Raw genomic sequence first — 57,671 nt, forward strand, 5'->3', positions numbered from 1 at the left:
TATTTGCTTGAACTGACAAATAAGGCACGATGCCTTCAGTCTTGCGTTCCTTGGGAACGAATCCAACCCCGCGCATGATTGCAGCCTTTCCGCGTCCGCGTAGAGGCAGGATCTCGCCGTTTACTTCGACGGTGCCGGCCGAGGGGAAGGGATCGAATCCGACGATCGCCCTGGCCACAGCCTCCTTGCCGCATCCCACCAGGCCGCCAATTCCAAGGATCTCACCTCTTCGGATATCAAAGCTGACATTCTTAACGTTAGGACCGCTTAGGCCTTTAGCTGAGACCGCAAGGGGCGCGTCCACGGGATTCAACTGACGCTTCTCCATGTAGTATTCATCTTCGCGAATCCGTCCTACCATCGCTTTATGGAGGCTTTGTTCAGAGATCTGTTCTCCTACGAACTCACCTACGTTCCGGCCGTCCTTAAAGACATAGATGCGGTCACAGAGCGCTACGTATTCGGCAAGGCGGTGGGTGATGAGGACGAATGATGCGCGGTGACGGAATCGCCGAATCGATTCAAAGAGAATCTGTACCTCTCGCTCACCGATTGCCGCTGTCGGTTCATCAAGCAGGATGATCGGGTGATCAATATGGAAGTACTCGGCCAGCGCGAACGCCTTGACGATCTCGATCATCTGTCGATGGTGAAAGGCGTAGTCACCCGTGCGGCGGCGTGGATCGATGTAGTCGAGCTCGAGGTCCTTCAGGTGTCTCTCGCTGAAGGCTATCATCGCGCTTCTGTCGACAATACCCACCCGATTGCTGAAATTGGCTTCCAAGGAGAGGAAGATATTCTCGTAGACGGCCAAACTCGGAATAAGGGCCTGCTCCTGGAATACCATTGAAATTCCGGCCTCAACGGCCTGAGTATAGCTTAGCGGCCTAAAGCTCTTGGCAAAGAGCGTCATGCTTCCCGCGCTCGGGGGATAGATGCCGGCGATCATTTTGAGGGTCGTGGACTTCCCGGCCCCGTTTTCACCAGCGATCCCCACGATCTCGTTCGGAAAGATGTCGAGATCGATTCCCTCAATGACGGATGTGCCATTGAAGCGCTTCGATCCGTTGCGCATCGAGAAGATGGAAGCGCGCCCCTCCCTCATTTCACGTCCTCCGCACCCGCACGCTTTGTGTTTAGAAGCACAGCGAGCAGGATGACGATCCCTTGAATGATTGTTTGCAGATAAGGCGGCAGGGCAAGGATGTTCATGCCGTTAGACAGTGTCGTTATGAAAAGGACGCCGATTACCGTTAAGCGTACGTTGCCCATCCCTCCCGTGATCGCGGTCCCGCCTACGACCACCGCAGTGATCGTATCAAGCGTCATATACCCCCCCATCGTTACAGTGGCGGATCCAAGACGCGCGGCCAACAGCGCCCCGGCAAAGCCTCCAAGCAGGCCAGACAAGGCAAAAGCCTGGACCTTGATCGTATTGACTCTGACCCCAATTAGGGCGGCCGTTTGCTCGTCGCTTCCGATAGCCAGCGTCATTCGTCCGAAGCGCGTGCGATCGCCCACGAACACCGCAACGACGAAAATCATCATCGAAATAAGGACCGCATTGGGGACCAGATTGATCAATGCAGCTTGGGCTAGATCGATGACGGCGGGGCTCGATACGGTTAAGGACCGGCCATCTGAAATGAAGAGCACCGCGCCCGAAAGTGTCGTTGCGGTTCCAAGCGTGACCAAGATCGAAGGGATTCTGAGGTAGACGTACACAAGCCCGTTGATCAAACCGAACACCAACCCGACGAAGCAAGCGACGGGAATCGACCATAATCCCAGGTCTGGCGCCATCCGCGCAACCAACATGCCACAGAAGCTCGCAATCGCACCGATGGAGAGGTCAATGGAGCCCATCAGGATCACGAAGGTTGCGCCGATGGATGCGATGAGGAGGACAGAACTGGAAAGCTCAATTGCCCTCATATTCGCCATGGTAAAAAAAGACGGGGCTGCGATGCCAAAAGCGACGCATGCGATTGTAAAACCCACAATTGTCATGGCGCGCCGCCATGGCTCGCTATCTCTGCGGCTAGTGAGCGATGCTCCCGGCATTGGGCGATCCCATCGAATACGAATAAACGATGGCGCCTTTCTCAAGAGAGAGGCGCCATAAAGACAATCACTCCGGGATGTGCTCTTTGTAGTGATCGTTATATTCCGCCCTCAATTGATTGACACAGCCGGCGTCAAAGGCATCTTGGTAAGCCTTGGGAAACTTGTACCCAGCTGGCGAGCGACTTCCCCAATACGTCTTGACGTCAATCGGCCAAACCGAGTTCTGAGCATCCCAATCGTTGGGGTGGAGAATCCGCGACATTTTCCTCCAGTCAAAAGGAAGCTTTTCGCCGGCGAGGAACGACTGGTATTTATCCACATTTCCCGCCGTTATGAGGGTCGCTCCGGTGTACATCATGCGTTCACATGCACTTGGCTTAAACCCCTTCGCAACGTCGTAAGCCCGCACGAGCGCAAATCCGGCTTGCCACTGCGGAGTAAAACCCATAGTTGCAAGAATTCGGCCTTCCTTCACCAGTTTGAGCGTTTCTCGATTACCATCAAGGCCGACGATCGGAATATGCAAGCCGGCGTCTTCGACAGCTTGCATTGCTCCCAGTGCAATAGAGTCATTTTGACCGAAGACAGCATCGATCTTGGCGTGTGCCACTATCAGGTCTTCCATGACCTTACGGGAGTCCACTTGATTCCATTTTCCCGGCTGGCGAGCGATGAGCTTGATGTTCGGGTATTCAGCTAGCGCTTTTTCGAAACCGGCGGTTCTGGAGATGTCTGCATCGACGCCGGGGAAGCCGGTAATGTGAACGACATTGCCCTTTCCGCCGATCTTGTCAAAAAGCAATCTGGCAATTCTGTAGCTGTTATCGACATCGTCCGGCGTAAAAAACGTCGCAAAGGCATAGTTATCAGAACCGGCGTCCAAGGGATGGAAGCCAGGCAACGACTCCCAAACAGCAACGTGCACCGCGCCCGCCTTCTTCGCCATCTCAACGATGGGCTTTATATTCGCTGCAACAAGGTTTTCGCCGAACGTAATTTTGACGCCTGCACCGAACTGCGCCTCATAGATCTCGATTTGCTTCGCGGCATCACCTTTGCCTGAAAGGATGCGATAGTTCAGACCTAAGGCTTTGGCAGCCTGTTCAGCACCTTGCGACCAGTTATTGAAATATTCGTTCTCTAATGTGGACACTTCGGACAAAACATCCTCAGCGTTCGCAACGCCCGCAAATCCCAGAGATGCGGCAGCTGCAAAGAGATAAGTCGATAGCTTGCGCATGTGTTCACCCTCCTCATGTTTGATCCTCTATCGACGCCTTTAACGTGGGACGGCATGGGGGACCGTCTTCTTCTTGCTAAGTTGCGCGAGCCAGCCGGCTTGAAGCACGCAAGCGCGTTTTCGTTGCAGACGAGTGCCAGAACGTTCATCTCGCCGAAGCGCTGAATTCACAAGTTGCGCTGCTGAAACGGCGATTTCCTAAGCGGTTACATCTTCTTCCAGTCGCCGATGCACTCGAATGCGTGTGCCGCCCTGTAGATAGTCGCTTCCTCAAAATGACGCCCGATGAGCATGAGGCCGACCGGTAAGCCGTCAACCATCCCGCAGGGCAGCGACATGGCCGGATGGTGCGTGATGTTGAACGGCGCGGTGTTGGTGAACATCTCGGTCGAGCGCGCGATGGATTCTTCGCGGCTGACATCGTGGGGCGGAAGCTGCGTTGCCTTCATCGGCGTTGTCGGCATCAGAAGGACATCGTAGTTCTGAAGCGCCTTGTCGTAAGCCGCGGTTAGTCGACGCGCGACGTTGATGGCTTTGCCATAATAGCGTGGCCCGTATGTGTTGTTGACGTACGTGCCGAGCAGTAGGAACAACTTGGTGTTTTCCGACAGCGCATCCGCTTTGCGACGCCAGCTTCGATGGCAGTCCATGAGCGACAGAGAATAAAGGTCGGATCGGCTGATACCGCACCCATCGCCGTACATCATCGTTTGGGTAACACCTTCGATGCCGATGGGCGTCCAGATCGCAGCGCCACGCAGGTGCATTGGAATCGAGACTGTCTCGACAGTAGCTCCGAGGTCCTTGAAGCGCTTGGCCGCTTCCCGGACGCTCTCATTTACGGCAGCTTCCGCCCCTGCCTGCTCAAAGCCCTCCTTCAGAATGCCGATCCTCATTCCGCGCACGCCTAAGCCAAGCGCCTTGGTGTATTCGCCGACTATGGGGGCTTTGATGCGTGGATCGTAGCCATCGTCTCCAGCTATCACTTCCAATAGCAGGGCGTTGTCCGCCACGGTTGAGGTCATCGGCCCCGTGTGATCGATGACGATTTCCATGGGCATAATCCCTGTATAAGGCACGAGCCCCCAGGTCGGCTTCATGCCGTAGACGCCGCAAAAGGAAGATGGCATGCGTATGGAGCCACCTTGATCGCCGCCAATCGCCATATCAACTTCACCCAGCGCAACGACAACACCGGAGCCGGAAGATGACCCGCCCGCCGAGTAGCCCATTTTGTACGGATTGTGCACCGGTCCTAACGCGTTGGTATGACTGCCGCCCGATGTGCAAAAGTACTCGCAATGCACTTTGCCGGAGATCTGCGCTCCCGCGTCAAGCATGCGCGTAACAATGGTTGCATCGTAGTCCGGTAGATAGCCCTGAAGCGTCGCCGAACCGTTCATCATTGGCACCCCGGCCAACATGATGTTATCTTTCAGGGCGACGGACTTGCCCTTGAGTTTCCCGCTCGGCGCTCCCTCGACCCTGGCCTTGCGGTGCCACGCGCCGTGCACGTTTTCCTCGGGTAGAGGTTGATAGCCCGGGGTGCGCGGATATTTCACCGGTGGCAACTCGTCGGGGACGGCTTCAATGTATTTGTAGGCTTCAAGCGATTTCTCGATGAGGCCGCGGAAAGAGACAATGTCCGCGTCGGTAAGTGAAAGGCCGCATTGCGCTGCAACAGCTTGCAGCTGCGCTGGTGTGGGCGGGACAACTGACACTTGGCTCTCCTGTCGTTTCCGAAGGTGGAACCCACTCTTCGGTGGCTCATTCGAACAAGAGTAGTGAGTGCAGTTTGGTCGAAGCTACGGCTCGTCATCTGAACTGGGTAAGTTTGGGTAAGTCGGCCAAGAAAGATGCGGAAGATCGCGACAACTCTCTGGATGGCATACTTGAGGGCGCTTTGAAGGAGCACTTCGCGGGCATACCGCTCCCAGGGTTCTACGCGTAACGATGGCAAGCAGCCGTCCGATGCCGCGCAATCTCGAGACCGATCAAGCAAGATGCAAGCCGGGGTCGGCCGTTAGGTAGCGCGTCTGGCTGATGGCATCTCGGCGAATGCCTGGCAGCGAGAGAAGCAGGATGGCGCAACGGTCCTGCGGCAAAGGTTGGCGCCGGCATATCAGTTTCTCAGCCCGGCCGCGCAAGATCAGCCGTTGCTGAACTGGCAATGCGCGGCGCCGGGGCCGGACCTGGCAAGAGCCGTTCGCGGGAATTCGGCCGAGTGCTAAACAAGTGACACGTGCACCAAACGACCGCTTTTGTCGCGTCGACATCGTCGCGGTCAGAGCGGCTTCGGTACGAGCTCGCAAGGGCTCGTCCAAGCAGGTTCTACGTTGATCCAGCCACACTATGAGCAAGGGGGGGAGACGGATGAATGATGGTGCAAAATTTTCCAAGCGCCGTCTTGGCGGCGCAGCACAAAAGTGAAGCGAGCCGGCGTCGTCACATGTTCACCATCCCGCGTTTGAGAGAAGACGTATTTTCCCACTATCATAACAATGTCGATTACCAGCCTGACGCAATACCATTTGTCGAATTTTACGATCGCAGCGCCCTGGAAGTAGGTGCGTATTTCTTCGAGGCCCATATAGAGCGTTGAACTAGATGTACCGTGAAGCAGCGCATCATCTGCGTATAACGAAACCAGATGCTCCTTGTGAGAGTTGAAGGTCTGCGCCCAAAGCTCCAGGAAAGCGCGTACATCGTGCATGACTTTGTCGTGGTTCACAGTGAACGCCTGTTTTCGGAGCGACAGTGGGCCAGTTCGTTAGTGCCGGCTCATACTGCGATGAATGGGACGGCTGGTGACCTTCAAAAAAAGACCGCTGCCAGATTTCTCTAACAGCGGCTTAAGTCTAGGGAGGAAAGCAGACGACCGGTCTGCCAGCGGATCGAAAGACTGCCGTTACCAGACGGTTCACCGCATTGGCGCTTGCACCTTATTCGGACTGCCCTATTCCCGCTTGCGGTGAGGACCGATCCGCTTTCGCGTCACAGGGCAGCGGCAAGATCCCTATCGGTGTCGGCGGCAGCAGGCAGAGGGTGATTTCTGCTTCAGCTCGCGAGGCCTCAACCGACAGTCGGTAACGGTCACGCCGGCCAGATTGCGCACGGATCGAGACATTTGCGCGTGGCACAAGCTCCGGCAAGTTGCCATCCGGGAGCACCTCATGGCCATCCGTACAATGCTGAGACACCGACCCCTCCCTAACCATCCCTAACAACAGATGGTCTAGACCGGGCTAAAACGGGGTATAAGATCGACCAAACGTCCGGATGGGTAGGATTGGGTAGAAGCGGTGAAGACCACGGTCATCTGCAAGCTTGCCACACATCTAACGGCCGCAGTTGACCGCGCGCACTTGAAAATCTACGCGCCGTCCCTGCGGGGTCTTCCCGAAGGCGCCATGCTTGTAATGGCAACCTTACCCGTCATCGACTGGAACGACCGCCTTTTGCAGGACTTGCGCAGGCTCGACAGGCAAACATCAATTCATATCTACGCGGCACTGGTCATGATCGATCCCTTCGCCTGCTGGGAGGATTTCGCCGACTTACTGAAAGATGCGGGAATCTCCGGAGTAGTCAATTTCCCGCCTGCATCCATTATTGAGCGGCCTATGGCCGGCATGCCGGTTAATACAGGGCTGGAGCTCGAACTGCGGCGTATGGAATGGTTCGCAAGCCTAGGGTTCAAGATCTTGTTCGCCGCCACCGAGGATTGTGAAATCACAACTGTGGAGAGGCGCTTTGGTTCGCATCTCGAAGGTATTGTGTATTCGCCCGAGCAGGCTCTTGCGCTGAGGATTTGCGACGAAATGGAGATGGTCAGCCTTGACCAACAGGGATCGTCGATACCGAGGTTCTCGCTTTTGCATTCCACGGCTTCAAAACGACCTGTGCGCGGCAAGTGAGGATAGGCTACTCCAGGATCCGCAGCTTCTTGATTTTGTTGTAGAGCGTCTTCCTTGAAAGCCCCAGAGAACGAGCAGTCTTTCCACGATGGAGCCTGTTTCGTTTCAAGCCGTCGATGATCCACTCTCGCTCGGAGAATGCCGCTGTGGGCCGGGTGGGTAACGCCGCGTTTAAAAGCGGCTTGAGGACATCAGCGACTATATGTGTGTCTTTCAACGTCACAAGTTGGTTGACGATCTGGCGCAATTCTCGAAGATTGCCGGGCCAATGATGGCCAGCAAGCGCCAAGAACGCGGATTTTTCTATTGCAAGCATTTGCGCGTTCGAATCGCCTTTGGCCTCCATCGTAAAATGCTGAATCAGCTGCGGGAGGTCCTCGAGCCGGTTTGGCAGGGCGGGAAGCTCTATATCGAGGCCTGCGAACGAGGCGAGAAGTCGCGGACTTAAAACACTTTCTAGACCCGCGCCGCGAGCCACGGTTGCGGTCGCAATGATCCGGGCGCTCGACCGCGCAACAGATGCGCCATTGAGGGGCGTGTAACTGCCAGTCTCAATATAATCAGCAAGTCGCTCCTGCCCGTCCCGCGAGAGCTGGTCGACATGCAACAGCAAGATGGCAGTATCGCTTGCCGATTCCAGCAGCGACAGTTGGCGTCTCCTGTTCTCATCACGCTCGGCTCCAAACAGCGCCCCGATGGTATCCATTGCCGGTCCCGAGCGGCAATTGAAAAGCACTGCTTTCACGTGCTTGCGATCACTAAAGGCATGAACCAGACTGGCCACCCTTCGTTTGCCTGATCCTGCCTCGCCCCAAACAAGAACAGGATTGGGATTAGCAGCCAGCCGCTTTGCAGCCTCGAGGACGCGCTTCATGATTGAGGACTGCGCAATGACGCCGTGCCTGAATCCGCTCAGCTGGAGTTGACGCTCGAGGAGGTCGACCTTCTCCCGCAACACGTGAATGGTTTTGAAGCCCGAGGTGACCTCAAGGACCGACATCTCCAGTGGAACGCGGTCCAGTGAAGAACCGCCAATGAAGCCCTGGATGCCTGTTTCGCGGCAGATATCCAAGAGTTCATCAGGTTTCGTGATCGGTCCGCCGCCAAGCAAGCAGATCGCGTTTCGGTCGATAGATTGAGCCACGCGCGCAACGGCGCTCGTGCGCGCGGCGAGCTCCGACAAGCTGATCGACGGGTCGCATCCGCTTTCGACGCCCCGGTTGAGATTGAAGTTGATGCAGATGGCCTCAGCACCGGCTTCGACCATGCGCCTTGCTTCAGACTGGGTCCGCGTATAGGCGATGGTCATCAGGCCACGTTTTGCGGCCTTCACCAAAAGATCGATTTCCCTCTCGTAGCCAAGACCGCTGTTCTCAAGCAACGACCGCCTGTAGTCATCGATGTGGATTACCGAGGGGAAGTTCGTGACCCCGGAAAATCCCCATCTGATGATTCGATCGAGGAAGCGGTCGATATCGAGCTGTGGATCGAAAGTACAAGCCCCGAAAAACACCGGCAATTTCGTGCTGGGCAAGATCTCGGTTCGACCGAAGCCGGCAACGAATTCGTTGGTGTTTCGGATTGGAAGAATTGAGGCCGGCGAAGAGCCTCCCATGGCTCGAAAACGGCCGGCATTGAGCGCAAGCACGAAATCCGCGCCGGCGCGCTCGGCGGCTCTCGCGGTCATGCCCGATCCAATTCCCGCCCCGAGCACAAAAGAACGGGAGTTCCGGAAGAACTGCTTGATCCCGCCGCCCCTTACCTGGTCCGCCCGCGTGTGCATGCCGCCCGCCTCCTGCAGGGCAGGTCTGAAGGCTAGCTCCAATTTGCCGGCGCATGCAACCGCCGCAGCGCCCTTCCGTTCGTCATGAAGAGGTGGCAGTCTGCCGGCGAAGCCGCAAGACGAACCTTGCCGGCCCCCTTGGGCGGCTCGGGCTTGGGCGCCTTTGCCACCACGGATTCCCTGCCTGCACGGCCGTAGATGTAGGTGACGCTGCCAAGATGCTCGACGAAATCGACGTCGAGCTCAATTCCGATGTCGGTCTTTTCTGCTGCGGATCGGGAGAAATCATCCGGACGAATTCCGAGTGTGATCGGCTTGCCGACGAGCAATTCATCCGAATGGACCGGGACGGAGACGCGCGCGCCCGCGTCGAGCTTGACGTCCACGCCCGCATCATGCGCCGCCTCGATGTGGCCGTTGAGAAAATTCATTTTTGGCGAGCCGATGAACCCGGCCACGAACCGAGATGCCGGATTATGATAGAGATCGTGAGGGCTTCCTACTTGCTCGATATTGCCGTCCTTGAGCACGACGATCTTGTCGGCCATCGTCATTGCCTCGACCTGGTCGTGGGTGACATAGATCATGGTGTTTCCAAGCTGCTTGTGCAGCTTGGCAATCTGCACCCGCATCTGGACCCGCAAATCAGTATCCAGGTTCGACAGCGGCTCGTCGAACAGGAACACTTTGGGCTCGCGCATAATGGCACGTCCAATCGCCACACGCTGCCTCTGCCCGCCCGAGAGTTGTCGAGGTTTGCGGTCGAGCAGGTGAGCGATCTGCAGCAGCGATGCGATCTCCGCGACTCTGATATCAATCCTGGCTCTCGCTACTTTGGCCATACGCAGAGGGAACGCAAGGTTTTCGCGCACAGTCATGTGCGGATAAAGTGCGTAGCTCTGAAACACCATGCCAAGGTTTCTGTCAGCCGCATCAACGTCGTTGACGACTTTGTTGTCGATCAAGAGCCGCCCGCCACTGATACGCTCCAGGCCTCCGATCATTCGCAGCAGTGTCGACTTGCCCGAGCCGGATGGTCCGACAAAAACGACGAATTCGCCATGATCGATGGCCAGGTCAATATTACGCAAGATCGGGATGGTCCCATAGGCCTTATTGACGTCTTCCAAACGAACATGAGCCATCAGCCTCTCCTCTCTCGCAGGCGTCCAGCCAGCGCCGGCCACATTCCAATCTCTGCCAGGCTGGACACGATGAAATCAGGCGGCGTCAAGGATGGATCATCTGCGGGCGGCACGCCGGTCGTGACCAGCACGGTCGGAAGACCAGCTCGCTTGCCAGCCTGAATATCCGTCGCAATCTGGTCTCCGATCATCATCGTGGCGCTGCGCGCGGTCCCAAGGCGCGCGATTGCGGTTTCGATCATGTGCGGCTCGGGCTTACCGACAATGAGAGGCTCAACCTTCGTAGCAGCAGCCACAGCGGTGATCGTAGCTCCCGCCCCTGGCTCGAATCCACCTGCTGTCGGCAAGAGGAGGTCGGGGTTGGTGCCGATGAATGCTGCTCCATTCAGGATGGCGTCGGCTGCAATCCGCATCTTTTCATGGGTGATCTGACGGTCGAGCCCCATGACCACAGCTTGGGGCTTTCGATCGGTCACTTCGAACCCCATCCCGGTTACAGCCCTGACAAGAGATGGCGCGCCGATGACAAACACGCGCATGAAGTCCGGGTATCTCGTGCGGATGAGTTCGGCGGCCGTAATGGCGCTCGTGACCACGTCTTTCGGTGCGATGCAAAGCCCAAAACTCTCGAGTTTGCGAACAATATCCTCCGGCGTATGGGTGGAGTTGTTCGTCACGAAGCACAACGGCACACCGGCCGCTTGCCAAGCTGCAAATGCCTGGATGGCATCGACAATCGCATCGTTTCCGCGATAGGCGACGCCATCGAGATCCGAGATGATGCCTTCGACCGGCGGCCAGTTGAGGAATGCACCTGCGTTAGCCATTCATCAGCATCCCGCCGTTCACGTGGACGATCTGCCCGGTCATGTAGGAGGCTGCCGGACTTGCGAGGAATACGGCTAGCCCCGCGATATCATCCGGCACGCCTACCCGGCCCAAAGGGATGCGGCCGCTGTGGCGCGCCTCGGTCTCCTCACGTGGACGCCCATGCATCGGCGTATCGATGATACCTGGCGCGATTGCGTTCACATTGATCTTGAGGGGCGCGCATTCGTAGGCGAGCAGCTTGGTGACGTCGTGAACGATCGCTTTCGACAAGCAATAATCGGCACCGCCGGCCTGGTAGTTGAAGACTGCCCCCTGCGAGGACAGCGAGGAGCCGACATTGACGATGCGCCCGCCCTTCGCCTTCATGAAGCGCTCGATCGCCAGTTTGGAGCAGCGCAGGACGGCGACCGAGTTGATCTGGATGGTTCGCTCAATCTTCTCCGCACTGCCGTTCAGGAGCGGCTGAGCAGACTTAATACCGGCATTATTGACCAGCACGTCGAGCCGGCCAAACCGCGTGGCAACTTCGTCGAGGACTCTGGCAACATCTTCCTCGCGCGCGACGTCCATCGCCATCGGCAATACACCATTGCCAAAACGCAGGCTTGCCAGTGTGTCTCTAAGGCTTTCAAGGTTAGCATCGGTAGCAAGGACGTTTGCCCCTCCCGCCCGAAATGCATTCACAATGGCGGAGCCGATACCCCCACCGGCCCCGGTCACAAGTACCGTTCTATCCGAGACTGAAAACTGATGTTCGCTCATTCCAACTCCACGATCGCTTGAGACTTCAGAAACTCGTCAACCGCCTCCGCGGTCGGCATGGAGCTTTGAGCTCCGCGCCGCGTCACGCACAGTGCCGCTACGGCCAGCGCTCTCTTCACCGCATCCCTTAAAGGCAGCCCTTGGGCAAGCGACGCCGCGAAAGCACCGTTGAAAGCATCTCCGGCGGCCGTGGTATCAACGACCTTGACCGGAAAGGCAGGCAGGGCAAAAGAGCGCTTTGCATCGGCATAATAAGCTCCTTTTGCACCCAGGGTGATCAGCGCGGCAGCTGGCCCGAGATCAAGAAGCCTCACGGCCGCGTGCGCGGCACTATCGAAGTCAGTGACTTCGATTCCTGTTAGCTCGAAAGTTTCCCTCTGGTTCGGCGTGACGAAATCAACGCTTCTCCACGCTTTCGATGAAAGCCCCGGCCTCACCGGGGCGGGGTTGAAAATGAGCTCGAAGCTCTTGTCGGCCTTGATCTCGAAGAGCCGGTTGAGCGCTGGGATCGGCAAACCCATTTCAGCGACGACGATTGCGTCGGGCTCGATGAATTCGGCCGCGCTCTGGACCATGTCCGCCGTCACATTCAGATTGGCACCAGGATCTATGACGATCATGTTGGAGCCATCGTCTCCGACCATGACCAGCGCCGAACCCGAGACTTCCCCTGGCGCGATCCCGATTGCCTCCGTGCAAACGCCGGCCTCTCGCAGCGACTGGAGCAGGGAGCGACCAACATCATCATCGCCAAGACGCGTGTAGAAATGGGTCTTGAGCCCAAGTCGGGCAGCGGCAACGGCCTGATTGGCGCCCTTACCGCCCGCGTGGCGGGTCAATGTGCCCATCAGGCTCTCACCCGGGATGGGAAGCCGCTCGACATTGAAGCAGAAATCGAGATTCGTCGTTCCGAAGAACATCAATGGCCTGGCAGTCATTTTACGGCACCGAAGGTAAGGCCACGTTCAAGGTGACGCTGGCCGATCACGATCAGAATGACGGGAATGATCATCGTCACAACCAGCCCCGCCGCCATGACAGGGTAGAACTGGACGCCCGGGTTGAGCAGCTTGAGAAGCGCGACGGTGACCGGCGCCTTGGTCGAGCTGAGGATCAGTCCCAAGGCGAAGTTGTGCCACGCAAGCAAAAAGATGAGCAACGAGGCCCCGATCAGACCCGGCTTCAAAAGAGGCAGCACGATGTGCAACACGACCCGAACGGGTTTGGCCCCATCCATGGCAGCCGCCTCCTCGATGTCTTTCGGGATGTCTTCTATATAGGAGCGACTCAGCCACACGATCATCGGCAATGTGACGACCTGGTAGACCCAGATCATGCCGACATAGGTGTCATACAGTCCAATGGCCTGGAAGATGCTGAAGAGCGGGATGACGACCAGCAGTACCGGGGCGAAGCGAAATCCAAGAATGAAAAAGGCAATGTCTTCCTTGAGGGGTATGTCTCGCCGCGCTAGGACGTAGCCGGCAGGCACGCCAAAGAGCAGAGAGATGATGACGGAGCCGAGCGCGATGACGACGCTGTTCGCGATCGGCGTCAGGAAGTCGACTTTGATGGTGCCATAGCTGGTCGCTCCTGCCTGCGCGACATCAAACAACACCCGAAAGTTCTCCAGTGTCGGCACGAACAGGACGGTTGGCGGCCACGTCATGACCTCAGCCTGCTGCTTCAGCGACATGATCACGATCCAGGCAAGTGGAAAGACCAGGATCAATGCGCAAATGCCGACAAACAGGTTGAGGATCAAATTGGTGGAGGTCGTGCGTTTGATTCGCATACGTTGGCTCCTTAGCTGACCCGCTGACGAACGAAGCGCCACAGCTTCACCATGGCAACCGTTCCGATCAGCACAATCATCCAATTGACGACCATAAGTGCGGCACCACGCCCAAAGGCGAGATTCTGGAACGCGGTAATATAAGCGCGCACCGAAAGCACGGAGGTGCTGTTTCCGGGCCCGCCTTGCGTTGTCCCGAAGATGATGTCGAACTGATTGAGGGATTCGATCAGCCGAAACACTGCGGCAATCAAAATATATGGAGCAATGAGCGGCAACTCGATGTGCCAGAAGGTTGCCCACGCCTTCGCGCCGTTGACTCGCGCGGCCTCTCTCACCTCTTCATTGATCCCCTGAAGGCCAGCGAAGGTGATGAGCGCAAAGAATGGCGTATACGTCCAGACGTCAATGACGACCAGCGAGAACATCGCGGTGTTTGGATCCGAGATCCAAGCAAAACGGCCAATTCCTGCAAGGGACAGCAGGTAGTTCATGATGCCGTTCTGCGGGTCCATCATCGTTGTCCACATCAGCGCAACGCTCATTGGAGGCAGGACGAGTGGCAGGAGAATGACGGGCCGCATCACACGCGCAAGGATGACTTCGGTTGCGAACAGCTTCGCAAGTACGAGTCCGAATACAGCCTGCGCAAGTACCGCCGATCCAGCGTAGACGAGGGTGGCACGAACGCTGTTCCAAAAATCGCCTGTTTTGATCAGCGCTGCGTAGTTGTCGAGGCCAATGAAGTGGACCTGCGGCCGGCCGAACTTGAGATCCGTTAGCGACTGAAAGACGCCATAGAAAAATAGCAAAAGAAAGCCAAGAAGTATGGTGATGGCGGGAGCGAGTGCGGCGATGCTCCACCAGTCAAGCCGGGACTCCACGGTGACCGCCTCATCTTTGGACGAGGCAAGCTGACCGGTCGAGGACTGGAGCGTCACGATTGCATCGGATCTTTGAAAATCCATCTCACCATTCTCTAAATGCAAAGGCGGCGGCGTTGATGCTCCCCCGGGCCGCTTCACATGGACGAGCGGATTTCGGAGGCAAGATCAGCCAGCGTGGCCTTCACGTCAGCTCCATTGACCATTTTTTGCATGGCCACGGCCCAGGCGTTCATCGCTTCGGCAAAGCCGACACGAGCTGTAAAGGCCAGTTGCGCCCTGTCCTGGACGGTCTTGAACGTGTCGACGAAGTTGCTGAACTCCGGCTTTGCCGCGTATTCGAGCCAGGCCTTGTCGCTCCAGGTAGAGGCTCGCGGAGAGTTGACGAGCTTGCCGGCGACTGCGCCGTTCAGCTCGACTTGCTTTGACGTTGCCCATTGGATGAACAGCCAGGCTGCCCCCTTCTTCCGGGAGGCGGCATTGATCGCAAGAGACCAGATCCAGATATTGGATTCGAAATCCTTGTTAGGAGCGTGCAGCGGAGGCGCGAATGCGATCTTCCCCGAAGCAGGCTTGCCGGCGACGTCGTTCCAAAAGCCGAACATATTGGAATCGATCGCCATCGCCGTTCGTCCCGAATTGATGCCGTCGACCACTTGGTACCAGTTGTCGTTGGCAAAGGACGGAGCCGCGCACTTCTTGATCATGTCCACATAGTCCGTGTGGAACGCCATCGACTCGGGCGAGTCGAGGCCCGTGTCCAGCTTGCCGTCCTTGACGATGAAATCATGCACGCCATAGGATTTTGCAATCGAGATCGCTGCCGTGTGGATGCTGCTCCAAAATCGTACACCACGCACGCCCAAAGGCGTGATCGCGGGGTCCGCAGCCTTCAGCTTTTCGCAGGCGGCGGACATCTCCGGCGGGGTGGTTGGGACCTTGAGGCCGTATTTGTCGAGAATGTCCTTGCGGTAGAACAGCTGGATATTCTCAAAGCCGTGCGGGACAGCCCACACCTGGCCGCTTCCCGGTTCAATCTGCCCTTCCTTGACCTTCCAGGTCAGCGCATCGCGCAATGCAGGGAAGAAATCCTTGTAGTCGTAGCCAACTGCCGTCAGTTTCGGATCGCTCAGGTAGCGGTCGAGCGGCTCAAGCAACTGGCCAGGTGCGAGATCCCACGCGGGCTGAATGCCGGTACCCACAACGTCCCAGCTCGGCGATTTTGTGCTGAGTTGGATCGTCAGCTTGTTCCAATAGGCATCGTCCGGATAAAGTTCTGGCGTCACCTTGATGCCGGTGAGCTTCTCGAATTCCGGCAGTTGGGCTGCGACCGCGTCGGCATACGGATGAATGTCGTAGGCCCAGACGATCGACGTGCCTTCAAACTGGCGCCAGTTGACATCATCCGCCTTGGCTTGGTTCAACGCCGCGGCCGTTCCGGTCAAGAGCGCGGAGCAGATCAGAACTCTTCTGGTAAAACTAGCGGAATGACCGCGAGAAGCGGCAACCTTCCTTGGCATGATTCCCTCCGAAAGGCTCTTTGGCCCATAAACCACGCGCCCCTCCTCTTTTCAGAGGTCGCAGTATCGGAAGGCTAATCCTCATTATCCGGGCGTAAGCGGCATTTCACATTCCGATTGGGTAAGATTGGGTAACTGGAATAATCTGTAAATCAGAATGCGATCGCAGTTTGGAGCAAGCGTTGCTCAAGCCAGACCGCTCCAACAAACTGCTGGGACGGGCGCTAGATATCCGGTGTCTCTTTCGCCAGGTGCACGATGTCGAGCGGCCGATGCGATTGAACGTCCGCGCCTATTGGCTGCAGGCAAACAGCCATCGATCTCTGCGCCCGTTTTTGAGCCGGTGCGCGAACGTTTATCGGGCCTCTAAAGGCGCGGCCTAAGTACCCGCATTTCGCCGGGCCTTCTTTGACGGCGCGCGCAATGACAGCGGGAGCCGCCGATAGCAATTGACACTGTCGCATTCAAAATCGCGGCGCTCCTGGTCCGCCCGATGAATGATTAGGATCGGGAAACCGAGCATTGCTCGGTCGGCGCTTGGCTCTTAGGATGATCGCAGCCCGTCTTTTGCTAGCAGATTGCAACGCGGAGGTTGTTGGTCGCACCCTTTTGTCCAAACGGTACGCCAGAGACCACGACGGCCAAGTCACCAGCTTGCACGTAGCCTTCATGGCGTGCTACCGCGGCGGCCATCCTCGTCATATCCTCATAGTTGGAAGGGTCGTCAGAAACGACACTCTGCACGCCCCACAAGAGACACATCCGCCTTGCGACCCTCGCATCCGGAGTGAGAGCAAGAATTGACACCGGCGGTCGCTTGCGAGCGATCCGCGCGGCTGTGGTTCCGCTCGCCGTGAACCCGATGATCGCCCTTGCATCGATGGCGGCCGCAAGGTCTGCTCCAGCGGCGGCAACTGCATGCGGTGGCGTAATCTCGTCGTCAGCTTGGGAGGCTTGGAGGATCGAACGATAGAGGTGATGCCGCTCCGTACTTCCAATGATTCTATCCATCATGGCGACCGCTTCGATCGGATAGGCACCGCTCGCCGTTTCAGCAGACAGCATGAGTGCATCTGCACCGTCATAGACAGCGGTCGCTACATCGGACGCTTCGGCACGCGTGGGCGTCGGGGCGGCCACCATCGAATCCAGCATCTGCGTTGCGACGATGACGGGCTTTCCAGTTCGCCGACAGGCGCGGACGAGTTCCTTTTGTCGACCAGGGACCTGTTCAGGCGGGATTTCGACGCCGAGATCACCGCGGGCGACCATGATGCCGTCTGACAGCTGAATGATATCGTCGATACGATTGAGCGCCATAGGCGTCTCGATCTTGGCTATCAGGCCCGCGGCATCGCCAATCATGGCCCTGGCCTCGAGCAGGTCTGAAGGCTTCTGAACGAATGACAGAGCGATCCAGTCGACCCCAAGCTCAAGGCCGAATGTGAGGTCGGCGCGATCTTTCTCTGTCAGAGGAGAAATGTCGAGCAATGCCCCTGGCAGGTTTACGCCCTTGTGATCACTGATCACACCTCCGGCAACGACTCGCGCGACGATCTCGTCTTCCGCGGGTCTTTCGACGCTCAGGCGCACGCGACCATCATCAATGAGAAGGTCTTGGCCAGGATGTGCGGCCGCGAATATTTCCGGATGAGGCAGCGGAATCGATTGCTTTCCGCCTGCCTCGCGCTCGATCACGAAACGAACCGTTTCACCGGCATGCAGAGCCAGCTTGCCACCTTCAAGGGAGCCGATGCGGATTTTTGGTCCTTGTAGATCCTGCAGCACGCCGATTGGCGTGCTGAATTCTCGCTCCAGATCCCGAATCGCGGCATAGACTTTTGCATGATCGTCGCGAGATCCGTGACTAAAATTTAAGCGGAACGTATCGGCACCCGAGAGGTAAAGAGCGCGGATCCCATCGGGTGCAGCAGTCGCTGGGCCAAGGGTTGCGACGATCTTAGCAAGGCGCGAGCGACGCATCTTGGATGCTCCAACTTCAGAGGATAGAACCCGTGTGAATGAAGTTCGAATGTCGCCCCTCGACGATGGCGTTGAGAATTTCTCGTGATGGGTCCGTATACTTCGCTGCCACCATGGATCGGATGGAAAACGAACGTAGGGCATCTGCGACCGACAACGTCCCTTCGGCGGAATCCTTCCTCCCGGTGAACGGAAACACATCTGGACCGCGCTGGCACTGGCAATTCAAATTGACGCGACAAACCTGGTTTACGAGCGAATCCGCTATGCGAGCGATCGTGTACGGATCGCGAGCGGATAGGCTCACTTGCTGGCCATGTTCGGAGGTTGCCACGTAGTCGAGCGCTACATCGACGTCGTCGAAACTCGCGATGGGGATGAGCGGACCGAACTGCTCTTCCCGGAAAAGCCGCATGGCCGGGATCACAGGATAGACGACTGCGGGATAGAACAGAGTACCTGCTGCCGTGCCACCGCCAGGGTTGAGGATGCGGGCGCCTTTGGCTAACGCGTCCTCCAAGAGCGCGGTCATCTGCGTGACCTTCTGGAGGCTGGGCAAAGGTGTCAAAGTGATACCCGGAGCCCATGGCATGCCGATCGTCAGTTTGCTCATCCGCGCCAGGAACTCCGATATGAAGGAATCGATGACATCGTGGTGGACGAGCAGCATCTTCAAGGCCGTGCAGCGCTGGCCGTTGAAGGAAAGTGCACCTAACAGACATTCGCTTGCTGCCAGGGACAGGTCAGCGTCTGGCATGATGATGGCCGCGTTCTTCGCATCGAGCCCAAGAATGGCGCGCAGGCGGTTGCTTTTCGGGTGAACCTTCTTGAGATGGTCCGCCACTCGGCTCGAACCGATAAGCGTGAGCACATTGACTTTGCCGGTCTCGACGAGCGCCGGCACGATTTCAGCCCCATCACCATAAGCGAAATTGACCACTCCCGGCGGAAACGCATTGCGGAAGGCTTCCTGGAGCGGTTTGAACAGGAGCACGCCATTGCGCGGCGGCTTGAAAACAACGCAATTACCCATCATTAGGGCTGGAATCAGCGTCGCGAACGTTTCGTTGAGTGGATAATTGTAAGGCCCCAAGCAGAGCACGACGCCCAATGGCGTCCGACGGATAAGGCCAATCACTCCCTCGACGATCTCGAACTGAGAGCTGGTGTTGTCAAGGTTGCGCACCGCTTCGATTGTTTGTTGGACATAGTCGACTGTGCGGTCGAACTCCTGTTCCGAATCCAAGAGCGACTTGCCGATTTCCCACATGATGAGACGTGTGACCTCGGCGCGGCGTGCACGCATCCCGGCAAGAAATTTCTGCATCGCTTTGATGCGTTCAGGAACGGGCATGGTCGGCCAAGTACCGCGCCCATTGTCGTAGGCGGCCACGGCGGCGTTGAGCGCAACCATGGCCGCCTCGACATTACCGAAGGGATGGCTGCCGATCCGCATCTGGCTCAAACTTCCGTCACGCCCGCGTACCATCACGGGCGAGAGCACGTCCTTGATCGGTCCCGCCCAGTCGCAGATTTTCCCGTTGATCAGAACGGTCCGCTGTTCAATCGACGCGATAGCAAACTCGCGCAAATCCGCGTCGTTTTCGGACGGGAAAAGTAGGGTTAGATCGTCACAAGTCATCACATACCCAAAATCAAGAGCCCATCCGCAGAAGACGAAGGCAAAACAGGGCAGATCGCGATGCTTGCCGCGAGCTCTTCGATTGTCCGCATGACGAGCGTGGGGACTTGCCCGCGCCAACGGAAAAATATGCACCGAGCAAGGCCATCTTATCGGTAAGGGACCTTAGAACAGCCTTTGGACCGTTGCGGCCGGTTGCGCATCCGGGCACATCAAGGCATGCCCTGCGGCCTCGATGCTCAAGTTCCAGAAGCCACGTTCTTTTGCTCGCGAGGCGACGATGCAAGGATGTTGGCTACCGCACGATGGGCGAAGACGATCGCAGGACCGATGGTAATGCCCGCGCCGGGATAGATTCCACGCATCGGCGAAGTCATATCATTGCCGCAAGCATAGAGGCCCGGAATCGGCTTCCGCTGTGCGTCCAGAACCCTTCCTACAGTATCGGTTGCCAGTCCTGTCGCTGTTCCGAGCGTTGCAGGCACGATGCGCAGCGCTACGAACGGACCTTTTCTTATAGGTCCGAGATTTGGATTTTTCGTCCCGACAGATGAATCACCTAGGGTACGGTTGAAAGCCGACTCACCACGTTTGAAGAGTGGATCGATGCCGGAGGCGGCGTGTGCGTTGTGTTCCTCGACCGTGCTTTGGAGCGAACCGGGGTCCACTCCCAACTGCTTCGCCAGCTCCGGGATTGTTCGGCCGACCTTGATATAGCCGAGACGCGCATATTTCCCAATGCTCAAGGTCCAGGGCCAGGGGAGCAAGTAACCCATACCTCTCAAGCGGACAAAGTCGCGGTCGCAGACGAAATAGAAGCGGTTATCCGCAGGGTATCCGTTTGCGAACATCGCCAAGCAGATATCGTGGTACGAACTGGATTCGTTGACGAAACGCTTGGCATTTGGACCAACGGCGATAACCCCCGGGCGACCGCGGTCAAGCCAGCCGTACGGGACCACTTGGGAGCCGCGACGAGTCTTTAAAATCGACACCGGCGTCCAGAAGCCGGCAGAGGCGACATGATTGTCAATTCCGGCCCCGACCTTTGTCGCAAGGCCAATACCATCACCCGTTACGTCGAGATGGGCCAGCGTATCCTCGTGTTGGTGGGCGCCGCTTAGCTCGGCTCTTAGGCGAGGATTCCGAGCAAAGCCGCCGGTAGCGAGGATTACGCCATGCAAAGCCCGCACATGAACGTCAGAGCCATTTCGCTTGATGATTGCGCCTGTGATTCGCCCTTCTTCTTTGATGAGGTCGAGCAAGGGTGAGCTCGACCATACTTTTGCGCCGTAGCGGCGCAGGCTGACCAGCAACCGGGCGATCAGGGCATTGCCCCCGCTGAACTCAGTACCGCGCCTGTAAGATAGCCGATCCCGCGCATAGCGACTGATGCGACGCAGAACGTGTTTGAGCGACGCAAAAGATTGGAATGGGTTGAGGAAGCTTCTCACCTCTCCCGAAGAGATCATCATGCCCCCGAGCACGACACGAATGGGATCGCCGATCAGATCGAAGTCGGCGCCGAGAAGCCGCCCATCGTAGGGGGCGGGGCTGAGTGCCCGGCCCGTGTCAACACCGCCAACTTGGCTTGAGTGGTAGTCAGGCGCCGACGCCAGCGTGAACTTGACCTCCGTGTCGTTCTCGAGTTCGCGCAGGGCCGTTGGACCATCCTCAAGATAGGCGTCGACAAAATCTGCGCGATAGTATTGGCCTAGTTCATGCTGGAGATAGGTCTTTGCTTTGGCTATGGAATCATCGATCTTGCCAGACCGCGCCTGGGCTGAACAAGGAACCCAGATCATCCCATTGGACAGGGCGGTCGTGCCGCCCAGCCGCGCGGATTTTTCGCAGATCATCACTCGCAGCCCGGCCTTTGCGGCGTAGAGGGCAGCTGACAGCCCGGCTGCGCCGCTGCCGATCACCAGGACGTCTGTTTCCCAATCCCGATCCATCCTCGATCCATCTCGGACGGGGAATGCGATCGTGTTATGCTTGCCTGACTTGTTAGTCTGCGTTGCCATGCCAGCCTCGCTGCACGTGATATGATGAGAGGTCAATGATTGCGACCGAGCGGCACAGCTTTGAATTCCTCAGCCGCCGCCTTCACTGCCCGCTCGATCGGGATTCTCTCGATGGACGAAGCGCCAACGAAGCCGACGCACTGCGTCGACCGATAGACCTCGAGCGTGTCCTGCGGCTCCGCAATGGCCCCGCCATGGCAGAGCAGGATCACGTCCGGCCGGACCGCCTTGGCAGCTGCATTGATTTCGTTGATACGTCTGATCGCATCTTGTATTGGCTGTCCCTCCTCATGGCCCACCAGGCCCCCCCGGGTTGCGCCGACATGCGGGACGATACAGTCGGCTCCACTACTCGCCATGGCCTTGGCGTCTTCGGGGCTTGCGACGTAGGCCAGCGAGAAAATGTTCTTCTTGCGGGCAGCCGCGATCATCTCGAGCTCGCGCTCGAAGCCGAGCCCGACGCGGCCGCGACGGTCGCGCCATTTTTCACCCATGGTGGAGATGGTCGGATAGTTTATCACTCCGGAGAAGCCGGCGGCCCAAAACCTGTCCAGCAGGGCATCGAGGTCCAGCCGAACAGGATCCCAAGCCTCGACGCCGCCTATGATGGGAACGGAAGACACGACGTTGCGGATTTCCGCCGCAAGCTCAAGCGTGCGCGCGTTGGAGTCTCCGATCCGGCTCGTGGGAAGGCCCATGAGCCGGGATAACCCGGTGCTGTAGACTACCAGCATGTCGGCGCCCCCGAGCACTGCGCATTTGGCGACCAAGCCGCAGCTGCTACCTGCGGCCAGGACCGCTTTCCGTTCGGCTAGCTGTCCTGCGATCCTGGTAAGAATTTCGGTCCGATCAAACATCCGCATTGGATGAGCCTCCTTCCCGCAACTGTTCCAGGATCCACGTCACGGCGACCTCGGCGAACTCGGGATCATTGATGTGGCAGTTCAACTCGCGGGCGATGATCGACGGCGGCAGATTGTGCCTGACCGCATCGAACCAAGCCTTGTCGGCACCGGGATTGCGAAAAATGCCGCCGTCGCGGTCGTAATCGGATACGCCCTTCGCTGGCCAAAGTACGATGGCGGGGCCCTTCGCGCCGTACAGACGCTCGGCCGTAAGCCGGCCGATGCTTTTGTTCTCTGACACCGTCGTGCGCATGAGCGTCGTGTACGGAGTGTGAGAATAGAATTGGCGCCCCCGAAACTGCGCAGGGACGCTTGAGGGCGAACCAAAATTGACCATATCGACTGCCCCGGGCGCGATCACTTGCGGGACCAGGCGGCGCGAAGCCGCCTTGAGCCGATCCGGACCGGCGCTAGCCGTGCCGCCGAGGAGTTCGTCAGCGAGTTCTGTTGTGGTCAGATCGAGGACAGCATCGAACTCACCGGCATCGACCAGCTGCTCCATTTTGCGGCCGCCGGCTCCGTTGGCCGGAAAGACGATCGCATCGAGGCCTGCCTCACCAAGACGCGCCACGCACCAATTTGCCGCGGCCGTCGTTACGCCGAACGCCGTGATCGCAACAGTCTTCCTTTTCCGCCGATGCTCGGTTGGCGCATACTGCATCGCCGCGATCGCGCGACCTGCATTTTCGAGGACTCTTTCGGTAAAAGCGTTAATGCCGAAGAGATCGACGAGCGTCGGATAGAGGATGATGTCGTTGTGGACCGCCAATTCGGCGAGTAGGGCTGGCCTGGCGCTGCTCACGAGCAGCTTTGGGAAGCCATACGGCAAATCCGACACAATCTCGCCGAAAACTGCGCTCCCCTTGCCGCCCGCTACCCCGGCAATCGCACTGATCGCGCCTGATTTTAGAAGGCCAACAACTTTGCTGCGCGTGCTGGCAGCGATCTCTTTCAAGAGCTCCGCAGGCGAGTGGACACGAGGACTGTTACTCTCGGTTTGATTGTCCCCGGCAATGAAGCTTGATGTACCGACGTCGATTAAGAGGGTCTTGCGGCCGCACGCTTCGATAATGCCCGCGAGGCAAGACGCTTCGCGTCCCTTGGTATCCAAGGTCGCCACAATCGCGACGGCGCCCGCAAGCTCGGACGAGTTACCATCCCGGACCAACCTCCGGCCGTCCGCGCAATGGTGAGACACCACGTTCCTCCCAGATCATTCCAAGCACCAATCGTCCTAGGCCGGGCTGAAACGGGATATAAGCTTGGCGAAGGGTGCAATTGGGTAAGATTGGGTAGATGTGTCGGTGCTGACAACGGCTAGCACCCCTCAGGCATCTTCCTGCAAATCTACGCACCGTCCGTGCGCCCTCAGAAGGCGCATGTCGATCTTGTCCAGCATTGGCTGCAATGACCGCTTGTTTGAAGCTAGCCTTATCCTTAATCGCTCGCGGATGCGCTGGCTGCGTGCATAGCTGCCTTACCTATTAGTTCGCCTGCCGATTGCAGTGCTGCCACCGCTGGTGTTCTACGCGATATGTGGGCCTCGGAGCGTCTCTGGCCGCCGGCTCCAGGCGTCTTATTCGATCCGGTCGGCATGGCGAACCAGCGACGCCTTCATTTCCCTAACGGACGCTCGGTGCCACGTGCTGACAGCAATTCGAACATTGGTTCGGTCGACGCAACTCGTGCTGCGGTCCGAAACTAAACGCGCCGGATGTCCGGAACGCATCAAGCTGAGCATGTACGCGACATTCGCCCACAGGACAGCAACCTAATCCTCTGGTTTGCGCTGGCTCGATTTCTGCACGGCACTGCCGAGATCGACAGGATAGGAGGCGCGCTCATGCGTATCTGCGGTATCAAACTTACGCATGACGGAGCGATCGCCCTTGTCGAGGATGGACGACTTGTTTTTTGCATTGAGCAGGAGAAGCGAGGCAACAACCCGCGCTATCAAGCCATTGACAACCTCGATGCAATTGGCTCCGCTTTGGCGGAGCACGGTTTGGATCCGCGAGATATTGATCAGTTCGTCATTGATGGCTGGATTGGGGACGTAGAATCGCAGTTCGAAGTCCTCAGTGGTGCGGCGCCTGTCCTCCTCAAAGGAGGGCCGTATCTTGAACGCCATGCCGATGGCCTCCTTAATTCGCGCGATGGCTCCGGCCTAATTCTCGGCGGCAAGGCCTTCCACTATACAAGCTATCCCCATGTCGCAAGCCACGTGGCCTCCGCATACTGCACGAGTCCCTTTGCTAAATCAGCAGAGCCCGCGTTTTGCCTGGCATGGGATGGCAGCACCTTTCCACGTCTTTATCATGTTGGGCGCGAAGGCGCCCGGTTTCTCGAATGCCTATTCCCGATCACTGGCCATGCTTATGCATCGGCCGGCCATCACTTCGGGCCGTATAAGCGGGCTGACCGCACCGAATGGGATCTCAGTGTTGCAGGCAAGCTGATGGCCTACATTGCGCTCGGGTCTGTCGACGAGAACATCGTGGCTGAGTTTCAGGAGCTTTACGCGGACCGCTTTGTGACCGATATCGAGCTTGCCAAGCATTACAGGGCCGCAGCGTCCCGCGGGGCCCTGCAAGACCACCTCGATTTGCGTGCAATTGTTCACGACTTCTTCGATACCATGGCGCTCCGGTTGAAAACCAAGCAATCGGAAGATGTACTTGCATCGTTTCATTGCTTCCTCGAGCGCCTGCTCGTCAGCGAGATGGCGATTGTCCTGCAGCGGCATTCGCACGTTCCGGGGGCACGGAATTTGTGCGTAGCCGGCGGCTGCGGTCTCAACATCAAGTGGAATAGTGCCCTACGCGCGACTGGTCTTTTCGATGCTGTTTGGGTGCCGCCGTTTCCGAACGACAGCGGCTCTGCAATTGGAACTGCTTGCTGCGCAATCGGGGCGCGGAAACGTTTCATGGCTTTGGAATGGTCGGTCTACAGCGGGCCGGCCCTGCGGCGCGGTGAAATCCCGACCAAATGGCAGAGCGCCCCGTGCAGTATACGCGAACTTGCGACGATGCTTGCCGGCAACAAGTCGGCAATTTTTCTTACCGGGCGCGCCGAGCTCGGGCCACGGGCGTTGGGCAGCAGGAGCATTCTGGCAGCGGCGACATCGCCGGAAACGAAGGACTACCTAAACGAGATCAAGCTTCGCGAACACTTCCGCCCAGTGGCGCCGATATGCTTGGAAGATCGTGCGCCGGAGATTTTCAGTCCCGGAACGCCGGATCCTTACATGCTGTTCGACCATCAGACACGCCCAGAATGGCGAGACAAAATCCCTGCCGTTGTGCACCTCGACGGATCTGCTCGATTACAGACTATTTCCAGAACGTCGCAACATCCAATCGCAGAGCTTCTCGTCGAATACGAAAAGCTCACGGGCATCCCACTACTTTGCAACACGAGTGCCAACCACCACGGACGCGGCTTCTTCCCAGACATTGCGGCAGCCTGTCGGTGGGGACGCGTTGGGAACGTGTGGTGTGATGGGCACATCTGGACGAAGAAAGCTGACAGCTGAATGTCGGCAGCCCGCCCGCGTCCGTTCCAATGCCGCATGGTCAGCGTAGCAATCAACTTAAGCTAAAGACTGGATGGTCGTTTTTGACCGTTTGGCTCGCCGTCACCGAGAGGGCCCGCTGTGCGCTGAACGGTACGGACCAAGCGACGGCGGATCGCGGCTAGAGCATTCGCCGATCTAAAATGGCACATGGATCGGGTTCGCAATTCGTCTCCCCTCATTCAAAGTCAGGCATCTTTGATGCCCGGGCTCTCCCTCATGGAGAAGAATAGTTGTGTTCGGAAACGGCAGCCCGCGGAAGTCGCTGCGGCTCACGCGCAGGACGAACTGGCAACTTTGCGCTTACCGACCGCAGCAGCGGCAGCCCTTCCCCGTCGGGCCCATGCTGATCCCAGCATCTTTTATGATTATGCCCTCTTCGATTTTTCGGCTGCGTTCATTCTCGATCATGTCGGCGATTTCCTTACGCCGCGGCCTGAGTTAACGGTATCCTTTCAAGACCGACTTAGTTTGATTGTCCATTACATCTCTCCTCCACAGACCGGGCAGGGTTTCAAAACTCTCTTGGGGACCTCTATCGAAGGCGGCGATAAGGTCGCCGGTAACAGGTCCCTTGGCGATTTCTCGCCACTCGACCTCCACGTCATTGGCGTCAGGAAGGGCTCTTAGGGAGTAAGATCGCTTCTCATCCCAGCGGACAATTAGCGACCAGACGATAGAAGAACTTGTATAACGCCTGCTGTAGCCAGCACCGCAAGGGCGACCGCTTCCGACCAGCATTCTTCATGTCACAGTTCGACGAAACTTCTCAAACAGGCTAGTCTGCTTGGCGCTTAGACGATCCCCGCGCAATCTGCCGCGCGAATCAATCCTGTTGGCTTGGCGCATCAACGTGCAAACATGGACGCTGCCGGCCGTGATGCTGGCTTTTCCGCGGGCGGGCCGCGCGTTGCCAACATAAGTACGAAGAACATGACGAGTATCAAAAGACCGCGCATACCGGAATCTATCCTGAAGCTATGTCAATCGCGGAGCGGATCACGTCTCGAGCATTTGCCCGAAGGACGAACGAGTCTTGCGGCGTTCCGTCGAAGGCTGACTTGACCGCAAACGGCCGTGCGGCCGGGCGAAAGCGCCAGCATCAGCCCAGCAGGTCGATCCTGCCGGTTTCGAGCCGGTATAGGCCCCCGACTATCTTCAGGGTGTTCTGCTCAACGGCCGAGCTCAAAATCGGGCTGGCCGATTTGAGCTTATTGACGTTATCGATCACATTCTGCCGGATCGCATCGGCGGACGTATCACCGGTTTGCTGCCGAGATCCTCTTACCGCAGGAGCAAGCGCGGCAACGAGAGATGGAATATGCCCCGGCGCCGGCTTACCCTCGTCAAGCCACTTGATCGTGGCGTCTATCGCGCCGCAATGATCGTGACCAAGTACCAAGATCAACGGCGTGCTTAGTACGGCGACTGCATACTCCATGCTAGCGAGCGCGTCATCGTCGGCGAAGTTGCCGGCAACGCGGCACACGAACAAATCACCAAGTCCGCTGTCGAAGGCAATTTCGGGCACTACACGAGAATCAGCGCAGCTCAAAACCGCCGCATATGGATTTTGACCATCGACTAAAAGTTTGCGTTCGCGCTTCAGATCGCGCACTCGCGATGCGCCCTGCACATAGCGATCGTTTCCCTCCATGAGGCGCTTCAGCGCAAGATCTGGCGAGAGCAGGTTATCAGGCTTGGGCGGCGAACTTGCATGCTTCGCATCCACAGTACTGGCGTCGAACGGCAGAATGATTGCCGATAAAGCGAATAGCAACAGGGAGCGGCGCGACGGCGCGACCGTGATTGGAGAGGACATGCTCCGGGAATGGCCTGCATGCATGTGTATCACATTCATCGCGTGGCCCTACGCCATCCGGCGGCTTCGGCCTCCGGCTCGCTGCAGAACCAGCGTTCGGCCGACTTCTTCGTCATGTCGATTTGTCCGTAACTGAGTTGCTCGGGCAAGTGATAAATGCGCTTGCCGTTGCGATCCACGGTGCCCTTTATCAGACACTCGGGCGAAGGCGGCTCCGATAGCAGAGCGGATCCGAGCAGGAGTTCTTGAGCGTCGCTTGGCACCGAGCTCACGCCGACGATGATCGTTCCCTTGTTGCGGCGCCGCCAGTCCCAGGGCGCGATGAACGCTCCAGACCACAGGCCCGCATAAGCGTTGCTCGCCCTCACCTCATGGATAACGTAGATGTTGGTAGATGAAGCGGATGACAGTGCCCAGCCCGAGCTGACCATCCAGGCGTTCATGTCCTGGCCTTCGATGAAGCAACTGCCGAGTGACCTGCCGTACTTGTCCACTCCAGCGGTTTGACAATCCCACGTTCGTCCATTCGAGTACCTGATAAGCGCGTCGCGAGCAGCTACCCCGCAAGCCCACTTGTGGCCATGGGCGTCGAGGCAAATCTGGTCAGTCTCAGGCGCCTCGATACCCGAGAGCCGAATCCTGGTTTGCTCGATCTCGATTGTATTTGCATCGAGGATGTGCGGAGAGCCGCTGAGTTTGGCCGCGCAAGCCGGAGATGTGATGATAGCGAACAACGCTGCCATCATTACGCGGTGTTTCATTCGTGCAACCTTTCGCTCTTGATTGATCGGCTCGGGAAATCGTACGATCCGGCGCAGCCACGTTCGAATGCTTGACTGCACCGGTCCGTCCATCTAGTCGGCATCGTAGACGCTTGCTCTGTGAAAGCTGGAGTGTTTTCAGCTTACGATCTGACGCAGCGTGAGGTTCAAGCGATTTCTTTTGAGTGCATTTGCGATGTGCTTGTGGCCTCTCTCTATGCCCACTTAAGGCGAGCCTGTACGACCCGCAGACCAATCGTACCTATGCGGAGACGGCGGCACATTGCCGCACCGCCATATTGCCGGCGCGGCTGGCAAGCCGCGCGACAAGGCCAAGGTCGAGCGAGCCGTCCTCATCGTCGAGCGCTGGCTGCTCGGTCGCCTGCGTCATCGCACTTTCTACGGCCTCGCTGAGGTCAATGCGTCGATCGGCAAGCTGCCCGCCTTGCGGAGCTAAAACGTTCTTATGGCACCTCAAGAGGTCTCGGCGATTGACCGCCAGGTTGCTGGATTGCGGTGAGAGTGCTGAAGAGTTCTCGTTGCCTCTGCCGGTGAACGCAATGTCGTTCGCAGGTCCTTTCGCTTCTTGAAGAGCACAGTTCAAGACGGATCCAACGAGGCGGCTTTTCCGACGCTGGCGGTCTCATCGTTGTCTGATGAAGGAGACCGTCCGACGCCGGCCGAGTAGCATTCTCCATAACATCGGCCGGCTGGTCAGCCGCCGTTGGGTCATTCTCGTCGTGCCCTTCCCATGAAAACTCGGCGCAGACGAGTGGCAGATTGCGCCGGCGCCAGCTTTGGCCATGCCCCCTCGGTGATGCGCATTAACGGGCCGCGAGCTTCTGAAGTCACAAGCCAACCTCTTAGCGGGTTTGATTGTTGGCTCTCGCTCGGTGATGGGGGTACCAAACAAAGTACGTCACGTCCTTGGCAAGGCCCTCCGACCAAAGCCTACGTACAAATACCTAGTGGCTTCTACTTAGGGGAAACATCCAAATGTCGCGCTTCGTCCGTAGCGGCCAATCTGTGTCCATCTATCTTCTCACGATGGGGTGCCGACATGCAGCTTCGCGCTGCCGTTTCTGCCCGGACGAGGCGTCATCTGACCAGCGCCTTGCGAGGCCCTGCTCGCACGGAGGGACCGTTCGGCATGAACGGGACGCCGATGCGTTTCGCGCGCAATAGCGAGATCTACGGCGAGGAAGAGGCAGCAGAACACCTTTATCAAGTGACGTCCGGTGCCGTGCGAACCTACAGGATCCTGGAGGACGGACGTCGCCAGATCGGTGCTTTTTATCTATCCGGAGATATCTTCGGCTTCGAGGCCGGCGATACTTATATCGCTTCAGCCGAGGCGATCTGCGAATCACAGGTATTGATGGTCAGGCGCAGCGCGCTCATGATCCGCGCAATCCATGAAAAGGATCTGGCACGGCAGCTCTGGAACGCGACTGCGCTGGAGCTACGCCGCTCTCAAGACCATGTGATGCTGCTGATCAGCAGCGCCGAACAGAGGGTCATGGGCTTCCTACGCGATATGGCTCGCCGCGCCCCGAAGAACGCAGCCATCGAACTTCCCATGTCACGACAGGATATCGCCGACTATCTTGGCCTAACAATCGAGACAGTATCGCGAACCTTTACTCAACTCGAGCAGAAGGGCATCATCTCACTGCCCACCTCACGGCGAGTCGAGCTGCGCGACCACATACTGTTCCATGACTTTACGCGGAACTTGGGCTGAGTCGATGCGCGCACACTCATGCGATTTGCGTGGCGGTCGGCCTGCGGCCCTCGCGCCCGCAGAAGCAGCGCCGCCGCTGTTCACGGGCGCGGCAATGGGGCGCCGACGTCTGTTCAGTTCGGTTGACGCTATCTCTTTCGCCTTACTTTGGTCCCTCAACGGAGCAGCGCATGATCGTCGATCTTTTGCGTCGAGAGCATCGCAATATGGAACTGCTTCTCGCCGTACTTCAGCGCGAGCTGGAGATTTTTGAGCGTGGCGATCGTCCTGATTACGAGGTAATTCGCGCGATTATCAGCTATTTCCAGGTTTACCCTGAGGTGTACCATCATCCGCAGGAAGACCTGATCTTCTCTAAGCTAAGGATTCGCAATCCGGATGCAGCGGCAAGTCTCGGAGACCTCACGCGCGAGCACCACGAAGGAGCTGATCGTTTGCATCACTTCGCACGAGCGATCGATGCCGTCCTCGCGGATCGCGATATCCTCCGGCAGGAGGTTGGCAACATCGTGCGCAACTTTATCGTGTGCGAACGGGATCACATGATGTGGGAAGAACATGAGTTCTTCCCGGCGGCGTTGAAAGCTCTGTCTCCTCAGGATTGGATGGAAATCGGTTCGGCTCTCACCGATCGTAAGGACCCGCTTTTCAGCGAGGCAGGCGAAGCGAGTTCCGACGCGCTGAGAGCGCACATTGTGCAATTGGCAAAAGAGGCTGAAGCCGAACGGCACCCGGTCAGTTTTCATCAGGGGTGACGGCCATCCAGCCGCGGGGCGCCAAGACGGGCGGCCAGTTATTTTGACCTCGCGCCGGCCTCCTGAAGATAACCTGATGTTATATCCATTCTGACTCACTCGATGATGAATGCGCCGGATCTCCAGCAAAGCTTGCTGGTCTGCCGTGGACGGCGCCCCATTGCCCGTACATGACCATTCATCAGTGGTTTCGATCCCAGACGTATGCGCCGCGGGCATCCCCTACCAATTTCGGCTTCAGAGTCGACGTTTAGCAGCCAGCTACACCGGAGATTTTGAGGCAGCGCAAAGCGTGTCCGCCGCGAGTCCAATACTCGCTTAAGAGAGCGAGAGGATTCCGCATGCGATCGGACTTAGCAAAATCCTACGGGCAGGATCGGCTGCCGCGTTATACCAGCTATCCGACAGCTCCGCATTTCTCATCGTCAGTGCGCGAAACGGACTACCGAACGTGGCTCAAATCGTTGCGGGTCCAGCAGCGCGCGTCGATTTACCTTCACGTGCCGTTTTGTCGATCCTTGTGTTGGCACTGCGGCTGCCACACGTCTGTCACAAAGCGCAACGACCCCATCGCGATCTACGCCGCAGGACTGCGTACTGAGGCTTACCTCGTCGCAGAGACGATCGGCCAACGACTATCAATTTCCCATATCCACTTTGGTGGCGGCACTCCTACGGTCATGACACCCGAAACGTTCGCTGATCTCGTCGGCACGTTACGCTATTCGTTCCTGGTGCGGCCTAATGCCGAGCTCGCTGTCGAAATCGATCCCCGCACATTGACCGAGCCGATGGCGGAGGCGCTCGGCTATTGCGGGGTTAACCGAGCGAGCCTGGGCATCCAGAGTTTCGATCCTGCTGTCCAGCGCGCCATCAATCGTCTGCAGAGCTTCGAACAGACGGTGACTTCGGTTGAGCGGCTGCGACGCGCTGGAGTCGGGAGGATCAATTTCGACCTGATTTACGGCCTGCCCCTGCAGACGGTCGGTTCGTGCCTAGACACCGTGGCGAAGTGCTTGCAGCTCCGTCCGGACCGTTTTTCCGTGTTCGGCTACGCCCATATTCCTTCATTCAAGAAGCACCAGCGCAAGATCGACGAAGCCTCCCTACCCAACAGCATCGAGCGATATCTCCAATCCGAAAAGATCGCCGAAGCCCTGATTGATGCGGGATACGTGCGTGTTGGCCTCGATCACTTCGCCCTCCCAGACGACGCCCTGGCGTTTGCAAGTCAGGAAGGTACGCTGAGGCGCAACTTCCAAGGCTATACGGACGATTCCGCAGATGCACTTGTCGGTCTCGGCGCCAGCGCCATTGGCCGCACGCCCCAGGGATTCGTCCAGAACGCTGCGGCGACAAAGGACTATCTCGCGCGCATCACCGATGACCGGTTTGCCACCGTTAAGGGTTACTCGCTCACGGAGGAAGATCGTTTCCGAGCCGAGATCATCGAGCGTCTCATGTGCGACATGGCCGTCGACCTTGCCGACATATCCCGCCGTCACGGCAGGGACCCGACACTGGCCATCGTCGATCGGCCTCGGATCGACGGCCTTATCGCGGATGGCGTCGTGACTATGGACGGTGACCGGCTTTACGTAAGTAGCGACGCTCAGTTTCTGGTCCGGAGCGTCGCCGCGGCGTTCGACGCTCATCTTGCGCGGTCCAAGGCTACACATAGTCGGGCGGTTTGAACCGATTCACTGAAATGAAGGAAATCGTGTTTCCAGAAGACGAATAGAGTTGTTGTAACCGGATGATCGGGCATATCGTCGTCAGGAAACAATAACCGGACGGACTTATGCTCGGGTAGCACAATCAGGACCATTGAGCCGTAAGCCGATTTGGCATCCCGTTCCGATTCCGCTAACGGCCGTCAGCCTCTTTATGGAGCTCTTCGTACAGAGGTCCCGAAGGAACGCGTGTTCATCGGATCAGCTCAAATTCGTCGAACAAACGCGCCCCAGCGCAGTATTCAATCATCAGCAAGCGCAAATTGCATTAATAAGGACGAAAACATCGATATGGTAAGCAATCTCGGTGAAGCAGTCCTGACGGACGACAATTCGCCGAGCAAGCGCACATAAGAATCAAGTCTGCGCCCCGTGCCTTACATGCCGCGATTCAGCAGCGTCGACGCCGCACTTCATGCGCATGCGTGGTGCTGCGCCATGGAAAACGCAAAGGGGGCTGCCACCTAATGCCGACAGGAGGCGATAAATGCGTAACAGCGACCATCGATCCAACCACGGTTCAGTTAGGTGCTGCGCGCTATGCGGAGGACGGTTCGGGCTGATCCGCTATTACTATTGGCGAACGGCCTTTTGCTCCAAGAAATGCGTCGAGCGCTTCAAGACGCGGCGAGAGGCCGACCATAAATGGCTCCGATGGTTGCGAGCGGCTTGAGATGCGAGCGATTAGCACAGAGAGTTCGAATGGAGTGCACCAAGCCAACAAGGAGCTATTAATCAGGGCTCCCGGACTCGGATGTTCACACATATCCATACTTTAGATGCTCTCCATCAAGACAATCGATTGTACCAGCCCAAGGAGCGTCAGATAAGAGGTATATTCGTTCGCAGAGTTTGCGGCGCATGCCCTCGCCGCAATCGAACCGTTGGCAGCCTCTCCTTCTGCCAATGGAGGTCGGTGCGATGCCTAGTAGCGTCGCTCCTCCCGGACTGAGACTTCCGCCCGGCCGCCGAAAGGAGACCGGGCTTCTTTTTTGTGCTGATTGCATCAACGACGGATCCCTTAGACGCACATTCGTGCACCATTGCCGTGCCATCTCGGTAGGTAGGCAGGGAAACACAAACCGATACTGCTTCCTGTATTGGGGCATTCGAAGCGCCGTCGTGGCTGGCGAACTCGGCTGCGAAATTGTATGCGGGAGAGGATAACGACCGTCAGGAGAGGCTCGTCCCTTCACAAGTCTTGAGCCGTCTCGTCATGGAGACACGTGCCCCTTCGAAAACGCCGGCTCATCTGCCCGCTCCTCAGTCCCGCCCATCGGAAGGCATCGGGCTGCTTCTTCGCTTGTTCGTGAGGCCGAGCATGGAATGAATTCTCTTCGCTCGAAGCACGCATCGCAACAGTCAGTTGGCAAACAGTCGCTTGAATCGTCACGCTGGGAACAGCACAATCCTGATGAGAGCACCCGCGCACCTGTCTGGTAGCCGATGAAGGCTGAAACTCCGACTTCTGGTAGGGCCGCGCGGATTCGAGGCTCATATGCCGCGCTCATCTCAGGCGCAAGGCACGTCCCTTAACCAGGCACCGCCATACCCACTGAACCGCGCATTCTCCCCGGAGCGCTTCCCGAGTGGCAAGCAGTTGCCAGCCAATTTGCTCGCTGTGCGAGGCAAAGGTTGGGACGCCGAAGGTGCCAGATTAAAGTCAGAGAGAGACCGGCGCCACGCGACAAAGCCGAGCCTCCAGTCGTCACAACGGTCCAAGCGCCAGATCGGCTCCTTTGCTAGCGCCATCTGAGCCGCGCTTCCAATTTTTTTGACAGCGACAGTCAAGGAATCTCGCTGCGGATTGGCGCAGCAACTCACTATTCTTTTTCCTGCACGACTGGCCGCGCCTTCGCTTGGTCTAGCGTGTCAGAAAGAAAGGAAAACGTGATGAAGAAGAAGATCGCTGAGATCAAGACCACCATCCGCACCACCACTCCGTACACGGGTACGCTGTAGGTTGGTTCTATGTGTGCCTTGAATGCATCTACCTGATGAGAGCATAGCGGCATCGGAGGGTGGTCCTTTCGACCCCCCTCCTTTGTGACAGTTGCGGAGAGTACAATGGTTGATCTGATCCAGCAGCGCATTGCCCCGGCCATATCGTCTTCCGTCGAGATCAGTCCGATCACCATCTTGAAGGCAGAAGGGGGCATGACACCGGTTCCGACGATCAAATCGGCACTCGCGAGCTCCGGCTGGGACATCTCAATCACTGACGGCGACTGGCGGACCGGCGGCTACCTTGCGGGGCTGCAAGCGCTCATCGACGCCGAACTGACGTGGGCGGCTGAAAATAGCCCACAATTGGTTGAGGCGGCACAACAATCCTTGAAGCGGCTATTCCCTCTCCTGGTCAGCGATGCCTTTAGCGTGCCGAAGGATCTCACCAATACCTCGAGCAAGGAGGAGCGCACACGCTTCTATCATCACGAATATCAAAATAAACTCTTGGTCGGACTAGCCGAATTCCTGATCACGTGTGCTCGAGAGCGCAACAAACGTCACATCCTCGTCATCGACCGGGCGGCTACGCTGTCCGCCCCGGCGAAGAACCTGATCAAGCTGCTCGTCAGGCTGGACGACGGTACGCGTCTGTTTCGGTTTCTCCTGATCGATTATGAACAATGCCTCTTTTTGCAGGACGCCAGCGAAGTTCACTTCGGCAGATATAGCATGCAGGAACTGGAGCCGGTCCTGGATGTGAATCTCGCTTCCGAGAAACAGCGGCAGATCTATGAGGCAAGTGGCGGGAATCCGCTGATCGTCGAGGCCTTGAGCAAATGCGCGGCAGCCGGATTGCCGGTCATCGGCTATCTCGAGCCGATCGCGATCGTGGATCTCCATCTGGCCAGCCTCAACACCGGGGAACGGCACAGCCTTCTCAAATCGTACATTGAATCTGATTGCACGACGCCTGATCTCATCGCGCAACGAAACTATGCGACCTTCGAGCAGGCGACTGCAGATCATCTGCACGAGCAGGTGCACCGCGCTTCCCTCGACCGCTATCTGACGGGCGAGGCGCCGCTCAACATGCTTCATGCGCTATCAATAAGGGATAAATACAAGCGTCTGGAATTGGTTGCAGAACCGAGTCTGATCCTCCAAAGCATCGGCCTGTATGACCTCTGGTTTGGCTACTTTGGGGCACTTTTCGCCGATCCTGCGCTTCGCACCTACGGTTCGGGAGATGCCCCGGTGAACGCCGCCTTCATCAACGCGGCTTTTGTGCTGTATTCGCTCGGCTGCGGGCTGGTGTCCGTTCCCTATTTGAATGAATTCTACAAGATATTCCCGAAGAGCCGATACACGCCAACGGTCCTCTATGCCCAATCAATGACGTATGGACGCTATCAGCAGCCGGTCAACCTCACGGTGGCCGAAGAGTACGCGGTCCGAAATCTTGAGACCATCGATCTGGATTTCAAGGGTCACGACAAGTACGATTATATCAAGGTGTTTGCAGAGAATGCCTATGCTTACATCAAGGCCAAGCAGGAGAAATATGAGGAAGCCCTCAGCCTTTGCGCGGAAGGCCATGGTAAGATGCTTAAGGCGTATGGCGGCGAGCGCTTCAAGCTTCACCAGTCGATTCTTATCTACAACACCAGTCAGGTCTATGAACTCGTCGACGATCTGCCTCGGGCTGAGAAGCAGCTGCGTGAAGCCATTGCCTACGATCCCTATTATGGAGAGTATCAGAATGACCTGGGGAACCTGCTTTCTAAAGTACCCGGAAGGGAAGCTGAGGCTCTAGAGGCATATGCGCACGCTATTGAGCTCTGTCCCCCCTATTACGAAGCTCATCTGAACAGGGCCGCACTTCGCAACAGAATGGGCGATGCCGCAGGGGCTCTAGCCGATCTCGACAGAACACTTGTCATCAAGCCAAACGAATGGCGAGCTCACTTCGAGAAAGGCAACATCTTGATGCGGCAAGATAGGCCGAAAGCTGCTCTGGACTCCTATCTAGCAGCAGCCAATATCAACTCCAAGAATCCCGATCTGCTGAGCAACCTCGGTCTCGCCTATTCCGAGCTTGGTAAGGCGAACGAGAGCATCGCGCACTATCTTCGAGCTCTTGAACTTAACCCTCGACATGCGCCCACGCACAACAATCTCGCTATCGAGTACTTCAACGAGGGCCGGCCAGATACATCACTGAACCACGCCACGGTCGCTGTCGAGATTGGAGGAGATCCAGATTACCTCCTCACTCGTGAGCACATCTGGACAAGTCTGCAAGCTGACTTGGCTTCGCGGCAGGATCGAGCTTCTGCGTCTTCCGCCAGGCCTTCATGAGCTGGCGGCTCATGGCATTCCTTGCCGTCGAAGTCGAGCGGCCTGCGGCGGTATTAAGGCAAGGTCTAGCGAACCCTGTCGCGCGACAAGCGCCGCAAATTCAGGGACTGACCAGGCAACGGGACCCGGGTCGGTCGGCACCTTGTCCCGAACGACCGCACGTCACTGGCGGGGAAGTAGATATGGTCCCTTCTGACCATTCGTCCTGTTGCGAGAGCGTTCGTCATACTCTTGCGGGCTCATCACACGGATGTGGCGGAACAAGACCGGCGTCATCTTCGCTTCCACATCAAGCGAAACCGATGACATCGACGAGCCAGAAATGAGCGGGTCGAGCACGCGGCAAGTCGTCTATCTATCGCATTTGATCGTTCAGAGCGGCGGCTGGGCGTTTCGAATTGGCATCCTAATCGGCCTACTCCAATCCGGCATGAGCGCCGCGGGTTTCGGTGTTGCCGTCACTTTTGCGCCTATCCTGCTTGGGAGCCTTTTCTTGTCGCCGCTGGTCGACAGACGTGACCCGATCTCTGCCATGATGATCGTCAATGTGATTCGCATATGCGCGCTGCTCGCCATCTTCGGCACCGACGGAGCCGATTCCTTTCTGAGCTATGCCTCAATGGCCATCCTAAGTCTGGTCCAGCCCGTTTACTTGTCTGCAGAAGTTTCTTTCTTCCGTCGTATTACATCGAAAGACGGCATGATCTCGGTGCTGCGCAACATTGCCAATATCGACTGGCTAACCTATCTGATCGGAATGTTTGCAGGTGCCACGCTCTCCGGGCAGTTGCATTTACGTGGCGTTCTGGCGTTCAACTTATCGGCGATCATTCTGTCCTTGATCGTGCTTCTTGGCATTAAGTTGCAGTTGAGAAACACACCGACAATCCTTGAGAAGCAGCCTTCCGGAACTGTCCTGGATTTGGCACCGCTCTATCCCGCATTCCTTGCAGTCTTTCTGCTCAATCTCGGCGCGGGCATCATCAACGTCTATCCCGCAATACGTGCCACAACTGGAGGCGTTCTCGACAAAGGCCTTCTGTTGGCTATCGTCATGACCAACGGCGTTTTGGCCCTGCTGGGGGCGCTAGCCGTCAAGCCGATTTTCAACCTGTTAGGCGCGTTGCCGACGGTCGCCGGGGCCGCGATGCTGCTTGCGGCATGCCTTGCGATCATGTCGCTCGATGCTGGCCTGACTGTGGTCATCGCGTCCAGCAGCGCAATGCTCGGCTTTGGCCAAATATTTGCGGCTGCCGCCCACACGCACATGGTCTCTGCACTTGCTCCGGATCGAGCCGGCCGCCTTTCCGGGTTGTTTCAATGTTGTACCTATAGCGGGGTTGCGGGAAACGGCATTGCTGTTTCGCTTTTAGGTGACCGGCTTCCTTTCGGCACGATCATGCTTCTATGCGCAGCAAGCGCATTTGTTGCTTTCGCTGTTGCTACCTTTGCAGTCGTGAGATCAAGGCACTCTCAAGGGTCATGTCCGGTCGATCGGTAATTCAGGGATCCACACGATGCCATGGGATCAGTTGTTCCTATTAGAACGCTCGTTTGCAGATCCGTCCTTGCCAGGACGAGAATTCTATTGCTGGCAATGCTTGCTATTGGACGGGGTGCTGTCCGCGTTTCCAAGGCGCGCTGCGATGCTCGACGTTCGCCGGATTGCCTGGGCCAAGCCACGGACCGCACTCATCGAGAGGCTTGGCCAGGATCATCAGTCCGCGCCGGTTCTCATTCTCGAGAAGGGAGCCCCTACGCCGGAGAAGGCGAAGTACGCGAACGGGCTCGCCTATGTCGACGATCCATTTGCAATCCTTCATTGTTTAGCTGTGCGTCACGGCTTTCCGGCGCTTTATCCTGGAAGGGTGGCGCCTTGGCCACGATGGTCATCACCGGGTTGACGACAGTATTGGCCAAGAGGACGCTTCGATTGAACGGTCTGCTTGATCTTGCGAGTTGCGGCCTGGGACAGGCGATGGCTGATGACTCCGGCCTAATACTTCCGACAGTACCCAGCGTTCAAACTCGCTAACAGCCGCAATATTTCGCCTGTGCCCATTGACAAACATGTAGATTGAGCGATTGACCGGCACGAAGCCAAACGGAGCCACAAGCTCTCCCTTCTCAAGGTTACTTTGGACCAGAATTTGCGAGGAAATGGCGGCTCCAAGCCCACTTTTTGCCGCCTCTACAGCCAAAGTAAATGTGTCGAACACGACGCGGCGCGGCCCCTGCAAGCATATTGCAGCCGCGCTGGCCCATTCGCTCCAGGCGTCCAATCCGTTGGCCTCGTGCAGCAGAGGAATAGACAAAATGTCCTGCGGGCTTTTGATCGCCTTGAGCGTAGCGGGCGCACAGACTGGGCCAATCATCTCGTTCGCTACATGCACCTCACGGACCGGAAGCGGCCGCTTCAACAGGCCGGAAACGAACAATACATCCAATGCACCAACAGCCAGCGCATCTAGATCGGCCTCGGTCTCAAAGACAAAATCAATGTCCTGATAGCGTTGCCGGAACGCACCAAGACGAGGCAACAGGCCGTGTGACAAAAATGTGGTTGAGCACCCCACCACCACGGAACGTCCTGCATCGCTCCTTCGTAGTTCATAGCATCCCTTCTCGAGCATTGTGAACGCGCTCGCACAGCTGCTCTTTAGCTGTTCGCCGTCGGATGTCAGCCGCACGCCCGCACTATGGCGAACGAATAGCCTCCTGCCGAACCAATCCTCGAGAAGGCGCATCTGGTAGCTTACCGCGCCGGAAGTCATGTTTAGCCGCTCGGCCGCCCTTGAGAAGCTTGGAAACTCGCTGACCGCCTCAAACAAATGAAGGCTTTTCAGAATAGGTAGCTTGCGCATCCGACTTACCTAATGGACGCCGTTAACTGCGATGAGCTATTATTGAGCTTTCATGCGCCTGGTTCTTCCCAGCACCAACGACCGCTATTGCTGACTGGATGGACACAGCTGACCACTGAGACCTCTTCGGTGCCAGGTCTATCGACGCGAGTTCACCGAACAAGTTCGCTGCCCAGTTCGGTCAAGACACACGGACGCTTCCCATCTTGTCGTCCTTGAGGCACGGGTTGAGAATCCCGCTCGGTGCAGCGTTCGTACTGTGTGATCTCCTCCAGAAGGATGCGACCGAATTTGAGGTTGGAACAACAAGTTCTGGACCAATCAGGCTCTGCAACACTTGCCCATCGACGGAGAGACTGCCGGCTAGCCACGCTGCAACACTAGCAGCTAGTTGACGGGCTTGAGTTAACGCTTCTCGCGCTCATGGAATTCCTCCAATCAATCTCAAGATCCGGCATAGCATCTTGCCCGTCAATTGGCTGGTTGGCAGGTATTGCCTCTGCGTTCGCCTCGATCAATACAGCCAGGGGACGTGGTGACGTCGAGATAAGCAATGGTCCCGGATTTATCTGCTTCGATAAGTTTCTCCGCCGAATTTACTCCGAACAAAGCCGTTTCGATGCATAGGTGTATTCGAGCGCTAGTCGACGTGCGTATTCGATGAGATTGGCCGCGGCGGCGTGTCCCCCATCGGTGTTCTCGTAGTAGAAGTAAGGCTGGCCCAGCGCGGCGAGTTTCGCGGCAGCTTTGCGCCCGTGCGATGGATGCACGCGGTCATCCTTGGTTGAGGTGACAATTAAGGGAGCGGGGTAGGTCTTGCCCGGAGCCAGCTTCTGATAGGGCGAGTAGGCTTCAATCCACGAGCGCTGCTCGACGATGGAGGGATCACCGTATTCGGCAATCCAGGAAGCGCCCGCGCCGAGGCTGGTGTATCGAAGCATATCAAACAGCGGCACCTGCATGATCGCCGCATTGAAGAGCTCGGGACGTTGGGTGATTGCGGCGCCAACGAGTAGGCCACCCTGGCTGCCGCCAATTACTCCTAGCCGGCGCGGACTTGTGACCTTGCGGCGGATCAGGTCTTCGGCAACGGCAATGAAATCATCCCATGTCGTTTGCTTCGTTGCCCCTTGGGCTGCTTGATGCCATTGTGGACCAAACTCGCCACCCCCGCGCAGATTCGCAACAACATAGGCATTGCCCTGTTCGAGCCAGAGCCGTCCCACGGGTCCGAGATAGGAGGGCAGAAGCGAAACCTGGAACCCGCCGTAGCCAGAAAGAAGTGTTGGGATGGCGCCGTCAAACTTCGCATTCTTCCTCCGTACCAGAAAATAGGGAATTGACGTGCCATCACACGAAGTCGCTTCGCACTGGTCTACGACGTGATTGGACGCATCAAAGGCGGTAGGTGTCGTCTTCAATTCCTCAAGGTTTTGGGTTTCGGCATCAAAATACCAGATTGATGTTGGCCTGAGGTAGTCCGAGACCGTGAACATCGCCTGGTCCGCTTGCTCGGACGCGGCTGACACCTTGACATTTGTATGTTGCGGCAGCGGGATCGGCGTCGACGACCAAGCTTTCTTGTCGTACTGATAAAGGAACGCTTTGCTCTGAACGTTCTCAAGGATTGTCAGGATCAAGAAATTCTTTGTGCTACTGAGCCCGCTCAGGGCCTGGCGGGACCCAGGCTGGAAGACGAGCGAGGCTTTAGCGCGCAGCGGATCCTGCTTCCATTCGGCTAAGTCATACGAAATCAGCGAGCCGGTCCCAAATCTGACGTCATCAGGCTCCCATTCTTCGTCAAGCTTCACAAGCAGGCGACCGTTCACGAGCCCGACTATCGCGGCCTTCTTCGGCAGATTGAGCTTGATGGGCCCATCGGGGCGGAAGACCACGTACTCACACTCGACAGAGCTGATGACACGGATGGCGCCGGTCGCATGTATACGTCCTTCACTGTCTCGAAGCACCAACGGCAGCGTCTGAACGTCGGTAGGCTCGCCACGAAAGATCTCGCGAGCCTCACCGAGCGGCTGAGCGCGTTTGAGCTCCTTCACCACAAAGGGGTAGCCGGCCTTCGTCAAAGACCCCCCGCCCCAGTCCCGTGCAACCAGGAGTGTGTCACCATCGACCCAGCTGACGTCCTGCTTGCCCTCCGGAAGATAAAAGCCATCCGCAACAAAGGACTTGGTCTCGCTGTCGAACTCACGTATAGACGCGGCATCCTTGCCACCATCGGAAAGACTAATTAGGCAGAGGCGGTCTTCAGGTGGAAGGCGACTGCCACCTTGAAAGACCCAATTCTTGTTCTCGGCATTCGCCAATGCGTCCACATCGAGAATGGTTTCCCACTGTGGATCTTGGCTACGATAGCTTTCTAGCGTGGTGCGTCGCCAGACGCCGCGCACATGGTCTTCATCTTTCCAGAAATTTTCTAAGCCGCGCCGTCCGAACGAAACGTATGCAATCCGATCCTTGGACTGCAGGATGGTGAGCGCCTGTTCGTAGAAGCCCCGATAGCGGGGATCGGCCTGGAGAACCCCTAGTGTCTTCTCGTTTTCGACGCGAGCCCAAGCCAATTGGCTTCGTCCTTCGATGTCCTCGAGCCAGAGGAATGGATCATCAGCTTCCACCAACGCAGCTCGCTCTTGCGCAAGCGCCGTGGTGCGGGTAACCGATGGCAGCGCGGCGGAGAGGAGTGATTTGTTCATGGACTTTCTCCCGATGAGATCGACAGGCCAAGGACACGCCTGGCGCGTCAAGCAGAAGCGGCGGAAGCACGCAGCGCATGGAATAGCGCATCTTGCGGACCATTCATTGCAAACTGCGTGCCGGCTAAAGAGCCGAAAGTTTCAGCCGCGTGGCTGCGCCGACCATGTCCGATTCCCGACATTGGTTGCCAAGCAAACACGGGCAACGTGTCGGCGAGATTCGCCTGTCGGACACCGCCAGTCTTTCGATCTTCATTGGTCAAGAAGGGACACAACGATGCAGCGGCGCCAGCGCAATTCCTATCCCCATATCTGCAGGTTCCCCGAAGCTTCGACGCTATCGGGCAGATTGTCGGCGGTGGTCACCATGACAAAGAACAGCGCGTTGATCAGCAGCCAGATCGCGGTCAAGTAAAGTGTGGTGTACACGGCGAGGTGCTCCAAATAGTCATCGGACGGCTCGGCTCCTCCTAGCCAGGAGAAAGAGCTTGCATTCCCTGTCCCGTCTCTCGGTGGGCTAAGCTCTGCGGGCGCCCACAAGCCCTAATCCACCAACCACCCGACTGCGCCGCAGCGCCCTCGTCAACTAGCTTGTCTAGTAGTTGACTGAGATGGAGGGTCCCTAACAAGCTGGATGCGATAGCAGAGCTCAAATGGGGCTAATAGTTCGAATGCACCGACCTTCATGCACGATCGTTTCGACACCTCCATCTCGAACAGCAGATCCGCTGGGCACATCTTCTCCGATCAGAACCAAGCTCGATCCTTGGCACGCTTCGCTCGCACATTGCGGCTCGTTGTCATGCACGATCGCTGTGAACAGCACATCCAGCGGGTCCAGTTCGGTGCACGCTCCTCTCGCGGAGCCGTCTCAAGCCCGAGTGGTCGTTTGAGATAAGGGGGCTGACCAAAACACGAACAATGACACGTCCAGAGGTGGAAACGAAGCTTCTTAATGTTGCCCCGCTAATCAATGAAAGGCCACGATACCGAACAATTCGACGATTAGCTTTTTGCCGTTTGTGCTGCTTATTCAAACTCCCGCGCAAATGCAGCTTCGTGGAATAAAATTCGTCGGGTAATCGGCGCGAGCAATTGACCTTTGTATAGTCAAACGGAATGACGCGATGAGAAAAGCGGTTGATGATCGCTTATTAGCCGCAATTGATCGGCTAGCAAATTCCTCCAGCGAAGTCGCCGACGCTTTGTCGACAATGCTTAACAAGCAGGACATTGCGAATGAACACCTGCGCAAACTTGTAACCGCTGCAGAAATGTACGGGCTGCCCAAAACAAACCATAGCTTGTTTCGAACTTTGTCTGCGATTGCGCAGGAACAAGCCATTGAGATAATCCGCACAGAAATGACGGACGCAGTGTTTTTTGCCGATCATGATGAGTTCAGGTTTGATGCCTTGTCAAAAGCAGGTACGGGTGTTGCCCTCGAGTTCGGCGTCTATAGCGGTTACACTATCGGCGCCATGGCCGAGCGATTTCCAGAGCGGCAGTTTTATGGCTTCGACAGCTTTAATGGCCTCCCCGAGCGCTGGAACGGATACCTTCCAGTGGACTTTGATCGTGGAGGCAAAGCGCCTGACGTTCCGGAGAACGTAGAGCTTATTGTTGGCCTGTTTGATGAGGCGATTCCGGTGTTTGCTCGGCGCGAGCTGCCCGTTGCGTTCATCCACGTCGATTGCGATATATATTCAAGTACGAAAAGCATCTTTACGGGGCTCAAGTCTCAGATTCGTCCGGGATGCGTTATCGTGTTTGACGAATATTTCAACTACGTAGGGTTCGAGAAGCATGAAAGATTAGCTTTCGACGAATTCATCCGTGAGACTAACTATGGTGTCGATTGGATATCTTATTCGGGACAACAAGCCGCTTGTCTACTGACGAGAGGGGCCGAGGGGCACTTCCGTCGAACCGATTAAAGAGCTGGGTGTCGTCGAACGCGTTCCGGGCTAAGAGCGCAAAGCCGGGCAGCGGCCTATTTGCTGATCCGGACCGCTGCCATCCAGCCAGAAGCGCAGGATGACACGACGGTGCGGGCACGTTCGCCCTGTACGTCGCGAACTTTAAGCCCGCCGATGGCTCGCAGCGCAGGGCCATGCGCGGTTCGACCGGCTGGGCCGCCAGCACCACTTTGAGGTCAGACCGTAGCGCAATCACCGGATACGCCTTCTGAAGCAAAGCCCGTACGCGCTGCTGTCACGGATGGGCTCGGACCATGCACTCGGCGATGCCTGCAGGATCGCCGGTCATCCAGTTCCTCGCCTCCTGGGCGACGATGCGGTAGTCCCTCGTCTCGGCCAAAGCGGATTCTCGGCCGTTGCGGGCCAAGAGTTCCAATGAAACAAAAATCGCGCCAAACTGCGTCCGGATCGCGGCCACTCCGTCGGAAGGACAATCGAGCAGCATCGTAGTCAACCCTCGATAGGAGCTTGCCGCGGGGCGGGCCGACCGTCACCTCAGAGGGCGAACAGCAAGTTTCCTCGGCCCGCGTAGGTCATTGATTTTGTTGAGATGAAATCGCCAATTCGGCCGAAAACACGAGTTTAGCGTCGAACTCGGGCGCCGCTTCTCGAAGCGCAGCCTCCATGCCTTGAACTGTTTCTCGTACGACATCCTCAATCTGAATTTGCCGAGACCCTAAGAAAACGGCCGGGGCGCGGCTAGCTGGTCCGATCGGCGGTGACGGCGGTAGTCCGTGCCGCAAAAGCACCCAGTCCATTGCCAAGCGAGCGGTTCGTCCGTTGCCATCCTGAAAGGGATGAAGGCTGGCCAACCGCTGATGGACCTGAGCCGCGAACTCCACCACGGCCATGGGACCACTGGATGTCAAGCCGCGCTCGTTGCCTGCGGCCCAATCGGCGAAAGCGTCCATTTCTTTGGAAAGTGTTTGAGGTGGCGGATATCTTTTCGTAGTCCAAGAATCCTCGCTTACAGGCTGCACGTCCACCTCTCGCAGAACGCCGATGGGCGTAGCCTCATCCGCATTTCCCAGCAATATACGATTTAGTGCAAAAATGCTTTCTAAAATGCCTTCTTTCGTGAATGGAGAATTCTTCTTCGCCCACTCCTGCACTGTGGCTGCAGCATGCTGCCATGAAGAATCGATTTCATAATTCTCCGCCAATGTTCTGGAAGCGGAACACCGAAGCTTGTCTATGCGGAAGCCCGCATCGGCGGATAACTCGCTTCCGACTTGACTCCACACGTGCTTTATTTCCTCGCATCTTTTAGACAAAGATAAGCGCTCCCGATGCTCTAACGCCGGAGACTGGAATACCCGGGACATGAGTGCCAGCTGTGTCCCTGTAACGTAGACCGCTACATTTCTAAGATTCATATCTGGAAGATTGCTCAATTCACTATTTGATGCCAAATCAAGCGTCGAAAGATTTTGAAGATTTCCCAGTGTGCTGGGTAGCAGTCGCAGCTTGCAGCCTGCCAAGCTAAGTTTCTCAAGCGCTTCGCAGTCGCCTATTTCATTCGGCAATCCACGCAATGAGTTGAATGATAGCGAAAGCGTGGTTAGGTTCTTCAACGCCCCAATACTACGAGGCAGCTCGACAATTGAGCAATCATTCGCAATGAGCTCCGTCAAATGCTTGCACTGGGACATTTCATTGGGCAACTGGGTGAGCGCGGCGTTCTCCGAAATATCCAAGCGACGCAGGTGATGAATCCGATTGAGCCCAGGGGGCAGATGCGACAAATTCAGGCCACTTAAATTTAGGTCCGTCCCACCTTCGTCAAAACAGCGCAGGATGCGATCCATGGCCACTTGCCTTTGCTCGCGTGATCGCGACGCGCTTGCTTCATCTGACGTCGATGGAACACAACACAGTTTGCTGCGAAAGAATGACGATTTGTTTTTCGTGGGTGCTTGATTGCACCACGCTTGAAGTTCCGAGCGCAATGCGCCGGACGATCCCGCTCGATCCATCTGCCGGCCAGAGCTGGCTCGCGACATAGTTGAGTGTACGTCGTCCTGAGCGACCTCTGGATGTAGCATCGCTTGATCATCGCCTAGCTCCATGCCTGCAACCGTTTCTGCAAAGCGAAGGCTATCTTCTGAGTCTCTCGATTCATCAGCCTGGCTAGCGCTTATGGACTGACTGGATGAGCCAACGATTCGACCGTACATGAGATTCCTCCCCTATCGGCAATTTGCACGTTGTTGAGCGAGTGCCGCTCAATCATGATATACAGGCTTAGTTGACCATAACCTGACGCACAGGCGCCAAGCATGTGTCCGCACTTCCACGCGACGGCTTGGTTATCACGATGATTCAAGCGCGCGCTTCACAGTAGGCATCCGGCGTAGCCTTCAGAGCCGGCTCCGCAAATCTGAACAGTGCGATAAGTGGAGTTTCTGCCTGACGGCGGGCAAGATTGGCCCGCGAATCAGGAGAGACGATGACGAGACGCGCACGCCGGAACCACACACCGGCTTTCAAGGCGAGGGTCGCGGTGGCCGCCGTCAAGGGCGATCGAACGCTGGCTCAATTGGCGGAGCAGTTCGACGTGCATCCCAATCAGAGTACGTATACGACGAATACCGCCCCCGATTGACGCATGCGCGCGGGCACGGCGAGCTCAATGATAGCGTTGCGTGAAGGTCAGGCGACCTGCTGATCGGCGGGCTTGTCGGCTTGGCGCAAGAGCTTCCATTCCCAGGGCAGCAGATCGTGCAGACGCGATGCGGGACGATCGGCAATACGGGCGAGGACGTCGGCGAACCAGGCCTTGGGATCGACTTCGTTGAGGCGACAAGTCGCGATCATCGTCAGCATTCTTCGCTGCAATACCTCACACCTTCGGCCTACCGCCGCCACATTCACCGCAACCGGGCGCTCGGCTGCGCAACCCCGACCAGCTCCGCCGATCGCCCGTTGCTCCACCCGCGCCGCTTGGCGTACAAAACCCCGAGACTCTAAGCGCCGCCGGATGAAACTTCAGTGGCAGGCCAGGCGCCATCAAGCGCAAGCTGCGCCGCCGCTCCGCCATCGAGCCCATCATCGGACACATGAAGGCTGAAGGTCACCTCGGTCGCTGCTACCTCAAAGGCCGCGCCGGCGATGCCGCCAACGTCATCCTCTCAGCCGTGGGCCACAAATTCCGCCGCATCCTCGCCTGGCTCAGAGAACTCTTGGGCCTGTTCCTGGGATTGCAATGGCGAATGCTCGCCTTTCCAGCCACCTCAACCCGGCTTCTTAACGGCCGACTAAATACTTTCGTTGCTTTTCGCACGGATCCGATCTTCGCTGGCTTCAATTCCCTGGCCGCTTCAGTGCTCCAGAATGAGAATGGTTTGAATCGGTTTACGACGGACTTGAAAGTTCGCTATACAGACGTTCTGATGCTAGCGTGATCATCTTATTGGCAGCTAGCGATCGACACTTGGAGATAATGTCGCCTCGGTCCTTGGCTTCAGCGAATGAGCGCTCCGCCAATGATCCGACACTTAGGACCAAACTTTAGACCCGTTTCATCTTCGCTGCTGGCGTCTACGATGGACCAGAGGTCGCTCTCCTCCGCACCCCTTCAGCTTGCCTCGTAAGCCTCACGGCGAAAGACCTTGGACCGCTCTCTCTTGAAATGGAGGAAGTTACAGACATCAGAATACTTTGCGTCGTTCAAGCGGAAGCCATATGCCGATATTCGCCTGGTCAGAACACCAGGATTAAAAGCAAGCGCCTGGAAGCCGTTCAAGCAGTCCAAGCGGACATAGTCATCTGTACGCACTACAGCCTGAACGTTTATCCCGCACAGCTTATAGTATTCCAGACGCGCGGCGGTCGCCGTCTCGCTGGTTGAAAAGAGCGACAAAGCGAGATCAAACGGCATCTGGCAGACTCGTGCGAGAAATTCCATTGGAGCATCCATCGTGCCAAGAAAATTAAACGGCAATATGCAAAGCACCGCTCCGTCATATCGCCGCATGATCTCATTGATCAGCCGAGCTCGTTTGAAAAATTTATTAGCCTCACAGCGGACAACCGCTCCGTTCATGTCTCTCAACCGTCGGGCACAAGACGGATTTATATCGATCCCAAGGTAATCACTGTCATGGTTTTTGACGCCGATAAGGCGACAGCAACTACAACCTACTTCGATAATCAAACGGTATGAGGTCGAGCGCAGGAGATCGAAATAGAAGGCTCTTTCACAGTCATGGAACTGACGCACCCGAGCTGTGAAGTAATCGGGACGCATGAGACGCATGCCTTCATCGCCAAGATAGATCTCTTGATTCGCTTGGCGGGATTGCAAAGCGGAGGAGTTCACTGGTGCCTCATATCATCGCGTTGGGCTGATACGTAAAGCCTGCGACAGCGCCGTCCGATCCCTGTGGTCAGCTCATCGCTCAGCATTTTGGCGGCCGAAGCCATATCCGCGACGGTCTGCTCGGGGCAGATCAGGTCGACCACTGTGCCCGGCGAAGTCCAGCTCTCGGGCAGATCCGTTACGTCAATGGTGATGAGATCCATCGAAACGAAACCCACGATTGGCGCGCGAGTGCCATATATAAAGACGTGCCCTCGATTGCCGAGACTACGCGGGAAACCATCTGCATAACCAATAGAGGCCGTAGCCACACGCATCCGTCTCTTCACTGTGTATGACCTGTAGTACCCGATCGCTTCCCCGATCTCCACCTCGCGACATTGAATGATTCGCGTTCCCAGGCGGACAACTTGCGATTGTTTGAAGTCGAGGTCATCGGAGGTGGAAAGACCGAAAATTCCTCCACCCGACCTTATGAGATCGAAATGAAATTCGCATCCGGCAAATAATCCCGCCGAGTTCGATAGAGAAAGAATGGCTTTCGGGAACAAATGGGTGAGTTTACGGAACCGATATAATTGTTGACGACTGACCTCGTCTCGCCACTCCGCGCAGGCGAGTTGGCTCATGAACAGCACGACGGGCAAATCCGACAGCGCGCTTTCACTCTCGACGACTTTCTGCAACTCATCTATGGGAAACCCCAGCCGGGACAGGCCGGTGTCGACATGGATACCTGCGGGTAAAGGCCGGTTGCGAAGGCGGCAATGGCGAAGCCATGCATCCAACTGTTCCCTGCTGTTCAGGATTGGAATTAGATCATGATGCTCGGCAGCCGGTTCCATACCGCGCATAATGCCATGCAGCATGTAGATTCTCGCAGATGATGGTATCAGATCGCGCAGGGCAATCCCTTCCTCCATATCGGCCACGAAGAAATGCCTGCAGCCCAGGCGGCCAAGGAACGGCGCTATACGTGCCGCGCCAAGGCCGTAGGCGTCTGCCTTGAGAACTGCGCCGCAAGCGCTATGGGGCGCCAACGTCCGAAACTTCCGGTAATTCCCTTCAATCGCACCGAGATCAACAACCATGGTGAATCTCGAGGCACTATCGTAAGTCGGATCCGACAACTTGTGCGAGAGCTCGGATTCGATACCAATCACGTCCGGCATCTGCCTTCCCTCATGTCGCAGTAATGACTTGTCGATCCGGAGAATACAGGGATCGTACGGCCTCTTCCGCACATGCCGGCCCAAAGCGAAACCCATTGCCCGCACCACCGCCAATCACATGCAGACCTGCGACATCTCTTGCTGGACGGGAAAACGGGATGCCATCGTCAGAATAGCAGTCGCAGAACACACGTACTGACGCCACCGCCGGAGGCTCGGAAGAAAACCACTTTGCAAGAATTGAGGTTGCACGCGCGAGATCATCCGAACTGACACGCAGCGCATCGATGTCCGGCTTCACATCCCATTCCTGCGAAGTAAAACTGAACAACCAATATCCCTGCTCGATCATGGGAATGAGGAAGGCATAGTCATCGAACAGCCCGATCATTGGACAGTGCGGCGTAGGGCGCGCGGCCAGGTGAAGCGCGACGACCTTCTTAACTCGCAATCGCGGCTCGGCCGTCAGATGCTCCCGCAATGGAGACTCCGGCAACCAGGGACCGATTGCAAGAATGGCCCGCTTCGCCGAGATTTCGCTGTCATCACAGGCCTGAAGAAGAATATCCCCTGACCTCTGCCGTATCCTTGCAATGGATGTGTTCTCGCACACGGAAATTCCGTTGAGCTTAAGTCTTTGAGCCAGATCCTTAGCAATGGAATCAACTTGACAGTAAGACCCCCGATCCAGCGCCACGGCCACATCGCCGGGAACCAAAACACCCGGCAGCGATGACAGCCTTTCGGCCACAGCGAAAGACGTTGATGGAGTAGTGCCGCCCACGCTGCTCTGTCGCGCGAGTTCGTTCGGGTTGCGCGTCAACCAAAACACATCACAGTTGCGGCCGTTAGGCCACTGTCCATCGGGATAGATCCCACGCCAGAATTTCGAACCGCGATCGAGAAGGTTTCTTTCCTTCTCGTTACGGCAGATGCTGATTTGGATCCCCGGAGCAAATCCACTGGCACCTGCCCCAACGATATCTCGCTCGACGATGGCGATTCGTTTTTCCGGACAATCGCTCGCTGCGATGAAGGCAGCACTGAGGCCCATCACGCCGGCGCCGACGACTGCGAGGTCGTAGATTCTATCGGTCATTGAGTTGTTTCCAGGAGATGGACAAGGCGCTCAGATCTTCGCTGCCGCTATTCTGCAGATAATGGGTTTGATTTGGTCGCAGAAACACCAGGTCGCCTGCTTTGATAGGCAACTCACCATCGTCGGTCATGACGCGGCCGTGGCCGCTCGTGATTCGCCATATCTCGGCGGAAGGATGAGAATGGGGCGTCGACACCGCGAACGGATGGAGGCGGAATTCGATGAGTTCAACCGGACAAGTGATCTTGGAATCACCTATTCCCTTGACGTCGCATATCAATACGCCAGGGCTATAGACCGTCATTTCGCCCAAGGTCATCAGCTGCGCATTCTTCATGATCTATCCCGATAGTACAATTGGATCGCCGGATGCTGCCGACTTGTCGATCCTCAACAGGCGCTCTCGGACACCGTGCCGTTCCACTTGACGACGCCTGTTGCAGGTCCGCAATCGTAGGCCACGCGGCCAATGATGGAATTGAGGACCGTTGAAGCGCGCCAAGGAACAAGACTGAGATTTGTGTCAGCGATGCCATGTTGAAAGCGTGCGCCGTTTTGTACGTATAAACGGCATTTTTCGGGGCCATCAAAACGGGCCGAGAAATCTTTCTCCACCGCGATCTCCCGAGAGCCACCGGGCGCACTCACAATCGAAAGGCGGTTTGCGACCGGCTCCAGAAATGAAGGGATCTCGGTGCGGTAGCCCGTGGCCAGAACGATAATGTCAGCGACATGTTCTGCGCAAACGCCTGTCGCCTGCTGACGCAACCCGAGGCGAAACGGAGACGTGGCGCGCAACCCCTCAGCCGTTGTATTGACGCGTATTTCCACTTGAGCCGGATAAGTTCCTCGACCAACTTCACGATCGTAAAGTGCGTTATAGATCGCGCGAAGTGTCGAGGAGTTGACGCCATCGCTTGCCAACGATTGCCGCTCGAGGATTTGCCTCCGGGTGGCCTCGCCTTGCTCAAAAAACCAGCCGCCAAACTGTGGAAAGAACCACTCGTTGACGAAGGGACTATCTTCAAGGGCGAATATACTTGCGCGGCGCGTAACCCAGGTGAGGGCTCCCAACGTGCCGCACGCACCGCGCAGCAGATGAAGAAATACCTCTGCTCCGGTTTGGCCACCACCTACGACGACAACACGCTTGCTCGAAAGTTCACGGCGCTGCCCGAGGAGGGTACTTCCGTGAAACACCTGATTTTCCGGCGCATTTTTGCTCCAGTCAGGAATGGAGGGTACCCGACCTACGCCGAGCACCGTCGTATGGGCTCGGTAACTGCGCCGATTGGTAGCGATACTAAAAGCCTCGCCGCACAGTTCGACTGAAACAACTTGTTCGCCGAATTGAACGTTACCAAGCTTTTCCGACGCCCATTTTAGGTAATCTTCAAATTCACTGCGGCTAACCGAAGCGATGCCTCGAACGATAGCTTGATAGAGCCGCCGTTTATCGTGCAAGTAGGCGAGAAAGCTGTATGCGCTGGTCGGATCCGCCGGTGTGACCAGGTCCTTTAAGGGGCTGGTTTGCATAAGGGCGCCTTCCAGTAGCAAACCTGGATGCCACCTCAGCGTATCCGACCTTTCCAGGATGCGCAAAGACACCTGCGGAATCGGGGCCGCGAGAGCTGCCAGGCTCAGATTGGCCGGGCCTGCGCCGATTGCTGTTACCTCATGGACGTCGCCCTGCTTCGGCATCTCATTATCCTTACAATGAGTCACTCAACGCTCCCGGGTGGTCGAGAACACATGAATCGCGAGAACGACGCCGTTGGCGACGACAAGGATCATCATGATCACCAGCAGATTGTCGAAGCCGTGGGCATTCACGACCTGCCCGGCGACATATGGAAATCCGAAGAGGCCGACAAAGTAGGAGAGCGTGAAGACTTGAGAAGCGACTGCTAATGATCTCTCGTCTTCACCTGCAATGAAGACGAGCATACCGTTCAGAGTCGAATAGCTGAGCCCGTATCCCAGGGCGAACATGGTTGTACCGAGGATGTAGAATTCCGCGCTACCTGCATTCATGAAAAGCAGGAGCAGCCCTGCCATTGTGCATACGATGAGAAACGCGGCTACCCGTTCAAGCTGGTATTTTCCGATGATCGGCGCCACAGCAAAGCGCAAGAAGACGACTGTCAGCGTGAAGACTAGGAAGAACGTATCAGCGGACTGCCCCCGCGAAGCAGCGTACAGCGTCTGGAACGTGGACAGACCGGCGAAAACGCACGCCCCGATGCCGATCATGATTATGGGATAACGCGCATTCGACTTGACGGCTCCTCGCACGCTCTCAAGCGTGAGTCGTACAGTTGCCATTCTGATCTGAGGAGCTTGCGCCAGTGCCCTGCCGGCGAATTCCAAAAGCATCGCGCCAACGAGACATGCGGCCGCGAATACAGTGTAAACTGCAACGTAAGAGCCGGACATTTCCACGACGGCGCGCGCCAGGGGAACGGCAAGTCCGATCCCCAGCATTTGGGATCCAGAAAGCAAGGTGAGATACTTGACACGAGCCTCAGGCTGCACGTGTTCCAGGATTTGAAGCGGCGCCAGCATATAGAAGACTGACCATCCAATACCTAGACAAGGTCCGCCGAGATAAGCGAGGAGCGTGAGGCCTGGTGCTGATGCGAAACAGATCATCGCGATCGCCATCATCGCGGCGGCAAGGGTGATCGTGCGCATCACGCCCAACTGATCCGCGATCCGGCCAGCTACAAGCGAAGACAGTATCGTCGCGATCGTACCGGTCGAAATAACAGCTCCAGCTATCGTGGCGCCTTGTCGAATGGACCGCAAGGCATCCACGAGAAAGAAGCTCGAGCCATAGGATACGGCCAGGCTGACGCTACCAAGCATGAAGGGAATCGAGACCTCCAAAGGCACTCGATTGGGCAATTTCTCGGCAGAAACGACGTTCGCGGCGGGTCTCATGCTGCGAATCTTCCGGGAAGGCATCGATCAATATCTGCAGCCATTAACCTGCGCCCATCTATTTTTGGTGCGCTTCCGATTCGTTCGGATGAAGGCAGCGAGGCGCATGCTGCGACCGGATGTCCGGCATGACCGAACCAGTGCCACACGGCTTCTGTTATCCTGGGCATCAGCGGCCAAGCCAGTATGCTGAACCCCATCAGCCATGTGTAAGCGGTCTGATCGTCCGGAATGCCATCAAGATAGTTGAGCCATTCGATCACCGGTCTGGACGCTTGCGATACTCGCAGATGCTCAAGAGAAAGGGAGGCGCACTGTTGCTCGTAGAGCCTGTCCAGCGCGATCATCATCGCGTCATTTACGTAACACCCGCTGAACGCCGGCATCGCGTTTATGGCGTCCGTGCATCGGCTGATGGCTGCAGAATTTTCATCGAAAATTGCATTGTATCGATCAATAAATTGCTCCGGGACCAGATCGGTTCTCGCTTCTTCCGGGCAGATTTCCGACAGACACAATCTGAGAACGTCGATGGAGATACCTGGAATTCGAGCGATTTCACCCGCCCAGATCACGTGGCCGCGACTCGTGGAGAATTTCGATCCATTCAGTTGAAGGAAGTAATTGAAAAAAATTCGATCAAATCGGCGAAATGACTCTTGCCCCAACGCGCACCCAGTAACTCCGACGAGCATCGGTATAGTATTATCGATACCGGTCGCGCCGATTAGGAAAGTATCGGAATCGCGGGCAAAGGGACTGGTCGCACCGGAGCCATCTGAGTCTTTCTGCCCGCAATAGAGGGAATGAGCGTAGAGTAACGAGGAGTAGCTAAACAGTATCTGACGGGTATTGAACTGCGGCGAATTCCAAGCCAGCCCATGCAGACCTGGTACGGTCAGCCGCATTTGCTGTCCTTTGCGTGCGACATAGCGCATTCCAATGTCCAGAAAGCCAGTTTCGATAGCCGCGTCGCCCCACGCTCGGAGGAGCTGGTCATTTTGAGAAATTGAAAGGAAGGCAGAAATGTTGTCTGTCCATTCTTGGATCCGCCCTCGCCTCGACACCGGATTCAAGGCTTCGTCAGGCTCGAAATGGTGTCCACACTGTTCGCAGAAGAAGCTCCCGGCAGCTGCTTCGCACACTGGGCAGGTCGCACCGAACCAGCCTCCAATGCAGAAACGCTCTTCTGGTGACATGACAGCAGAGCTTGCATCGTCCACGGGTAAGCGCGCTGCGCGAAACTCCAGCGAGCCCGCCGCGGATAAGGCATCCATGAGCGCGTTGCTAACATCTGAAAACCGCTGCAGATTTTTGCCATAGGCGGGATCATCGAAATGATCGAAAGTGATATCTAGTGAGGCGAGATCCTCGACGATCCCAATATGGCAGCCATGGGCCAAGTCCGATGGGTCAATGTTCTCGCGCGCCGCTCGGACCAGGACATGGTTCTCGAAGCCGTCGGTCGTCAGCCCGGAGCGGACATTATGGCCCGCCCTCTTCAGGTGTTTTTGTACGATATCCATTCTGAGAAATGGCCCGGCAGCATGACCAAGATGTGCCCTGCCATTGGCTGTCAAGTTGACGGGGGAGATGTACACATCGATAGGGTGCACGTTCGCCACATTCAGCGGCGTGATAGTTGGGCTGCTTCTCATATCTGCACGCATTTCGTCCGCTTCACGTGCCGCTCCACCTAGCTCGCAACATACCCAGCCTCTGCGCCTCTGCTTATGAAGCGGTCTAATCGCTCTCGGCAACCGATCGATGATGACGTCATGGAGAAGCAAGCGGCACGCCAACTGAAAATTGCTGATTCTGCGTTTGTCTCTGCCCGCGTTACGTCGACTATCCGACATTTGGTCACGAACCTGACAAGCAGTCCGGCTAGCCGGTGAGCCGGATGCTCGCGCTGCTCTCTTCGAACTGCGACCCTGTTTCTTCATCCGAACATCAAAACTCATCCTGGCGCGGTTCTATTGCGTCTCAGGCCTACTCCCGTGTGGAGGCAGCAACCAATGCACGGCCAATAGGACGGGAAGCTGGCTCGAAGCGCGTCGACGCAAGGCATCCAACCGTATCCCGGAGGGTTCCTCTGCCGGAGCCTCCTTGTGCTTGCTATCGAAATCCAGGCCTATTGATGGTGTCCGGCTCTGCTTCCGTACGGGCATAATCCATCAGACAAACCGTGTCCGGGCTGCCCTATCTGTCGTGTCGCTCGTCGGAATAGGGATGAGGTCCTTCCCATCTTCCTGACCAGTTGCACGAAGGCGAACTTGCTGGTGCGATCGATTGCGACGTAGAGGTAGAGCTTGCCTTCGGCAGTCTGGAGCTCAGCGATGTCGATGTGGAAATAGCCGATCGGATAAGCCCTGAACTTTTTCTTCGAAGGCTTGCCGCCTTCGACCTCCGGCAATCGGCTGATGCCGTGGCGCTGGAGGCAGCGGTGCAGGGATGATCGCGTCAGATGCGGGATGGTCGGCTGCAGGGCATAGAGGCAATCGTCGAGTGCAGCAGCGTATGCCGCCGGAAAGCGATGATGATCGCCTCCTCCTCGATGGAAAGGACTGTCGACTTGGCTTCCTTGGGGCCTGTCGAACGATCGGCGACGGTCTCGCGCTGCTTCCACTTCGCGACAGTCTTCTGGTTGATCCCGTAGCGCTTGGCGCGCGCCCTCAGGCTCTCTTGACTATTTTGTATTGCTCGACGGACTGCCTCCGTCGTGGTGGCGTAGCCGTGTAAAACTTGTCCCATAGCGCATCCTTCGAGTCGTGCGACAAGAATGCACCATCAAAGCTTGGGACTAAACACCTAGCACTACTTTGGCAGAATTTGTTTGCGCCAGTGTTCTTCAAGGATTTGTTTTCGGCAGTGTGGATACCGTTGCGACGGCGGCCGAAGGACGAGATTGACGATGGCGTGACGTACGGCGGGCATTGGCTCTCACGCTCACTGTATTGCCCTCTCCTCACCGAGGCCCAAAGCCCGTTGAGAGCAAGCGTGTTGGCCGTTCCTTGTTACTGCCCCCACACGGATTGACGTGGTCGTCGCTCTGCACATTGCGGCTGATGATCGGCACGGTCGTGGCGACACCAGACTTGTGCTGCCGCTGCTACTGCTGGTCATGAGGCTCGTCGACGTCCCCCCTCTGGGTTGCTGATGCTGGCGCCGGCAGGGCATCGGCCCGCAATTCGCCGGTCATTTAGGGCGGGGCTGAGAGGCTTCCCCGTCGGTGAGCCTTTCTGCAAGATCGTAGCCGGCGGGGTCGGAGCCGAGCTCGGCTACCCCCTTGGCTAATTCGGTTCGGAGCGAACTCTGGAAGTCATCGTCATAGGTCGCGATGCTTGTGCGGATCGCCGCTCTCCACTGATCGCCGCGATCCCAAGC

The 57,671-nt window shown here is 57.1% G+C and carries 43 protein-coding genes and 5 pseudogenes (1 of these 48 running past the window's edge); 13 read left to right on the top strand and 35 right to left on the bottom strand.

The window, feature by feature from the left end; genetic code table 11:
- The 5 genes from AC628_RS05625 to AC628_RS05645 all read right to left on the bottom strand — a co-directional run.
- The coding region (locus AC628_RS05625; protein ID WP_074125750.1) for an ATP-binding cassette domain-containing protein at positions 1-1,105 on the bottom strand (1,105 nt) is incomplete at its 3' end.
- Entirely contained in the window at positions 1,102-2,010 is a 909-nt protein-coding gene (locus tag AC628_RS05630) for an ABC transporter permease (protein WP_168193307.1), read from the bottom strand. The genes AC628_RS05630 and AC628_RS05625, both read right to left, overlap by 4 nt.
- A 121-nt stretch (positions 2,011-2,131) precedes the next feature.
- A complete protein-coding gene (locus tag AC628_RS05635; RefSeq protein WP_074125752.1) occupies positions 2,132-3,307 on the bottom strand; it encodes a sugar ABC transporter substrate-binding protein in 1,176 nt (391 codons plus the stop codon).
- 206 nt (positions 3,308-3,513) lie between these two features.
- The gene (locus AC628_RS05640) at positions 3,514-5,028 is read right to left on the bottom strand and encodes an amidase (protein ID WP_074125753.1); all 1,515 of its coding nucleotides are present in this window, start codon (positions 5,026-5,028) and stop codon (positions 3,514-3,516) included.
- Positions 5,029-5,657: 629 nt separating this feature from the next.
- Positions 5,658-6,038 (bottom strand): nuclear transport factor 2 family protein, encoded by a 381-nt coding sequence (locus tag AC628_RS05645; protein ID WP_074125754.1) that lies wholly within the window; start codon positions 6,036-6,038, stop codon positions 5,658-5,660.
- A gap of 571 nt (positions 6,039-6,609) precedes the next feature.
- On the opposite strand from AC628_RS05645, the gene AC628_RS05650 reads away from it, so the two are divergent.
- Positions 6,610-7,224 carry a hypothetical protein gene (locus AC628_RS05650; RefSeq protein WP_074125755.1) on the top strand — a complete coding sequence of 205 codons (615 nt, stop codon included), beginning with the start codon at positions 6,610-6,612 and terminating at the stop codon, positions 7,222-7,224.
- A 7-nt stretch (positions 7,225-7,231) separates the two neighbouring features.
- Here AC628_RS05650 and AC628_RS05655 read toward each other — a convergent pair whose 3' ends face one another.
- From AC628_RS05655 to AC628_RS05715, 13 genes are all read right to left on the bottom strand, one after another.
- Positions 7,232-9,007 carry a phosphoenolpyruvate hydrolase family protein gene (locus AC628_RS05655; RefSeq protein ID WP_074125827.1) on the bottom strand — a complete coding sequence of 592 codons (1,776 nt, stop codon included), beginning with the start codon at positions 9,005-9,007 and terminating at the stop codon, positions 7,232-7,234.
- Positions 9,008-9,039: 32 nt separating this feature from the next.
- Complete coding sequence (locus AC628_RS05660; RefSeq protein ID WP_074125826.1) at positions 9,040-10,152, bottom strand: ABC transporter ATP-binding protein; 1,113 nt, start codon at positions 10,150-10,152, stop codon at positions 9,040-9,042.
- Positions 10,152-10,979: an HAD-IIA family hydrolase gene (locus AC628_RS05665; RefSeq protein ID WP_074125756.1), complete on the bottom strand. Its 828-nt coding sequence runs from the start codon at positions 10,977-10,979 to the stop codon at positions 10,152-10,154. The genes AC628_RS05660 and AC628_RS05665 overlap by 1 nt, the downstream gene beginning before the upstream one ends.
- A complete protein-coding gene (locus AC628_RS05670; RefSeq protein WP_074125757.1) occupies positions 10,972-11,745 on the bottom strand; it encodes an SDR family NAD(P)-dependent oxidoreductase in 774 nt (257 codons plus the stop codon). The genes AC628_RS05665 and AC628_RS05670 overlap by 8 nt, the downstream gene beginning before the upstream one ends.
- Entirely contained in the window at positions 11,742-12,683 is a 942-nt protein-coding gene (locus tag AC628_RS05675) for a ribokinase (protein WP_074125758.1), read from the bottom strand. Before AC628_RS05675 ends, AC628_RS05670 begins: the two co-directional genes overlap by 4 nt.
- On the bottom strand, positions 12,680-13,540 hold the full coding sequence (locus tag AC628_RS05680) for a carbohydrate ABC transporter permease (RefSeq protein ID WP_074125759.1): 861 nt from the start codon (positions 13,538-13,540) through the stop codon (positions 12,680-12,682). The genes AC628_RS05675 and AC628_RS05680 overlap by 4 nt, the downstream gene beginning before the upstream one ends.
- 11 nt (positions 13,541-13,551) lie before the next feature.
- The gene (locus AC628_RS05685) at positions 13,552-14,508 is read right to left on the bottom strand and encodes a carbohydrate ABC transporter permease (protein WP_074125760.1); all 957 of its coding nucleotides are present in this window, start codon (positions 14,506-14,508) and stop codon (positions 13,552-13,554) included.
- A gap of 53 nt (positions 14,509-14,561) precedes the next feature.
- Positions 14,562-15,944: an ABC transporter substrate-binding protein gene (locus tag AC628_RS05690; protein ID WP_143201450.1), complete on the bottom strand. Its 1,383-nt coding sequence runs from the start codon at positions 15,942-15,944 to the stop codon at positions 14,562-14,564.
- Between the two features lie 570 nt (positions 15,945-16,514).
- A complete protein-coding gene (pyk, locus tag AC628_RS05695; protein WP_074125762.1) occupies positions 16,515-17,927 on the bottom strand; it encodes a pyruvate kinase in 1,413 nt (470 codons plus the stop codon).
- Between the two features lie 16 nt (positions 17,928-17,943).
- The gene (locus AC628_RS05700) at positions 17,944-19,704 is read right to left on the bottom strand and encodes an NADP-dependent glyceraldehyde-3-phosphate dehydrogenase (RefSeq protein WP_245321042.1); all 1,761 of its coding nucleotides are present in this window, start codon (positions 19,702-19,704) and stop codon (positions 17,944-17,946) included.
- 104 nt (positions 19,705-19,808) lie between these two features.
- A complete protein-coding gene (locus AC628_RS05705) occupies positions 19,809-21,593 on the bottom strand; it encodes an FAD-dependent oxidoreductase (RefSeq protein WP_083632605.1) in 1,785 nt (594 codons plus the stop codon).
- A 32-nt stretch (positions 21,594-21,625) separates the two neighbouring features.
- Entirely contained in the window at positions 21,626-22,456 is an 831-nt protein-coding gene (locus tag AC628_RS05710) for a phosphoenolpyruvate hydrolase family protein (RefSeq protein WP_074125764.1), read from the bottom strand.
- A complete protein-coding gene (locus AC628_RS05715; protein WP_349510102.1) occupies positions 22,443-23,699 on the bottom strand; it encodes a Tm-1-like ATP-binding domain-containing protein in 1,257 nt (418 codons plus the stop codon). The genes AC628_RS05710 and AC628_RS05715 overlap by 14 nt, the downstream gene beginning before the upstream one ends.
- A gap of 642 nt (positions 23,700-24,341) precedes the next feature.
- Here AC628_RS05715 and nodU point away from each other — a divergent pair.
- The gene (nodU, locus tag AC628_RS05720; protein ID WP_074125830.1) at positions 24,342-26,033 is read left to right on the top strand and encodes a nodulation protein NodU; all 1,692 of its coding nucleotides are present in this window, start codon (positions 24,342-24,344) and stop codon (positions 26,031-26,033) included.
- A gap of 258 nt (positions 26,034-26,291) precedes the next feature.
- The gene (locus AC628_RS05725) at positions 26,292-26,702 is read left to right on the top strand and encodes a hypothetical protein (RefSeq protein ID WP_143201451.1); all 411 of its coding nucleotides are present in this window, start codon (positions 26,292-26,294) and stop codon (positions 26,700-26,702) included.
- A gap of 472 nt (positions 26,703-27,174) precedes the next feature.
- Here the strand turns inward: AC628_RS05725 and AC628_RS05730 are convergent, their stop codons facing one another.
- Together AC628_RS05730 and AC628_RS05735 are read right to left on the bottom strand one after the other, a co-directional pair.
- Complete coding sequence (locus AC628_RS05730; protein WP_245321043.1) at positions 27,175-27,894, bottom strand: carbonic anhydrase; 720 nt, start codon at positions 27,892-27,894, stop codon at positions 27,175-27,177.
- 35 nt (positions 27,895-27,929) lie between these two features.
- Positions 27,930-28,748: a thermonuclease family protein gene (locus tag AC628_RS05735; RefSeq protein WP_143201452.1), complete on the bottom strand. Its 819-nt coding sequence runs from the start codon at positions 28,746-28,748 to the stop codon at positions 27,930-27,932.
- A gap of 131 nt (positions 28,749-28,879) precedes the next feature.
- Between AC628_RS05735 and AC628_RS05740 the strand changes: the two are divergent.
- From AC628_RS05740 to AC628_RS05780, 7 genes and pseudogenes are all read left to right on the top strand, one after another.
- Positions 28,880-29,100 (top strand): annotated as a pseudogene (locus AC628_RS05740) (IS21 family transposase); the annotation flags it as partial.
- 705 nt (positions 29,101-29,805) lie between these two features.
- Positions 29,806-30,399: a helix-turn-helix domain-containing protein gene (locus AC628_RS05745; protein WP_083632608.1), complete on the top strand. Its 594-nt coding sequence runs from the start codon at positions 29,806-29,808 to the stop codon at positions 30,397-30,399.
- 170 nt (positions 30,400-30,569) lie between these two features.
- Positions 30,570-31,154, top strand: coding sequence for a hemerythrin domain-containing protein (locus AC628_RS05750; RefSeq protein WP_074125768.1), 585 nt, complete (start codon positions 30,570-30,572; stop codon positions 31,152-31,154).
- A 341-nt stretch (positions 31,155-31,495) separates the two neighbouring features.
- Positions 31,496-32,848 (top strand): oxygen-independent coproporphyrinogen III oxidase, encoded by a 1,353-nt coding sequence (gene hemN, locus AC628_RS05755; protein ID WP_074125769.1) that lies wholly within the window; start codon positions 31,496-31,498, stop codon positions 32,846-32,848.
- 2,106 nt (positions 32,849-34,954) lie between these two features.
- Positions 34,955-37,195, top strand: a complete 2,241-nt coding sequence (locus AC628_RS05770) for a tetratricopeptide repeat protein (protein WP_074125771.1) — start codon at positions 34,955-34,957, stop codon at positions 37,193-37,195.
- 250 nt (positions 37,196-37,445) lie between these two features.
- Entirely contained in the window at positions 37,446-38,696 is a 1,251-nt protein-coding gene (locus AC628_RS05775; RefSeq protein ID WP_074125772.1) for an MFS transporter, read from the top strand.
- 16 nt (positions 38,697-38,712) lie between these two features.
- The gene (locus AC628_RS05780) at positions 38,713-39,099 is read left to right on the top strand and encodes a DUF3088 domain-containing protein (protein WP_074125773.1); all 387 of its coding nucleotides are present in this window, start codon (positions 38,713-38,715) and stop codon (positions 39,097-39,099) included.
- On the opposite strand, the gene AC628_RS05785 is transcribed toward AC628_RS05780, so the two are convergent.
- The 3 genes from AC628_RS05785 to AC628_RS45770 form a co-directional block, all read right to left on the bottom strand.
- Positions 39,088-40,059: a LysR substrate-binding domain-containing protein gene (locus AC628_RS05785; RefSeq protein WP_074125774.1), complete on the bottom strand. Its 972-nt coding sequence runs from the start codon at positions 40,057-40,059 to the stop codon at positions 39,088-39,090. The two genes, AC628_RS05780 and AC628_RS05785, sit on opposite strands and share 12 nt — an antisense overlap.
- A 596-nt stretch (positions 40,060-40,655) precedes the next feature.
- Positions 40,656-42,770: a prolyl oligopeptidase family serine peptidase gene (locus AC628_RS05790; RefSeq protein ID WP_074125775.1), complete on the bottom strand. Its 2,115-nt coding sequence runs from the start codon at positions 42,768-42,770 to the stop codon at positions 40,656-40,658.
- Between the two features lie 300 nt (positions 42,771-43,070).
- Positions 43,071-43,199: a hypothetical protein gene (locus AC628_RS45770; protein ID WP_283806537.1), complete on the bottom strand. Its 129-nt coding sequence runs from the start codon at positions 43,197-43,199 to the stop codon at positions 43,071-43,073.
- Between the two features lie 698 nt (positions 43,200-43,897).
- On the opposite strand from AC628_RS45770, the gene AC628_RS05795 reads away from it, so the two are divergent.
- Positions 43,898-44,707, top strand: a complete 810-nt coding sequence (locus AC628_RS05795; RefSeq protein WP_074125776.1) for a class I SAM-dependent methyltransferase — start codon at positions 43,898-43,900, stop codon at positions 44,705-44,707.
- A gap of 277 nt (positions 44,708-44,984) precedes the next feature.
- On the opposite strand, the gene AC628_RS05800 is transcribed toward AC628_RS05795, so the two are convergent.
- Entirely contained in the window at positions 44,985-45,194 is a 210-nt protein-coding gene (locus AC628_RS05800) for a hypothetical protein (protein WP_074125777.1), read from the bottom strand.
- 88 nt (positions 45,195-45,282) lie between these two features.
- Complete coding sequence (locus tag AC628_RS41995) at positions 45,283-46,557, bottom strand: Fic family protein (RefSeq protein ID WP_168193308.1); 1,275 nt, start codon at positions 46,555-46,557, stop codon at positions 45,283-45,285.
- Positions 46,558-47,198: 641 nt separating this feature from the next.
- Between AC628_RS41995 and AC628_RS05810 the strand changes: the two are divergent.
- A pseudogene (locus AC628_RS05810) lies at positions 47,199-47,321 on the top strand (transposase); the annotation flags it as partial.
- Positions 47,322-47,401: 80 nt separating this feature from the next.
- On the opposite strand, the pseudogene AC628_RS05815 reads toward AC628_RS05810, so the two are convergent.
- Positions 47,402-47,575 (bottom strand): annotated as a pseudogene (locus AC628_RS05815) (transposase domain-containing protein); the annotation flags it as partial.
- Positions 47,576-47,751: 176 nt separating this feature from the next.
- Between AC628_RS05815 and AC628_RS05820 the strand changes: the two are divergent.
- Positions 47,752-47,999 (top strand): annotated as a pseudogene (locus tag AC628_RS05820) (IS5/IS1182 family transposase); the annotation flags it as partial.
- A 327-nt stretch (positions 48,000-48,326) separates the two neighbouring features.
- On the opposite strand, the gene AC628_RS05825 reads toward AC628_RS05820, so the two are convergent.
- The 9 genes and pseudogenes from AC628_RS05825 to AC628_RS05865 form a co-directional block, all read right to left on the bottom strand.
- Entirely contained in the window at positions 48,327-49,070 is a 744-nt protein-coding gene (locus AC628_RS05825) for a hypothetical protein (protein ID WP_245321044.1), read from the bottom strand.
- Positions 49,067-50,242 (bottom strand): alanine racemase, encoded by a 1,176-nt coding sequence (gene alr, locus AC628_RS05830; protein ID WP_083632612.1) that lies wholly within the window; start codon positions 50,240-50,242, stop codon positions 49,067-49,069. The genes AC628_RS05825 and alr overlap by 4 nt, the downstream gene beginning before the upstream one ends.
- A gap of 10 nt (positions 50,243-50,252) precedes the next feature.
- Positions 50,253-51,341, bottom strand: a complete 1,089-nt coding sequence (locus AC628_RS05835) for an NAD(P)/FAD-dependent oxidoreductase (protein WP_074125779.1) — start codon at positions 51,339-51,341, stop codon at positions 50,253-50,255.
- Positions 51,331-51,678, bottom strand: coding sequence for a cupin domain-containing protein (locus tag AC628_RS05840; protein ID WP_074125780.1), 348 nt, complete (start codon positions 51,676-51,678; stop codon positions 51,331-51,333). Before AC628_RS05840 ends, AC628_RS05835 begins: the two co-directional genes overlap by 11 nt.
- 53 nt (positions 51,679-51,731) lie before the next feature.
- On the bottom strand, positions 51,732-53,042 hold the full coding sequence (locus tag AC628_RS05845) for a lysine N(6)-hydroxylase/L-ornithine N(5)-oxygenase family protein (protein ID WP_074125781.1): 1,311 nt from the start codon (positions 53,040-53,042) through the stop codon (positions 51,732-51,734).
- A gap of 24 nt (positions 53,043-53,066) precedes the next feature.
- Positions 53,067-54,284 carry an MFS transporter gene (locus tag AC628_RS05850; protein WP_083632614.1) on the bottom strand — a complete coding sequence of 406 codons (1,218 nt, stop codon included), beginning with the start codon at positions 54,282-54,284 and terminating at the stop codon, positions 53,067-53,069.
- Complete coding sequence (locus tag AC628_RS05855) at positions 54,281-55,954, bottom strand: class I tRNA ligase family protein (RefSeq protein WP_168193309.1); 1,674 nt, start codon at positions 55,952-55,954, stop codon at positions 54,281-54,283. The genes AC628_RS05850 and AC628_RS05855 overlap by 4 nt, the downstream gene beginning before the upstream one ends.
- Positions 55,955-56,523: 569 nt before the next feature.
- A pseudogene (locus AC628_RS05860) lies at positions 56,524-57,038 on the bottom strand (transposase family protein); the annotation flags it as partial.
- A 444-nt stretch (positions 57,039-57,482) separates the two neighbouring features.
- On the bottom strand, positions 57,483-57,671 hold the 3' portion of the coding sequence (locus AC628_RS05865) for a nucleotidyltransferase family protein (protein ID WP_074125784.1). Its footprint extends 960 nt past the window's final position; 189 of the gene's 1,149 nt are visible here — the last part of the coding sequence; its start codon lies beyond the right edge, outside the window — the gene reads right to left on this strand; it ends in the stop codon at positions 57,483-57,485.

This window comes from Bradyrhizobium sp. NAS96.2, assembly GCF_001908235.1.
Taxonomy (GTDB): domain Bacteria; phylum Pseudomonadota; class Alphaproteobacteria; order Rhizobiales; family Xanthobacteraceae; genus Bradyrhizobium.

Bases quoted from the DNA above. Each gene is read 5' to 3' on its own strand.
- AC628_RS05630 (WP_168193307.1), bottom strand. From the start codon at position 2,010: ATGACAATTGTGGGTTTTACAATCGCATGCGTCGCTTTTGGCATCGCA.
- AC628_RS05635 (WP_074125752.1), bottom strand. From the start codon at position 3,307: ATGCGCAAGCTATCGACTTATCTCTTTGCAGCTGCCGCATCTCTGGGA.
- AC628_RS05655 (WP_074125827.1), bottom strand. From the start codon at position 9,007: ATGCACACGCGGGCGGACCAGGTAAGGGGCGGCGGGATCAAGCAGTTC.
- AC628_RS05660 (WP_074125826.1), bottom strand. From the start codon at position 10,152: ATGGCTCATGTTCGTTTGGAAGACGTCAATAAGGCCTATGGGACCATC.
- AC628_RS05665 (WP_074125756.1), bottom strand. From the start codon at position 10,979: ATGGCTAACGCAGGTGCATTCCTCAACTGGCCGCCGGTCGAAGGCATC.
- AC628_RS05670 (WP_074125757.1), bottom strand. From the start codon at position 11,745: ATGAGCGAACATCAGTTTTCAGTCTCGGATAGAACGGTACTTGTGACC.
- AC628_RS05675 (WP_074125758.1), bottom strand. From the start codon at position 12,683: ATGACTGCCAGGCCATTGATGTTCTTCGGAACGACGAATCTCGATTTC.
- AC628_RS05680 (WP_074125759.1), bottom strand. From the start codon at position 13,540: ATGCGAATCAAACGCACGACCTCCACCAATTTGATCCTCAACCTGTTT.
- AC628_RS05685 (WP_074125760.1), bottom strand. From the start codon at position 14,508: ATGGATTTTCAAAGATCCGATGCAATCGTGACGCTCCAGTCCTCGACC.
- AC628_RS05690 (WP_143201450.1), bottom strand. From the start codon at position 15,944: ATGCCAAGGAAGGTTGCCGCTTCTCGCGGTCATTCCGCTAGTTTTACC.
- pyk (WP_074125762.1), bottom strand. From the start codon at position 17,927: ATGCGTCGCTCGCGCCTTGCTAAGATCGTCGCAACCCTTGGCCCAGCG.
- AC628_RS05705 (WP_083632605.1), bottom strand. From the start codon at position 21,593: ATGGCAACGCAGACTAACAAGTCAGGCAAGCATAACACGATCGCATTC.
- AC628_RS05710 (WP_074125764.1), bottom strand. From the start codon at position 22,456: ATGCGGATGTTTGATCGGACCGAAATTCTTACCAGGATCGCAGGACAG.
- nodU (WP_074125830.1), top strand. From the start codon at position 24,342: ATGCGTATCTGCGGTATCAAACTTACGCATGACGGAGCGATCGCCCTT.
- AC628_RS05725 (WP_143201451.1), top strand. From the start codon at position 26,292: ATGGAGAAGAATAGTTGTGTTCGGAAACGGCAGCCCGCGGAAGTCGCT.
- AC628_RS05730 (WP_245321043.1), bottom strand. From the start codon at position 27,894: ATGTCCTCTCCAATCACGGTCGCGCCGTCGCGCCGCTCCCTGTTGCTA.
- AC628_RS05735 (WP_143201452.1), bottom strand. From the start codon at position 28,748: ATGGACGGACCGGTGCAGTCAAGCATTCGAACGTGGCTGCGCCGGATC.
- AC628_RS05745 (WP_083632608.1), top strand. From the start codon at position 29,806: ATGAACGGGACGCCGATGCGTTTCGCGCGCAATAGCGAGATCTACGGC.
- AC628_RS05750 (WP_074125768.1), top strand. From the start codon at position 30,570: ATGATCGTCGATCTTTTGCGTCGAGAGCATCGCAATATGGAACTGCTT.
- hemN (WP_074125769.1), top strand. From the start codon at position 31,496: ATGCGATCGGACTTAGCAAAATCCTACGGGCAGGATCGGCTGCCGCGT.
- AC628_RS05770 (WP_074125771.1), top strand. From the start codon at position 34,955: ATGGTTGATCTGATCCAGCAGCGCATTGCCCCGGCCATATCGTCTTCC.
- AC628_RS05775 (WP_074125772.1), top strand. From the start codon at position 37,446: ATGTGGCGGAACAAGACCGGCGTCATCTTCGCTTCCACATCAAGCGAA.
- AC628_RS05780 (WP_074125773.1), top strand. From the start codon at position 38,713: ATGCCATGGGATCAGTTGTTCCTATTAGAACGCTCGTTTGCAGATCCG.
- AC628_RS05785 (WP_074125774.1), bottom strand. From the start codon at position 40,059: ATGCGCAAGCTACCTATTCTGAAAAGCCTTCATTTGTTTGAGGCGGTC.
- AC628_RS05790 (WP_074125775.1), bottom strand. From the start codon at position 42,770: ATGAACAAATCACTCCTCTCCGCCGCGCTGCCATCGGTTACCCGCACC.
- AC628_RS05795 (WP_074125776.1), top strand. From the start codon at position 43,898: ATGAGAAAAGCGGTTGATGATCGCTTATTAGCCGCAATTGATCGGCTA.
- AC628_RS05800 (WP_074125777.1), bottom strand. From the start codon at position 45,194: ATGCTGCTCGATTGTCCTTCCGACGGAGTGGCCGCGATCCGGACGCAG.
- AC628_RS41995 (WP_168193308.1), bottom strand. From the start codon at position 46,557: ATGGATCGCATCCTGCGCTGTTTTGACGAAGGTGGGACGGACCTAAAT.
- alr (WP_083632612.1), bottom strand. From the start codon at position 50,242: ATGCCGGACGTGATTGGTATCGAATCCGAGCTCTCGCACAAGTTGTCG.
- AC628_RS05835 (WP_074125779.1), bottom strand. From the start codon at position 51,341: ATGACCGATAGAATCTACGACCTCGCAGTCGTCGGCGCCGGCGTGATG.
- AC628_RS05840 (WP_074125780.1), bottom strand. From the start codon at position 51,678: ATGAAGAATGCGCAGCTGATGACCTTGGGCGAAATGACGGTCTATAGC.
- AC628_RS05845 (WP_074125781.1), bottom strand. From the start codon at position 53,042: ATGCCGAAGCAGGGCGACGTCCATGAGGTAACAGCAATCGGCGCAGGC.
- AC628_RS05850 (WP_083632614.1), bottom strand. From the start codon at position 54,284: ATGAGACCCGCCGCGAACGTCGTTTCTGCCGAGAAATTGCCCAATCGA.
- AC628_RS05855 (WP_168193309.1), bottom strand. From the start codon at position 55,954: ATGCGTGCAGATATGAGAAGCAGCCCAACTATCACGCCGCTGAATGTG.